Annotated in this window: 43 protein-coding genes and 2 tRNA genes (2 of these 45 only partly in view); 37 read left to right on the forward strand and 8 right to left on the reverse strand. The window is 66.3% G+C overall.

Features of this window, described 5'->3' with window-relative positions; translation table 11 throughout:
- Window positions 1-62, forward strand: partial view of a hypothetical protein gene (locus K6142_RS05055; RefSeq protein ID WP_190243619.1) — the 3' portion only. 214 nt of this gene lie to the left of the window's left edge; 62 of the gene's 276 nt are visible here — the last part of the coding sequence; the start codon falls outside the window, past its left edge; its stop codon occupies window positions 60-62.
- 277 nt (window positions 63-339) lie between these two features.
- A complete protein-coding gene (locus K6142_RS05060; protein ID WP_190243620.1) occupies window positions 340-2,076 on the forward strand; it encodes a sensor domain-containing diguanylate cyclase in 1,737 nt (578 codons plus the stop codon).
- A gap of 123 nt (window positions 2,077-2,199) precedes the next feature.
- On the opposite strand, the gene K6142_RS05065 is transcribed toward K6142_RS05060, so the two are convergent.
- The 3 genes from K6142_RS05065 to K6142_RS05075 all read right to left on the reverse strand — a co-directional run bounded on the left by K6142_RS05065 (window position 2,200) and on the right by K6142_RS05075 (window position 7,412).
- Window positions 2,200-3,675 carry a sigma-54 interaction domain-containing protein gene (locus K6142_RS05065; RefSeq protein ID WP_223290208.1) on the reverse strand — a complete coding sequence of 492 codons (1,476 nt, stop codon included), beginning with the start codon at window positions 3,673-3,675 and terminating at the stop codon, window positions 2,200-2,202.
- 165 nt (window positions 3,676-3,840) lie between these two features.
- Entirely contained in the window at window positions 3,841-4,770 is a 930-nt protein-coding gene (locus tag K6142_RS05070; protein ID WP_190243621.1) for a glycyl-radical enzyme activating protein, read from the reverse strand.
- A 146-nt stretch (window positions 4,771-4,916) separates the two neighbouring features.
- Window positions 4,917-7,412 (reverse strand): glycyl radical protein, encoded by a 2,496-nt coding sequence (locus K6142_RS05075; protein ID WP_190243672.1) that lies wholly within the window; start codon window positions 7,410-7,412, stop codon window positions 4,917-4,919.
- A 631-nt stretch (window positions 7,413-8,043) separates the two neighbouring features.
- Here K6142_RS05075 and K6142_RS05080 point away from each other — a divergent pair.
- The 16 genes from K6142_RS05080 (at window position 8,044) to K6142_RS05155 (ending at window position 28,047) form a co-directional block, all read left to right on the forward strand.
- Window positions 8,044-8,880, forward strand: coding sequence for an amidohydrolase family protein (locus K6142_RS05080; protein WP_190243622.1), 837 nt, complete (start codon window positions 8,044-8,046; stop codon window positions 8,878-8,880).
- A gap of 617 nt (window positions 8,881-9,497) precedes the next feature.
- On the forward strand, window positions 9,498-10,613 hold the full coding sequence (locus K6142_RS05085) for an ABC transporter substrate-binding protein (RefSeq protein WP_190243623.1): 1,116 nt from the start codon (window positions 9,498-9,500) through the stop codon (window positions 10,611-10,613).
- A 126-nt stretch (window positions 10,614-10,739) separates the two neighbouring features.
- Entirely contained in the window at window positions 10,740-11,615 is an 876-nt protein-coding gene (locus tag K6142_RS05090) for an ABC transporter permease (RefSeq protein ID WP_223290209.1), read from the forward strand.
- Window positions 11,612-12,463: an ABC transporter ATP-binding protein gene (locus K6142_RS05095; RefSeq protein ID WP_190243624.1), complete on the forward strand. Its 852-nt coding sequence runs from the start codon at window positions 11,612-11,614 to the stop codon at window positions 12,461-12,463. The genes K6142_RS05090 and K6142_RS05095 overlap by 4 nt, the downstream gene beginning before the upstream one ends.
- A 286-nt stretch (window positions 12,464-12,749) precedes the next feature.
- Complete coding sequence (locus K6142_RS05100) at window positions 12,750-13,559, forward strand: ABC transporter permease (protein ID WP_190243625.1); 810 nt, start codon at window positions 12,750-12,752, stop codon at window positions 13,557-13,559.
- Window positions 13,560-13,566: 7 nt separating this feature from the next.
- Window positions 13,567-14,577 (forward strand): ABC transporter ATP-binding protein, encoded by a 1,011-nt coding sequence (locus K6142_RS05105; RefSeq protein WP_223290210.1) that lies wholly within the window; start codon window positions 13,567-13,569, stop codon window positions 14,575-14,577.
- 286 nt (window positions 14,578-14,863) lie between these two features.
- Window positions 14,864-15,601, forward strand: a complete 738-nt coding sequence (locus K6142_RS05110) for a sulfite exporter TauE/SafE family protein (protein WP_190243626.1) — start codon at window positions 14,864-14,866, stop codon at window positions 15,599-15,601.
- 554 nt (window positions 15,602-16,155) lie between these two features.
- Window positions 16,156-17,772, forward strand: coding sequence for an efflux transporter outer membrane subunit (locus K6142_RS05115; protein ID WP_190243627.1), 1,617 nt, complete (start codon window positions 16,156-16,158; stop codon window positions 17,770-17,772).
- A 38-nt stretch (window positions 17,773-17,810) separates the two neighbouring features.
- Window positions 17,811-19,037, forward strand: coding sequence for an efflux RND transporter periplasmic adaptor subunit (locus K6142_RS05120; protein ID WP_190243628.1), 1,227 nt, complete (start codon window positions 17,811-17,813; stop codon window positions 19,035-19,037).
- Window positions 19,038-19,067: 30 nt separating this feature from the next.
- On the forward strand, window positions 19,068-22,214 hold the full coding sequence (locus K6142_RS05125; RefSeq protein WP_190243629.1) for an efflux RND transporter permease subunit: 3,147 nt from the start codon (window positions 19,068-19,070) through the stop codon (window positions 22,212-22,214).
- A 2-nt stretch (window positions 22,215-22,216) separates the two neighbouring features.
- Complete coding sequence (locus tag K6142_RS05130) at window positions 22,217-22,897, forward strand: DUF3313 domain-containing protein (protein ID WP_190243630.1); 681 nt, start codon at window positions 22,217-22,219, stop codon at window positions 22,895-22,897.
- A gap of 126 nt (window positions 22,898-23,023) precedes the next feature.
- The gene (locus K6142_RS05135; protein WP_190243631.1) at window positions 23,024-24,169 is read left to right on the forward strand and encodes an MlaE family ABC transporter permease; all 1,146 of its coding nucleotides are present in this window, start codon (window positions 23,024-23,026) and stop codon (window positions 24,167-24,169) included.
- The gene (locus tag K6142_RS05140) at window positions 24,166-25,074 is read left to right on the forward strand and encodes an ABC transporter ATP-binding protein (RefSeq protein WP_190243632.1); all 909 of its coding nucleotides are present in this window, start codon (window positions 24,166-24,168) and stop codon (window positions 25,072-25,074) included. Before K6142_RS05135 ends, K6142_RS05140 begins: the two co-directional genes overlap by 4 nt.
- A complete protein-coding gene (locus K6142_RS05145; protein WP_190243633.1) occupies window positions 25,074-26,057 on the forward strand; it encodes an MlaD family protein in 984 nt (327 codons plus the stop codon). The genes K6142_RS05140 and K6142_RS05145 overlap by 1 nt, the downstream gene beginning before the upstream one ends.
- 161 nt (window positions 26,058-26,218) lie before the next feature.
- The gene (locus K6142_RS05150) at window positions 26,219-26,812 is read left to right on the forward strand and encodes a membrane integrity-associated transporter subunit PqiC (RefSeq protein WP_190243634.1); all 594 of its coding nucleotides are present in this window, start codon (window positions 26,219-26,221) and stop codon (window positions 26,810-26,812) included.
- An 86-nt stretch (window positions 26,813-26,898) separates the two neighbouring features.
- Window positions 26,899-28,047, forward strand: coding sequence for a GGDEF domain-containing protein (locus K6142_RS05155; protein WP_190243635.1), 1,149 nt, complete (start codon window positions 26,899-26,901; stop codon window positions 28,045-28,047).
- Between the two features lie 62 nt (window positions 28,048-28,109).
- Here K6142_RS05155 and K6142_RS05160 read toward each other — a convergent pair.
- Window positions 28,110-28,185, reverse strand: a tRNA-Thr gene (locus K6142_RS05160).
- 519 nt (window positions 28,186-28,704) lie between these two features.
- Here K6142_RS05160 and K6142_RS05165 point away from each other — a divergent pair.
- The gene (locus tag K6142_RS05165; RefSeq protein ID WP_223290211.1) at window positions 28,705-30,282 is read left to right on the forward strand and encodes a MerR family transcriptional regulator; all 1,578 of its coding nucleotides are present in this window, start codon (window positions 28,705-28,707) and stop codon (window positions 30,280-30,282) included.
- Window positions 30,283-30,390: 108 nt separating this feature from the next.
- Here the strand turns inward: K6142_RS05165 and K6142_RS05170 are convergent, their stop codons facing one another.
- Window positions 30,391-31,242 (reverse strand): UPF0280 family protein, encoded by an 852-nt coding sequence (locus K6142_RS05170; RefSeq protein ID WP_223290212.1) that lies wholly within the window; start codon window positions 31,240-31,242, stop codon window positions 30,391-30,393.
- Between the two features lie 254 nt (window positions 31,243-31,496).
- Between K6142_RS05170 and K6142_RS05175 the strand changes: the two genes are divergently transcribed.
- The 6 genes from K6142_RS05175 (at window position 31,497) to K6142_RS05200 (ending at window position 38,071) form a co-directional block, all read left to right on the forward strand.
- Complete coding sequence (locus K6142_RS05175; RefSeq protein ID WP_190243636.1) at window positions 31,497-32,648, forward strand: hypothetical protein; 1,152 nt, start codon at window positions 31,497-31,499, stop codon at window positions 32,646-32,648.
- A 267-nt stretch (window positions 32,649-32,915) separates the two neighbouring features.
- A complete protein-coding gene (gene argF, locus K6142_RS05180; protein WP_190243637.1) occupies window positions 32,916-33,818 on the forward strand; it encodes an ornithine carbamoyltransferase in 903 nt (300 codons plus the stop codon).
- 68 nt (window positions 33,819-33,886) lie between these two features.
- Window positions 33,887-35,092, forward strand: a complete 1,206-nt coding sequence (locus K6142_RS05185; RefSeq protein ID WP_190243638.1) for an argininosuccinate synthase — start codon at window positions 33,887-33,889, stop codon at window positions 35,090-35,092.
- A 162-nt stretch (window positions 35,093-35,254) separates the two neighbouring features.
- Window positions 35,255-36,637, forward strand: coding sequence for an argininosuccinate lyase (gene argH / locus K6142_RS05190; RefSeq protein WP_190243639.1), 1,383 nt, complete (start codon window positions 35,255-35,257; stop codon window positions 36,635-36,637).
- Between the two features lie 259 nt (window positions 36,638-36,896).
- A complete protein-coding gene (locus K6142_RS05195; protein WP_190243640.1) occupies window positions 36,897-37,526 on the forward strand; it encodes a hypothetical protein in 630 nt (209 codons plus the stop codon).
- A gap of 278 nt (window positions 37,527-37,804) precedes the next feature.
- Window positions 37,805-38,071: an RNA recognition motif domain-containing protein gene (locus K6142_RS05200; RefSeq protein WP_012611219.1), complete on the forward strand. Its 267-nt coding sequence runs from the start codon at window positions 37,805-37,807 to the stop codon at window positions 38,069-38,071.
- Window positions 38,072-38,300: 229 nt separating this feature from the next.
- Here K6142_RS05200 and K6142_RS05205 read toward each other — a convergent pair whose 3' ends face one another.
- The gene (locus tag K6142_RS05205; RefSeq protein WP_190243641.1) at window positions 38,301-39,095 is read right to left on the reverse strand and encodes a substrate-binding periplasmic protein; all 795 of its coding nucleotides are present in this window, start codon (window positions 39,093-39,095) and stop codon (window positions 38,301-38,303) included.
- A gap of 1,498 nt (window positions 39,096-40,593) precedes the next feature.
- Between K6142_RS05205 and K6142_RS05210 the strand changes: the two genes are divergently transcribed.
- A complete protein-coding gene (locus tag K6142_RS05210; RefSeq protein WP_190243642.1) occupies window positions 40,594-41,343 on the forward strand; it encodes a substrate-binding periplasmic protein in 750 nt (249 codons plus the stop codon).
- 755 nt (window positions 41,344-42,098) lie between these two features.
- Here K6142_RS05210 and K6142_RS05215 read toward each other — a convergent pair.
- Window positions 42,099-42,192: transfer RNA gene (locus K6142_RS05215), tRNA-Sec, on the reverse strand.
- 380 nt (window positions 42,193-42,572) lie between these two features.
- Between K6142_RS05215 and ftsH the strand changes: the two genes are divergently transcribed.
- The 11 genes from ftsH (at window position 42,573) to K6142_RS05270 (ending at window position 56,725) form a co-directional block, all read left to right on the forward strand.
- A complete protein-coding gene (gene ftsH, locus K6142_RS05220) occupies window positions 42,573-44,597 on the forward strand; it encodes an ATP-dependent zinc metalloprotease FtsH (RefSeq protein WP_190243643.1) in 2,025 nt (674 codons plus the stop codon).
- Entirely contained in the window at window positions 44,594-45,592 is a 999-nt protein-coding gene (folP, locus tag K6142_RS05225; protein WP_190243644.1) for a dihydropteroate synthase, read from the forward strand. Before ftsH ends, folP begins: the two co-directional genes overlap by 4 nt.
- Entirely contained in the window at window positions 45,592-46,335 is a 744-nt protein-coding gene (gene cdaA / locus K6142_RS05230; protein ID WP_012611226.1) for a diadenylate cyclase CdaA, read from the forward strand. Before folP ends, cdaA begins: the two co-directional genes overlap by 1 nt.
- Before the next feature lie 2 nt (window positions 46,336-46,337).
- Window positions 46,338-47,237, forward strand: coding sequence for a YbbR-like domain-containing protein (locus K6142_RS05235; RefSeq protein ID WP_190243645.1), 900 nt, complete (start codon window positions 46,338-46,340; stop codon window positions 47,235-47,237).
- A gap of 266 nt (window positions 47,238-47,503) precedes the next feature.
- Window positions 47,504-48,856 (forward strand): phosphoglucosamine mutase, encoded by a 1,353-nt coding sequence (glmM, locus tag K6142_RS05240; RefSeq protein ID WP_190243646.1) that lies wholly within the window; start codon window positions 47,504-47,506, stop codon window positions 48,854-48,856.
- Window positions 48,857-48,985: 129 nt separating this feature from the next.
- Window positions 48,986-49,861 (forward strand): UTP--glucose-1-phosphate uridylyltransferase GalU, encoded by an 876-nt coding sequence (gene galU, locus K6142_RS05245; protein ID WP_012611229.1) that lies wholly within the window; start codon window positions 48,986-48,988, stop codon window positions 49,859-49,861.
- Between the two features lie 102 nt (window positions 49,862-49,963).
- The gene (gene priA, locus K6142_RS05250; protein WP_190243647.1) at window positions 49,964-52,384 is read left to right on the forward strand and encodes a primosomal protein N'; all 2,421 of its coding nucleotides are present in this window, start codon (window positions 49,964-49,966) and stop codon (window positions 52,382-52,384) included.
- Between the two features lie 33 nt (window positions 52,385-52,417).
- Window positions 52,418-52,585: a hypothetical protein gene (locus tag K6142_RS05255; protein ID WP_012611231.1), complete on the forward strand. Its 168-nt coding sequence runs from the start codon at window positions 52,418-52,420 to the stop codon at window positions 52,583-52,585.
- Window positions 52,586-52,744: 159 nt separating this feature from the next.
- Window positions 52,745-53,137 (forward strand): response regulator, encoded by a 393-nt coding sequence (locus tag K6142_RS05260; RefSeq protein WP_190243648.1) that lies wholly within the window; start codon window positions 52,745-52,747, stop codon window positions 53,135-53,137.
- A complete protein-coding gene (locus K6142_RS05265; protein WP_190243649.1) occupies window positions 53,134-54,921 on the forward strand; it encodes a response regulator in 1,788 nt (595 codons plus the stop codon). The genes K6142_RS05260 and K6142_RS05265 overlap by 4 nt, the downstream gene beginning before the upstream one ends.
- Window positions 54,922-55,423: 502 nt before the next feature.
- Window positions 55,424-56,725 (forward strand): OmpP1/FadL family transporter, encoded by a 1,302-nt coding sequence (locus K6142_RS05270; protein ID WP_190243650.1) that lies wholly within the window; start codon window positions 55,424-55,426, stop codon window positions 56,723-56,725.
- A 544-nt stretch (window positions 56,726-57,269) separates the two neighbouring features.
- Here K6142_RS05270 and dsrP read toward each other — a convergent pair.
- Window positions 57,270-57,671 carry the end of a sulfate reduction electron transfer complex DsrMKJOP subunit DsrP gene (dsrP, locus tag K6142_RS05275; RefSeq protein WP_012611235.1) on the reverse strand. The gene runs 762 nt beyond the window's last position, so only the last 402 of its 1,164 coding nucleotides appear in the window; its start codon lies beyond the right edge, outside the window; the stop codon is at window positions 57,270-57,272.

A 57,671-nucleotide genomic window follows, 5' to 3' on the forward strand; every position in this document is an offset into this window, starting at 1 on the left:
AGATCGAGGACGCCTTTCCCTTCGACGAGGAAGAGGACGAAGAGGCCGACCTGGCCGATTAGGATGCCCGGCCGCGCGGTTTCGGCGCGGCATGCCATTGTTTGCAACGCCCCGGCGGCCATGGTCGCCGGGGCGTTTTGCGTGTGCCGGGCACGGTCATGGCGATTGCCTGTCGTGGGTTGGTGCGGTTATCGTGGGTGACGGGGATTCGCGCGCGGTTTGCGCCCCCGGCGGTTTTACAGTTCCGCGTCCGGGGGGACGGGTGGGGCACGCGCACCGGTACGGGGACACCGGTACGGGCGCGTGCCGGGCGGCATGCAGGGGGGCGAGGGAGGGGGCATGGCAAGCTTCGAGCGTCATCGGAACACGCCCACCATGGGGGTGCGCGGCTGGCTGTTGCTGCTCGCGCTGGTCGCCGGCCTGCCCACCACCATGTTTTCCGTGTTCGCCATGGTCGAGCACATGCGGGCACAGCAGGAGAAGACCGACGCGGAACTGCGGCGGCAGGTGCTGGCCGTGGCCCAGGCCGTTGATGCGGAACTGTCGGCCAAGGCGGCCATGCTGCACGCCCTGGCGGCCTCGCAGGATCCGGAAAGAATGGATATCGGCCAGTTGTACCGCCAGGCCAAGGGCGTGGGCAGCGTGCACCGCGAGGTGCAGTCGCTGGCGCTGGCGGGCCATGACGGCAACCAGGTTTTCAACACGTGGGAACCGCTGGGCGTTGTGCTGCCGCCCACGGGCGACTTGGCGTCCGTCCGGCGTGCCCTGGACGAGGACCGGCCCGTGGTGTCCGACCTGTTTCAGGGCAGCATCCTGCTCCAGCCGGTCACGGCGCTGGGCGTGCCGATGCAGGTGGACCGGGGGCACCGGTACGTGCTGCGCATGTACATCGGGGTGGCGGCGTACGCCCGCCTGCTGGAGGAGGAACGCCTGCCGGAGGGGTGGGCCTCCACACTGGTGGACGGGCAGGGGACCATCCTGGCCCGGACGCTGCGGCCCGAGGTGACCGTGGGGCAGGTGGTGGGGCCGCGCCTGCGCGAGATGTTTCGCTCTTCCGAAGTGATGGAAGCAGACAATCGCGAGGGGGATCCCGTGCGCTTTGCCGTGGCTCCGGTGGGGGGGTGGGGCTGGCACGCGGTGGTGCAAGTGCCCGTGGCCATGTTGCAGGCAGCCATGCGCGATTATCTGTTGCACCTGGCGGGCATTGGCGGGGCCTGCATCGTCATGGGGTTTGCCGGGGCGTGGCTGCTGTCGCGCCGATTCGTCAGGGAGGTGGAACTGGCTGCCCGTTCGTGCCTTCTGCCGCAGGCGGAGGACGAACCGGCCCGCCGCACCATGGTGCGCGAATTGCGCCAGGTGGGTGATGAACTGGCCGCCGCCCGCGAGCGCGAGGAAATGGCCCTGCGCGACGGCCTGACCGGCCTGGCGGGACGGGCGCTGTTTCTGAGGCATGCCCGGCGCCTTCTGGAAACCAGCCGCCACGACACATCATTGCGGCTGGCCGTCATGTTCATCGATCTTGACGGGTTCAAGCAGCTCAACGACCAGTACGGCCACGCCGAAGGAGATGCGGTTCTGCTTCGCACGGCCCGGGTGCTGGAGGGCGCGGTGCGCTCGTCGGATGTCGTGGGGCGTCTGGGCGGGGACGAATTCGTGCTGTGCCTGGTCTTGCAGGCCGACACGGCCTGCGAGGTGGCCCGCGGCGTGGCCGCGCGCGTGGTATCCGGGGTGGCGCAGATAGGGCTTGGCGTCGGATGCAGCGTGGGCATCGCGCTGGGCAGGACGGGCGGATATCCCGAATTGTCGGAAGAGGACGCCCCCGCAGGGCTGCCGGACGATGGAACGGACGCCGGTCAGGCTGCCATGCGCCCGGAAGATGCTGGTGCCGGGACTGGTGGCGGAAGCGGCGGGGCGGATGGCCTTGCGGACGGCAGCCCCCATAGCGTGGGGGCAACGTTGCCCGGCGCCCCCGCCCCCCTGCGCGTTCTGCTGGAAGAGGCCGACAAGGCCATGTACGTGGCCAAGCAGGCGGGCAAGAACAGCTACCACCTGCAGGACATGTCCACCTGCGAGTGAGGTTGTGGCGCTGCCCGGCATCTTCCGGCACGGCAGGGGAAGGGCGAAAGATGCCGGCCCGGCGGGCAGTTGCCCTCGGCATTCGGCAGCCGTCTTCCCGCGTCCCGGTTGCGGCGCGGATTATCAGCCAGTCTTGCCAGCTTCGCCAGTCTTGTTGATCCCGCCAGCCTTGTTGATCCCGTCCGTTCCGCCGGTCTCATCCTGACCATCGGGTTCGCTGCCGGGGGACTGTTCGCGCAGTTTCCGGAAGATGGTTGTGCGGCTGACCTTGAACAGGCGCGCCACCTTGTTCACGGAGCCATGCCGGGTGATGGCCCGCTCCAGGATTTCGCGCTCTATTTCATCCATGATTTCGCGCAGTGCACGCGGTTCCTGCATCTCCGGCATGGTGTAGGCTTGGCCGGGGCGGCAGGCCTCGGCCATGTGCGGGGGCAGGTCGGCACAGGTGATGGTGGGGCGGTCTCCGGTAACCACCATGCCCTGGATGAAGTTCTGCATCTCGCGCACGTTGCCGGGCCAGCCATAGCTTTCCAGAGCGTCCAGTGTTGATTCCGCAATTTCCATGGATCTTCGGTACTTGGATGCGTAGCGCTCCAGAAAGTGGCGGGCCAGGGGGGCGATGTCCTCGCGCCGTTCGCGTAGCGGCGGGATTTGCAGCACCGCCACGCTCAGTCGGTAGAACAGGTCGCTGCGGAACTTGCCGGTGCGCACGTCGTCGCCCAGGTCGCGGTTGGTGGCGGCGATGATGCGCACGTCCACCTTGCGCGGCTGGGTGGCGCCCACGCGGGTTACCTCCTGGTCCTGCAGCACGCGCAACAGCTTGGTCTGCATGGACAGGGGCAGTTCGCCTATCTCGTCCAGAAACACGGTGCCGCCTTCCGCCATCTCGAAATAACCGGCCTTGCCCTTGGCGTTGGCGCCGGAAAAAGCCCCCGGCACGTACCCGAACAGTTCCGATTCGATGAGGTTCGGGGCGATGCTGCCGCAGTCCACCTTCAGGAACATGCGTTCGCTGCGGGGGCTGTGCTCGTGCGCCAGGCGGGCCAGCACGTCCTTGCCGACCCCGGTCTCGCCCAGCAGCAGGAGCGTGGCGTCCGTGCCCGCCACCCGTTGCAGCCGCGCCACCAGTGACCGCATGGCCTCGCTGCAAAAAATGGGGTGCGTGGGCGATGCGCTGGTCTGGATCATGCTTTCCAGACGCTCGTGAAATTCGTCGATGAGCTGTTTCTGCTGGGCGATCTGGTCGCGGAACTGGGTGATCATGGTGATGTCCCGCGCGAAGGTGACCACCAGGCACACCTCGCCCGTCTCGTCCAGCACGGGGTAGCCGCGCAGGATGATCTTCTTTTCGCCGCGCACGTTCTGCACCGAGGTGGACGGGCGTCTGGAACGCACGATCTCGGGGTTGACGATGCGGTCGAAAACCCCTTCCTCCACCAGCGTGGTGACATTGCGACCGCGCAGGTCCTGCTGGCGCAGGCCTGTCAGCTGCTCGTACATCCGGTTGACCAGCAGGGTGGTGCCGTCGCGGTCCGAGATGTAGATGCCGTCGCTGAAGATGTCGATGATGCTTTTGAAATGCTGGAGTATCTTTTCCATGGTGCGGCCTTGGCCCCCTGGCGGGATGCGGCGATGCGCGGGCGGGAACGGAAGACGCCGCGTGCCCCATTGCCGTGTGGCGGACACCGTGGCGGGATGGGGCTGGGGCAACCGTACGGCAGGACGCGCGGGCGTGCAAGACACCGAGCCGCCGCCGGGGGGGGGCTAGCCCTTACCCCGACGGGCGGCCACGAGGCGCAGCAGCCCCGACATGCGCGCCTCGTCCAGCTTCACCTCGCCCATGGGCGTTTCACGTCCCAGGAAGTGGTACTTCTGGGTGCCCAGCCGGTGGTAGGGAAGCAGGCTGTATTCCACGTGAGGGTATGGCGCAAGGACGTCGAGAATGGCTGAAATGGCCGCTTCGTCGTCGTTGAACCCGGGTATGACGGGGGTGCGCACCATCACGTGCAGTTTTGGGTGATGTTCCATCACCCGAAGGAAATTTTCCAGGATCAGCGTGTTGGTCACGCCGGTTCCGGCCTCGTGCCGGGCCGGGTCCACGTGCTTCAGGTCGAAGAGCAGGGTGCGCGCCAGGCGGCAGGCCTCGTCCAGGGTTTCCCACTGCACGTGGCCGCAGGTTTCCACGGCGGTGCCGATGCGACGCCTGCGCGCCTCGCGCAGCAGGGCCAGGGCAAAGTCGCCCTGCATCAGGGGTTCGCCGCCGGAAAGGGTCATGCCGCCGCCGGATCGGGCATAGAACAGGCTGTCCTGTTCCACCGTGCGCAGTACCTCCTGCACCGTGCGCCGTACCCCGTAGGTGATCAGGGCATTGGACGGGCAGACGGAGGTGCAGTCGCGCGTGCATTCCGCGCACAGGGCCCGGTCGATGGTGATGCGATCATCCTCCCCGCGCGATATGGCCCCGGACAGGCACATTTCCACGCAGCGCACGCATTGCGCAAGCCCGAGACACCGGCCTGTGTTGTAGGCCAGTTGAATGCGCGCGGCCTGCGATTCCGGATTGGAGCACCAGTCGCACCGCAGCGGGCACCCTTTCAGGAAGACGACGGTGCGGATGCCCGGGCCATCGTGGACGGAGTATTTCTGGATGTTGAAGACGATGCCGTTGACGTTTGTGTCGTCCGTGGGGTTCATGCGAGAGTTCCGGTGCACCCGTCATACGGGGTTTACGTGTCGCAACGTGCGTGTGGCATGAAACGGCATGTCCTGTGGGGCGCTCCTCCCGCAGGCTCGGAGGAGCGCCCCATGGCGCGGCGGGTCCGGCCCGCCGTCGCCCCGGACTACATGGTGCCGTGTTCGGTACGGGCGATCAGGTCGTTCTGCAGGTCGGGCGACAGGTCCACGAAGTAGGCGCTGTAGCCCGCGATGCGCACGATGAGGTTGCGGTACTTCTCGGGGTCGCGCTGGGCGGCCAGCAGGGTTTCGCGGTTGATGACGTTGAACTGCACGTGCCACAGCTTCAGGTCGCAGAAGGTGCGGATGAACGAGACCAGCTTCTGGGTGCCGTCGTCGCCTTCCAGGCATTTGGGCGTGAACTTGATGTTCAGCATGCGCGCCGCGCGCGCCCGGTAGCCATAGTTCTTGGAGTGGAAGTTGGAGAGCATCACCGCCGTGGGGCCGTTGACGTCGGCCCCGTGCGAGGCGGACGAACCGTCGGACAGCGGGGTCCATGCCTTGCGTCCGTTGGGGGTGGCGCTGACCACCTTGCCGAACGGCACGTGCGAGGTGAAGGGCACGTAGCGCACGTCGTTGTGCATGCCGAGGTCTTTGGAGTAGCGGGCGCCGTATTCCACGGACAGCAGGTCGATGTCGCGGGCTATGGTGTCGGCGTAGTCGTCGTTGTTGCCGTAGCAGGGGGCGTTGCGGAGCATCTGGCGCACGTCCTCCCTGCCCTCGAAGTTGCATTCCAGGGCATCGATGACTTCCGCCATGGTCAGGGTCTTGTCTTCGAAGACCACCTTCTTCAGCGCCGCCAGCGAGTCCACCACGGTGCCGTAGCCGATGTACTCGAAGTAGCCGAGGTTGATGCCCTCGGGAATCTGCGGGGTGTGCAGGTCGAGGCAGTGCTTCATGCACAGGTCGTGCAGGGTGGAGCCCATGGGCTGCGCGAAGTGGCGGGCACGCAGGTTGTTGATGATGTGCTGCTGCATGAAGGCCGTCTTCAGGAACAGCTTGTGCTGCGCCACGTAGGCGTTCCACAGGTCGTCCCAGGTCTTGAATTCGCGCGGGTCGCCGGTGTGTTCGCCAAGGTCGGCCTCGCCGTACTTCTTCATGCGGCCATTGTAGAGCACCATTTCCAGCGCGGCGGCGAAGTTGATGTAGGCGCCGCCCGAGGTGTAGGTGTCGCGGTTGGGCATGCGCGCCTCGGTGCAGCCCGACACGGCGTAGTCGTACGCTTCCTCGAAGGTGGCCCCCTTGGAGACGTAGAGGGGGATGATTTCCTCGTCGTTGATCAGCTTGGGAAAGCCCGAGCCATCCTTGATGGTTTCCGCCACTTCCCACAGGTAGCGTTCCGGCGCGCGCGAGTGGATGCGCGCCGCAAGGTCGGGGTAGTGCAGCGGGAATTCGCGCTTGGACTTCAGGAACAGATAGGTCAGGTCGTTGGTGGCGTCACTGCCGTCGGGGGTCTGGCCGCCCACGGTCACCGCCTCCCAGTGGGCGTAGCCTTCGTTGAAGGCGCCGCCGGTGGGCGAGATGTACAGGTCGATGAACTGGGCCATGCCCACCCACATGCACTCGATGAGTTCGAGGGCGGAATCTTCGGTCAGGCGGCCTTCGGCCAGGTCCTTCTTGTAGAAGGGGTAGAAGTACTGGTCCATGCGCCCGTTGGAGACGATGGTGCCGGTCTTCTGCTCGATGCGCGAGAACATCTGGGTGAACCACTGCGACTGCACGGCCTCGCGGAAGGTGCGGGCAGGGTGCTCGGGCACGCGTTGGCAGATGTCGGCCATGGCCAGCAGTTCGGCCTTGCGGGCGGGGCTGCTTTCCGCCGCCGCCTTTTCACGGGCCAGGGCGGCATGACGCCTGGCCCAGGTGACCATGGCGTCGCACACGATGGTCACGGCTTCCAGGAAGGGGCGCTTCTCGCAGTTGTCGGCGGGGCTCAGCGGGTCGAGGGCGGCCAGTTTGTCCAGCGCCTCCTGCTTCAGGCCGCCGAAGCCCTTTTGCAGCACCTTCTCGTAGTCGTGCACCCATTGGATGGACGAGCGGAACGACGAGGTCTCGTTGACGATGAACCGCGAATGCAGGCCGTCGGAGTCATCGTAGGTCAGCTTGTGCACTTCCGCGGGCAGGGCCATGTTCAGGTGTTCGTGGTAGGTGCGGCCCTTCCAGTAGGGGGCGATTTCCTCCACCACCACCCGGGCGTCTTCCGGGGTGATGGTGAAGGGCGATTCGGTGCGCTTGGGCAGATCCTCTATGGCAAGGCCCAGGAAGTCGCCGTCCAGTTCCGGGTACAGGATGCCGTAGCGCCCCTGTGCGCCGGCGCGCCCCGCCAGCAGCTGGTGGTCGTCGATGTACACGGTGATGTTCTCGGCCACGTGCAGCATGGCTTTCGCCCAGCGCAACACCAGCGGCTGACCCTCGGTGACGCGCATGGACCGGGTGAAGTACAGTGCGCGTTCCACGTCGATGCGCGGGCGCAGCCCCTCGAAGGACTCGAGGATGGTGAACACTCGCCGGTGCCCGGCGCGGAAGCGGTCCTCCTTGCCTTCCATCTTGTCGTACAGGCGCTGTTCGTGCGGGGTCATGACCTCGCAGCATTCGGGATTGCGCATCTCGCTCACCTCTGATCCGTTTGATGTTGTCGCGATCGACCGTCCCCATGCGGTGGACGGCGACCGGTGGCAGAACAGGTATCCTTTGCTGAAGCCGGGCGCCACGGCCATGCATGCGCAGGCGGGGTACGGGGCTGCGTCTTCGTACGGGCGTGTGCTGCGCTCCTGTCCGGTGGCGTCGTCGTCAGCATGGTTGCCGTCGTCAGTGTCGCCGTCAGCGTTGCCGCTCATGATGCACCGACCGTGCCAAGGCGGCGCAAGGGCGTGCGGAATGGCGGGGTGGAGAAAAATGAACAATGCAGCCGGTGGGTTGGGGCTGGCTGGTGTCTGTGGACGCGCCGGAGAAGGACGCGCGCGGGCCGTGGCCTGGCCGGGCGGCAGGTGCAGTCATGTTGCATTTCCGTAACATGTCCGCATCGGATGAATGGAAACAGGGGGTTGTGCGGGGGTCCGGCATGATGCATGGGCGCAACATGGCGCAACATGGCGCAACTTGATGCAACATGGCTCAACATGAACGCGGCATGGGTGCAGGGATGCAAGGGGCACGGGGGCACGCCGCTGCACCGCACGACCGGGGCGGCATGTCTCTTGCTTTTCGGGGTGCACACCCCTTACCTCAGGAGTCCCCATGCCTGTCATCGACTTTCGCTTCCGGCCCAATACGCCGGAAACCATCACCGGCATCGCCACCAGCAACATGTTCAAGGCTGCCTGCGCGGCCATCGGCTTCGAACGGCGCAAGCCCCAACCCCTTGAGGACATCGTGGCGGGCCTGGCGGCGCGCGGCGTCACGCGCTGCGTGATCACCGGGCGCGACAGCGAGACCACCTACGGCTCCCCGTCCAACAACGGGAGCGTGCTGGCCTTCGTGCGGGCGTATCCGGAACTGTTCACCGGTTTCTGGGGGGTGGACCCGCACAAGGGCATGGCCGCCGTGCGCGAACTGCGCCACGCCGTGGCGGAACTGGGCATGCGCGGCGCCGCCATCGACCCGTACCTGGCGCACCTGCGGCCCGACGAGGCGCGCTACTACCCGGTGTACGCGGCCTGCTGCGATCTGGGCATCCCGGTGGTGGTCACCACGGCCCCGCCGCCGCAGGTGCCCGGCGCGGTGATGGGCTACACCGACCCGCGCCACGTGGACGTGGTGGCCCGCGACTTTCCGGACCTGCGCATCGTCATGAGCCACGGCGGGTATCCCTTCGTGAACGAGGCCATCTTCGCCTGCCTGCGCAACGCCAACGTGTACATGGACTGCTCGGAGTACGAGCTTGCGCCCATGGCCGATGCCTACGTGCAGGCCATGAACACCCTGATCCCCGACAAGGTGGTGTTCGCCAGCGCGCATCCGTTCATCGAACAGGCGGACGCGCTGGACATCTACGCCAGCATGCCCCTTTCCGCAGAGGTGCGGGAAAAGGTGATGTACCGCAATGCGTTGCGCGTGCTGGGAGAGACGGCATGAGGCCGTCTGGCGGGCGGTAGTCCGGCCCGGCTGCCTTGCGGGGACGTGGAATGAACGTTCATGCTTTCCCAATCTGACGTGTCTTGATGAGTGATCGATCGCTCATGCTCCGCCGTTGATTTCGCAATAGCCATCAATACTCTTGTATTGATGGCTTTTCTTTTCAAGGCCGCGTGTGGCTTGGAGGCGTCTGGCAGTGGTGCGCTTGGCGGGGCGAATGGTTGCATGTTTGCAACATGGTTGCACTGTTGTAACGTATTCGCGTAATATCCTGAAAGTAAAGGAGTACCGTTGTGGCTGGCTGGTGTGATATCGGAAGGTTGGTACAAAAATGCAACATGATCCGGCTCGGATGGGCAGGCGTTTTCCATGATTGTGCCTGACGGGAACAAGGTGGGTGCGTGAAATGCGCTGCAACTCGCTTTGGTATCGTACTTGCTCTGGCCACATCAGGGTCAGCCCCCCCGCCGCACGAACGGCGCCCGCGTGAACCATGCTCTGACCAGGGGGAACCCCTGAGTTGTACCGGCAATGGAACGAAACCCGACCGGCAGCGCCTTGATGAGCCGGAGCAACCAGATCAACACAACCCGCACCCGGACCGCAGGAGAAACACGATGCTAAGACCGTCATGGCGTTTCATCACGGGCCTGACCCTGCTCACGCTGTCCCTTGCCTCCACCGCGATGGCCGAGAAATTCGTGGTGGGCTACCAGCCTTACGACACCATCTCGTACCAGGCCATCGTCAACGCGGAACTCGGCCTGTGGAAGAAGTACGTGCCGCAGGGCACGGAAATCGAATTCCAGGGTGCGCTGCAAGGCACCGTGGTCGCCAACAACATGTTGGCCGACAAGGCGCACATCGGCTACATGAGCGTGATGCCCGCCACCATCCTGTGCTCCAAGCCCGAGCAGGCGGAGATCAAGATGGTGGCCACCCTGGGCATGTCCGAGGGCACCCGTTGCTCGCTGGTCCTGGTCCGCAAGGACGCCCCCCGCTTTGAATCCGTCGAGGCCCTGGCCCGCTGGATGGACGACAAGGTCATCGCCGCGCCCAAGGGCAGCGCGTCCGACCAGTACCTGATGCGCTTCTTCGAAAAGTACAACGTGAAGCCGAAGGAATACCTCAACCAGTCCATCGAGGTCATCGGCACCAACTTCCGCATCGGCAAGATCGACGCCGCCTCGCTGTGGGAACCCACCCTGTCGCGCATCGCCGACGACGTGGGCGAGGGCGTGGCGCACATCGCCGCCGACGGTCGCGCCTGCGACAACCCCGATCTCGGCATCCTGGTCATGCGCAAGGACTTCATGGAGAAGCACCCCGACGTGGCCAAGGGCTACCTGCGCGCCGAACTGGAGGCCCAGCGCTTCCTGCTGGACCCCGCCAACTGGTCCAAGGTCATCGACATGGTGTCCAAGCACGCCAGCGGCATTCCCAAGCAGGTGCTGTGGTACTCGCTGTACGGCAAGATTCCGGCCGATTCCAAGGAATCCGTGCGCGAGTGGAAGTCGTTCTACTTCAACGAGCGTGAACGCAAGAACATCGCCGAAGTGGCGCCCTTCCTGCTGAAGGACAAGCGCATCAAGGCGCTGCCCCCCGAAGGCACCGTGGATGACGCCATGGCCCGTGCCGCGGTCAAGGAAGCCGGCATCACCCCGGTCAGCGACAGCGTGACCCTGGGCGTGATCGAAGGCGCCCCCGCCAGCGCCAGCCCGTTCAAGGAGTAAGGACCGACGGTCCGCCTTCCCGTGGCGGGCGCGGGACGCACATCCCGTGCCCGCCTGACGGGCCGCCCAGGCCGCTCCCCCCTCCCTCGGGGACGGGCGGGACGGCCAACCAAGCCGGAGGAATCCGTGAGCACCGCAAGCGCCGCCACCGCCACGCGCAACGACGCCGCACCCAGTTCCCTGGAGATGACCCTGTTCTGCCTCAGGGAGTGGTTGAAGAGCGTCGCCCCTTACCTGAACCTGCTCGGCATCGTCGGCTTCATTTTCCTGTGGTACCTGCTGACCGAAAAACTGAAGGTGCCGTGGTTCAACAAGCTGCCGGGGCCCGTGGGGGTATATGAGGAATGGGTGTCGCAGGATCCGTCCTACGGCATCTCCCTGTACACCCCCGAATACTACCAGCACATCCTGACCAGCATCTGGCGTGTGTTGCAGGCCTTCTTCCTGGCCACGTTCCTGGGCGTGCCCGTGGGGCTGATGATGGGCTGGAAGAAGACTTTCAAGGACTACACCTTTCCGCTGCTGGAGACGCTGCGCCCCATCCCCATGCTGGCGTGGGTGCCGCTGTCCATCCTGATGTGGCCGGGCCGCGAGGCGTCCATCATCTTCCTGACCTTTCTGGGCTCGTTCTTCGCCACGGTGCTGAACACCCTGCTGGGTGTGGAATCCATCGACGAGGTGTACTTCCGCGCGGCCCATTCGCTGGGTGCGAAGCCCCGCCACGTGTTCTTCAAGGTGATCCTGCCGGGCGCGTTGCCGTTCATCTTCACCGGGTTGCAGATCAGCATGGGCTTTGCCTGGTTCTCGCTGGTGGCCGGAGAGATGCTGGCCGGCGAATACGGCCTTGGCTACCTGATCTGGAACTCGTTCATCATGGTGCAGTACCCGGTCATCGTCATCGCCATGGTCACGCTGGGGGTCATCGGCTGGCTGAGCAGCGCGCTGATCCGCATGGTGGGCAACCGGCTGATGCAATGGAAGGTGAGGGAGGAAATCCGATGAATACGGCAGAAGCGCTTTCCGTGCCCGCGCCGCGCGGGCAGATCAGCATCCGCAACGTCTCCAAGGTGTATGACCCGGACGGGGCCAAGGTGCTGGCGGTGGACAACTGCTCCATGGAGATAGCGGCGGGCGAGTTCTGCGTGGTGGTGGGGCCCTCGGGCTGCGGCAAGACCACGCTGCTCAACGCCATTGCCGGGTTTCACGGCATCACGTCGGGCGAGATACTGCTGGACGGCAAGCTGCTGTGCGGCCCCGGCAAGACGCCGCCGCCCGGCTCCGACCGCATCGTGGTCTTCCAGAACGGGGCGCTGTTCCCCTGGTACACCGTGCTCGACAACGTGACCTTCGGCCCGGTGGTGCAAGGCGCCATGCCCGAGCGCGAGGCGCGCGACAGGGCGCGCGAACTGCTGGCGCAGATGGGGCTGGAGGGCATCGGCGGCAACTACCCCAGCGAGATATCGTCGGGCATGCGCCGCCGGGTGGAGATAGCCCGGGCCATGATGACCGACCCCAGCGTGCTGCTGCTGGACGAACCCTTCCGGGCCATGGACGCCCTGACCAAGACGGTGGTCCACCAGTTCCTGCTGGACGTGTACGACCGCAGCAACAAGACCATCTTCTTCATCACCCACGACCTGGAAGAGGCCATCTTCCTCGGCACCAAGGTGTACATCATGACCACGCGCCCGGCCCGCATCAAGACCGTGCTGGACGTGGACATCCCGAGGCCGCGCGACTTCCGCGTGCTGTCGTCGTCGAAGTACATCAAGCTGAAGAAGGAATGCATCGAGGCCGTGCACGAGGAGGCCTTGAAGGCGTTCAAGGCGGGCGAACGGGAAATGGCCTGATCTCCATCGTCTTTTCGCCCGTTGGGGTTTCCCTGAAGGGCGCGAAGCGTGGCCGTTGGGCAAGTTTGCGAACCCTGCGGACATCGTGCGCAACAGGGGCGAACATTGCCTGCCATGGCTTTGCCGTCCTTGCCCGCAAGGTTCGCAAGCTCGCCTGAAGGCTGAGGCATATTCCCGCATGGCAGGCTGGTTTTCCCCGCCGGGGAGCGAAAACCCTGCCTTGGAGACAGCCCCGGTATTCCGGACCGCCCCCCCGTACACCACCGGACACCAGCGGAGACACATCATGACTACAGCAGTACTCGCGCAAGGGTTCAACTGGACCCGATGCCGCAGGAAGATCGCCAACATATCCACGGCGCGCGGCATCGCCGCCATTGTCGTGTTCACCATTGTCTGGGAACTGTGCACCCGGCTGCACGTGCCCATCATCGGCAACGTGCCCGCGCCCTCTGCGGTGCTGGCGGCACTGGGCAAGCAACTGGTCAGCGCCGAATACTGGCTGTCCTGGCGCGACAGCTGCCTGCGCATCCTGTCCGGCTTCGTGCTGGCCCAGGTGCTGGGCATTCCGCTGGGGCTGCTGATGGGCATGAACCGCACCGCGCGCGAGATCATCTACCCGGTGTTCGAGATCATGCGCCCCATCCCGCCGCTGGCCTGGGTGCCCGCATCGGTCATCTTCTGGCCCACGTCGGAAATGTCCATGATGTTCGTTGTGTTCCTGGGCGGGTTCTTCACCGTGGTGCTGAACATCGTGGGCGGCGCGCGCAGCATCGACATCCGCTACATACGCGCGGCCCATTCGCTGGGCTCGTCGCGCTCGGACATCTTCTGGCGGGTGATGCTGCCCGCCACCCTGCCCAGCATCGTGGTGGGCATGACCGTGGGCATGGGCATCACCTGGGCGGTGGTGGTGGCGGCAGAGATGATCGCCAGCCGTTCCGGCCTGGGGTTTCTGACGTGGCGCGCCTACGTGGCGGGCGAGTATCCGCTGATCGTCATCGGCATGATGAGCATCGGCATCGCGGGCTACATGTCGTCCGCACTGATCCGCTTCATCGGCAGCAGGCTTACGCCCTGGCTGCGGGTATTCTAGGAGGGCCATGATGGACGCCGTGACGACGCAACTGACGCCCGGCATGGGCGCGGGTGAAATGGTGGTGGAGAACGTGGCCAAGGGCTTCGGCGTGGGGCCGCTGCGCAAACAGGTGCTGCGCAGTTGTTCCTTCGTGCTCGAAAAGGGCAAGCTCACCGTGCTCATCGGCCCTTCCGGCTGCGGCAAGAGCACCCTGGTCAACGCGCTGGCGGGTTACGAAACGCCCGATTCCGGCAAGGTGCTCATCGACGGCCAGCCCGTGACAGGGCCGGGGCCGGACCGGCTGGTGGTGTTTCAGGAAACCGCGCTGTTTCCGTGGATGACCACCTTCGAGAACGTCAGCTACGGCCCGCGCGCGCAACGCAAGCTGCCGCAGCACGAATATGCCGAAGAAACCATGAAGCTGCTGGAACTGGTGGGCCTGAAGGACTTCAAGGACAAGTATCCGGCCCAGCTTTCCGGCGGCATGCAGCGCCGCGCCGAACTGGTGCGGGCCATGATAAACCGGCCCAAGGTCATGCTGATGGACGAACCCTTCCGGGGGCTGGACGCCATGACCCGCGCCCTGATGCAGGAATACTACGTGCGGCTGTTCGAGCAGCACCGGGGCACCAACCTGTTCGTCACATCGGAGCTGGAAGAGGCCATCTTCCTGGCCGACAACCTGCTCATCCTCACCAACCGGCCCGCCTGCGTGAAGAAGGTGATCCAGGTGAACCTGCCCCGGCCACGCACGTTCGATATGATGACCTCTGCCGAGTACCAGCGCTGCAAGTTCGAGGCGCTGGAACTGCTGCACGAGGAGGCCATGAAGTCGTTCGCCTCCGGCGGGGTGAACGCCGCAGACTTCCTTGAAGCCTGCTCCCAGATGGGGCAGGATCAGGCCCAGCCCACCTGCCTTGGCCTGGACGCCATGGCCTCGCCGGATACGCCGGTGTCGCCGGACGCCCCGGTCTCGCCGGACGCCACGAGCGGTACCGGGGAGCGAAAGGCGGACCGGGCGGTACCCGGGCAGTAGACCGGACCCGGAGCGCCGCCGGGAGCGGACCCCGGGGGGAGCGTTGCCGCCGGGCCGTGTCCGGGCCACACACGCCGCGCTGCGGCGGGGCCACACACGCCGCGCTGCGGCGGGGCCACATTTGCCGGGCGGCAGCCGGACGGTGTCCGACTGCCGCCCCCCGGTTTCGATGTTCCCGTTCGTTCTGAACGGGCCTGGACGGAAACCCGGTCCTGCGGTAGCCCGGTCCGTCCCGCACCTCAACCGGCGCACGGTGCTTCCGCGCCATGCGCCCCCCCGGAGCCTCATGACCGAAGGCCTGCTCATCGCCATGCTGGGCTGGTGGCTTGGCGGCTTCATCAACAACATCGTGGGGTTTGGCGCTGCGCTGGTGGCCCTGCCCGTGGTGGCGCTGGGCAACGACATGGCCGTGGCGGTGCCCGGCTCGGCGCTCATCGTGCTGGCCCTCAACGTGCAAATGGCCTGGAACTACCGCCACCACCTGGAAGGCGGCATCGGCGTGTGGCCCCTGATCCTGGGCGGCTTGCCGGGTGCCCTGGTGGGGGTGCTGCTGCTGCGCCACATTCCCGATGCCGGACTGCGCCTTGGCCTTGGCGGGCTGCTCGTGGCGTATGCCCTGTGGGGGCTGCTGTGCGCAAAACCCCACCGCAGGGCGCTGCATGGCGTCTGGGGGGCCGTGGCCGGGTTCTTTTCCACCAGTCTGGGCACGGCCTACGGCATCAACGGGCCGTCGCTGGCCATCTACCTGTCGTTTCGGGGGGGCACCCCGCAGCAGACCAAGGCCGCGCTGGGCGTGTTCTTCATCGCCAGCGGCACCATCATCGTGGTCGCGCAGATACTGGCGGGCGTGCAGTCTGCGGAGACGGTGTTGCAGTTCGCCGCATCGCTGCCGTCGGTGATGCTGGGGGGATGGGCGGGTATCGCGCTTTCCCGGCGCCTGCCCGACGGGAATCTGCACGGCGCGCTGTTCGTGATGCTGCTGGTCATGGGCGCCAACCTCATCCGGCAGGCCATGGTGGGCTGACCCCGCGCGGCCCGATTCCGCGTGGGGGGATCGCTCGCGTCCGTCCCAGCACAGGCTGACCGCGCGCAAGCTGTCTGGGCGCAAGCTGTCTGGGCGCTGTTGGTTTCATTTCGCACCTCCTTTCCGGTCGTTGCATCCCGCAGGCCGTGCTGTTCCGCCCCCGCCGCATTCCATGGGGGCAACCCGGCGTTTCGCCACCCCTCCGCCTTGCCGCATTGCGGCATTTCATCCCTCCATCATCGACCATGCTCGCGAGCACCCGGAGTTTTTCGCGTGCGTCGTCTCTTGTCGTGCCGAAGTGTGCATGTCCGTGTTGCGCATGGCAACGGGATGCGATGATGTGGATTCTGAATGTGCTTTGTTTGACATGATTTACATGCTGGAATGCTACAGTTCTGGATGGAGATGCATCTGTTGGGCGGCCATGATCGCCGTGCTCCATTTTTCCTGCGCGACGGCATGTTCGAGAATCTAATTGCCCGAAGCCAACGGCGCGTGGATACTATAGGCAGAGTCATCCTTGTCCCATCTTTTCGCGGAAAAGAGGAAAGCCCATGACGCTGCCTGCCCGCTCTTTCGCACTGGGGACACAGGCCCCCGCCGTGACCGATGCTTCCCGCTGTCTGTCGCTTCTGCTGCTCCTGCTGTTCATGCTTTCCGCATGCGCCAAGGTGGGGCCTGATTTCAGCGCGCCGGACACCGCCATGCCGACCGGATGGCAGGATGCCGTCGTACTGGGCGCCACCGCCACCCGCGAGGTGAGCGAGGAGTGGTGGCGCACCTTCGACGACGCCACCCTGAACGGGCTGCTGGCCGAGGCGCGCGGCGGCAATCTTTCGTTGCAGGTGGCCGCCCTGCGGGTACTGGAAGCCCGCGCCCGCCTTGGCGTTGCCGTGGGCAACCTGTACCCGCAACGGCAGCAGGCCACCGGCGGCCTGACCTGGACCCATCCCAGCGACCGCACGCCCACCGCCCCCCAGCCCGGCACGGGCCGGGGCAACCCCGACTACGTGCAGACCAGCGTTGGCCTGGACGCCGCGTGGGAACTGGACTTCTGGGGCAAGTACCGGCGCGGCGTGGAAGCCGCCGACGCCGACCTGCGCGCCGCCGCGGCCGACTACGAGGCTGCCATGGTGGCGGTAACGGCGGATGTGGCGCAGTCGTACGTGCTGTACCGCACCCTGCAACAGCAACTGGCCATCGCCGACAACAACGTGGCCATCCAGCGCGAAAGCCTGCGCATCGCCACGGCGCGCTTCAACTACGGGGCCACCAGCGAGCGCGACATGCGCCAGGCCCTTTCCCTGCTGCGCGATACGGAAGCCAGCATCCCCAGCCTGGCCCATTCCCTGCGCGAGGCCCGCAACGCACTGTGCGTGCTGCTGGGCAAGCCGCCGCAGGACATAGCCGCCATGCTCGGCACGGCCCCCATTCCCACGGCCCCGCCCGGTCTGGCCCTGGGCATTCCCGCCGACCTGCTGCGCCGCCGCCCCGACGTGCGCAAGGCCGAATACGCCGCCGCCGGGCAGTGCGCCCGGCTGGGCGTGGCCAAGGCCGACTTCTACCCGTCCGTCTCGCTGGGCGGCTTCGTGGGGTTTACCGCCAGCAACGTGGGGGCCTTCAGCACGGGCGACACCTTCTCGCACGGGTTCACGGCCTACGGCGGCCCCGGCCTGACCCTGCCGCTGTTCAACTACGGGCGCATCGCGAACAACGTGCGGGCGCAGGACGCCCGGTTCCAACAGGCCCTGACGGCCTACCGCGAAACGGTGCTGTCCGCCCTGCGCGAAACGGAGGACGGAATCGACCGCTACCTCAACGCGCAGGGCAGGGCGGCCCTGCTGGCCGAAAGCGCCGCCGACGCCGCCCGGTCGCTGGAACTGGCCATGGTCCAGTACCAGGAAGGCTCCACCGACTTCACCACGGTGCTCACCGCCGCGCGCGACCTTTCCACGCGCCAGGATGCGCTGGCCCAGGCCAGCGGCGAGATCAGCCAGAGCCTCGTGGCCGTGTTCAAGGCGCTGGGGGGCGGCTGGCGCACCTTGCCCGAAAACGGGCCCATCCCGCTCGAAACGCTGCGCGAGATGCGTGCGCGCACCGACTGGGGCGCGCTGCCCGAAGAGCACGGCGCCGTGCCGACCGGTGGCGACGTGCGCCCCCCCGACATCTAGAAGCCCCCGGAACACACCCCGTTCGCATGGAGATTCCGATGACGCGCCACCCCATCGTTTTTCAGGTTCTCCGCCCGGCGTTTCTGGTCCTGCTTTCCGCCCTGGCCCTTCCTGTGCTTGCCGGGTGCGATTCGCGCAACGCCTTCGTGCCGCCCCCGCCGCCCAAGGTCACGGTGGCGCCGCCCAGGGTGGGGCCGGTGGTCGAATACATGGAGTTCACCGGCACCATCGCCCCGGTGGAGTCGGTGGACATCACCGCCCGGGTCACCGGGGTGTTGCGCAGCGCGCAGTTCCGCGACGGGGCCATGGTCCGCAAGGGCGACCCGCTGTTCCTCATCGAGCCGGAACCGTTCCAGGCGGCCCTGCAACGGGCAGAGGCGGAACTGGAAGTGCAGCGCGCCTCCCTGGACCGGGCCGAGACGGAACTGGCCCGCAGCCGCAAGCTGCTGTCCGAAAAGGCCGGGTCCGAGGCGGACGTGGTGCGCTGGCAGCAGCAGCGCGACAGCTCCAAGGCGGGCATCAGCCGGGCCAGCGCCCAGATCGAAACGGCCCGCATCGACCTTGGCTACACGCGCATCGTCGCCCCCTTCGACGGCCAGATGACCCGCCGCCTGGTGGACCCCGGCAACGTGGTGGGCCCCGGCGCGGTGACCAAGCTTGCCACCATCGTGCGCCGCGATCAGGTGCACGTGTATTTCAGCATCAACGAACGCGACCTGCTGCGGCTGATGGGCGACAAGCCCAGGAACGGCAAGAACGGCACGCCGCCGGAACTGCCCCTTGAACTGGCCCTGGCCGACGAGGACGCCTTTCCCCACGCGGGCAAGCTGGAATACGCCGACCCCACGGTGGACCCTTCCACCGGCACGCTGCTGTTGCGGGGCATCTTTCCCAACACCGGCGGGCGGCTGGTGCCCGGGCTGTACGCGCGCATCCGGGTGGCCATGGGCAGGCGCGATGCGGCGCTGCTGGTGCCGGAACGCGCCCTGGGGCAGGACCAGTCGGGGTCGTACGTCATGGTCGTCAACGCGCAGAACGTGGCCGAGCAGCGCCCGGTGAAGCTGGGGGCGCTGCACGAAGGCTGGCAGGTGGTGGAAAAGGGGCTGGAGGCCGGGGACCGCGTGGTGGTCAACGGCATGCAGCGCGCCCGGCCCGGCAGCCCGGTGGACCCGGTGGCGGCAGACGCGGCGGCCCCCGGAGCGGGCCAAGGCGGCAAGGGAGACGGCAAGGGAGACGGCAAGCCCGCCGCCAAACCCGCCGGCTAGCGGCACCACATTCCCACCTGCGAGGCCGCCATGTTCGCCAAGTTCTTCATCGACCGCCCCATCCTCTCCAACGTCATCGGCATCGTGCTGATTCTCATCGGCGTCGTGTCGCTGATCATGCTGCCCATTTCGCAGTACCCGGACATCACCCCGCCCACGGTGGAGGTGAAGGCCATCTACCCCGGCTCCAACTCGCTGGTGCTGGCCGACGTGGTGGGCGCGCCCATAGAGCAGGAGGTGAACGGCGTCGAAGACATGCTGTACATGTCCTCCAAGAGCGCCAACGACGGCACGTACAGCCTCACCATCACCTTTGCGCTGGGCACCAACATCGACATGGCCACGGTGCTGGTCCAGAACCGCGTCAACGTGGCCATGGCCCGCCTGCCCGACGAGGTGAAGCGGCAGGGCGTGACGGTGAAGAAGAAGTCCACCGCCATCCTCCAGGTGGTCACGCTTACCTCTCCCGACGGCAGCCATGACGACCTGTACCTGAGCAACTTCGCCTCGCTGCGCGTGCGCGACGAACTGGCGCGCATTCCCGGCGTGGGCGAGGCCATGGTGTTCGGCGCGGCCAGCTATTCCATGCGCGTGTGGCTGGACGCCCCGCGCCTGAAAAGCCTGGGCCTGACCACCAAGGACGTGGTCAACGCCATCAGCGAACAGAACGTGCAGGTAGCCGCCGGCCAGATCGGCGCGCAGCCCGCGCCGGACACCCAGAACTTCCAGTTCACCGTGCAGACGCAGGGGCGGCTTTCCGAGGTTTCGGAATTCGAGGACATCATCATCCGCACCGCCACGGGCGGCCCCACCGGGCGCACCGTCCGGGTGCGGGACGTGGCCCGGGTGGAACTGGGCGGCCAGACCTACGACCTGTACGCCCAGAAGAACGGCAAGCCAGCCTCGCTGGTGATCATCTACCAGTTGCCGGGGGCCAACGCGCTGGACGTGGCGCAGAAGGTCACCGCCACCATGCAGCGCATCGGCAAGGACTTTCCGGCCGGCGTGGCCTGGGACATTCCCTACGACACCACCCGCTTCGTCGAGGCGGCCATCGAGCAGGTGTACCACACCCTGTTCGAGGCAGCCGTGCTGGTGCTGGCGGTGATCCTGATCTTCCTGCAGGACTGGCGGGCCACGCTGGTGCCCGCCACGGTGGTGCCCATCACCATCCTGGGCGGGTTCATGGCCATGATGGCCCTGGGCTTCTCGGTGAACCTGGTCACCCTGTTCGGCATCATCCTGGCCATCGGCATCGTGGTGGACGACGCCATCATCGTGGTGGAAGGGGCGGCGCACCACATGGAACACGGCGATTCGGCGCGCGACGCCACCGTGAAGGCCATGGTGCAGCTGTTCGGCCCCATCATCGGCATCACCCTGGTGCTGTCGTGCGTGTTCCTGCCCGCGTCGTTCATGTCGGGCATCACCGGGCAGCTGTACCGCCAGTTCGCGCTGGTCATCGCCTCCACGGCGCTGGTCAGCGCGCTGCTGGCCGCCACCATGACCCCCGCCCAGTGCGCCCTGTTCCTGAAGCCCATCGTGCCGGGGCGCAACGCCTTCTACCGCGGCTTCAACAAGGCGTACGACGCGGTGGAGCGGTTCTTCGTGGCGCTGCTGACCACCATGGTGCACCACGCCTGGACCACCATGCTGGTCTTCGTGGGGCTGATCTCGGCCACCTTCTGGTTCTTCTCCACGCTGCCCACGGGCTTTCTGCCCGACGAGGACCAGGGCTACGCGCTGGTGGCGGTGCAGTTGCCGGGCGCGTCGTCGCAGTCGCGCACCCGCGAGGTGACGGCAAGGCTTGATGCCATCCTTGCCGAAACACCGGGCGTGGCCAACTGGATCACCTTCGGCGGCATGTCCATCCTGAACAACGCCAATACCCCCAACTCGGCCACGATCTTCGTCATGTACAAGGACTGGTCCGAGCGGGGAGACCTGACCCAGGACAAGCTGGTGGCCAACTTGCGCCGCAAGACCGGGGCCATCCAGGAGGGCATGGTGCTGGTGGTCACGCCGCCGCCCATCCAGGGGCTGGGCAACGCGGGCGGCTTCGAGATGATGGTGCAGGACCGTGCCGCCACCGGGGCGCAGGCGCTGGAAAACGCCGCCTACCAGATGATGGGGGCGGGCGGGGGGCAGTCGGGCCTTTCCGGGGTGGCAACCACCTACACCGCCCGCACGCCGCAGCTGTACGTGGATGTGGACCGCACCAAGGTCAAGGACCACGGGGTGCAGCTGAGCGACGTGTTCAGCTCCATGCAGGCCTATCTTGGATCATCGTACGTCAACGACTTCAACAAGTTCGGCAAGGCGTACCAGGTGCGCGTGCAGGCCGACAGCCGCTACCGGCTGGAGGCCGGGGACATCGGCCAGCTGGAGGTGCGCAACGCCGATGGCCGCATGGTGCCCCTGGGCGCCATGACCAGCGTGCGCGACGTGGTGGGCCCCGACGTGGTGACCCGCTACAACCTGTACCCGGCGGCATCGCTGATCGGCTCCGCCGCACCGGGCTTCAGTTCCGGCCAGGCGCTGGCCCTGATGGAGGACATGGCCCGGCGCACCCTGCCGTCGACCATGGGCTTCGAGTGGACCACCATGGCCTACCAGGAAAAGGCCACCGGCAACGAGGCCTTCGCGGTGTTCGGGCTGGCGGTGCTGCTGGTGTTCCTGGTGCTGGCCGCCCAGTACGAAAGCTGGTCGGCCCCGGCGGCCATCATCCTGGTGGTGCCGCTGGCCCTGCTGGGCACCTGCATCGCCGTTTCCGTCCGTGGCATGGACAACAACGTCTACACCCAGATCGGCATCGTGCTGCTCATCGCGCTGGCCAGCAAGAACGCCATCCTCATCGTGGAGTTCGCGCGGGAATTGCGCATGCACAAGGGCATGTCCATCCCCGAGGCCGCCGTGGAAGGCGCCCGCGCCCGGTTGCGGCCCATCCTGATGACCTCGTTCGCGTTCATCCTGGGCGTGGTGCCGCTGCTCACCGCCTCGGGCGCAGGTTCGGCCAGCCAGCGTGCCCTGGGCACGGCGGTGTTCGGGGGCATGCTGGCCTCCACCTTCCTTGCCGTCATGTTCGTGCCGGTCTTCTTCACCGTCATCCAACGCCTGAGCGAACGCGGCACGCCGCAACGCGCCACGGCGCAACCCGAAAACGATCACCAGAGGTAGCCATGACCAGCATTTCCCGCGTCACGTCGTGCATCGCCCTGGCCCTGCTGCTTGCGGTAACCGGCTGCGCAGCACATCAGATGGAGGCAAAACCTTCGGGTTTCCTAAAGGACTACGGCAAGCTGAAGAAAGGGCGCGATGATCAGGCCGGGCTGATCTGGATCAAGTCCGGCATCAGCGCCAAGGACTACGACGCCGTGGTCATCGACCGGCCCAAGGCCTGGATCAAGGCCGATGCGCCCTTCAAGGGAGTGGACGCCAAGGAACTGGATGAAGTTCTGAGCTTCTTCGGCGATGCCCTGGTGCGCGAGGCGGGCAAGAGCTACCGCGTGGTGGGCGAACCCGGCCCGCGCGTGCTGGTGCTGCGCGCCGCCCTGACCGACCTTGTGCCCGGCGAGCCCGTGAGCGGCACGCTGACCTCCATCGTGCCCATCGGCATCGCGGTGTCCGGCGCCAGCCGGGCCGTGGGCGGCGAGCACATCGGCACCGGCGAGGCGGCGGTGGAAATGGAACTGCTGGACGGCGGCACCGGCGCCCAACTGGCCGCGGCGGTGGACCGCCGCAGCGGCACCAAGGCCCCCCTGCGCGGTTCCATGCAGGACGCCAGGGACGCTTGCGAGTACTGGGCGAAGTTGTTGGGCAAGCGGCTGGCGGAATTCAAGGCGGGCAACCTGCGCCCGTAGGTCCGCAAGGGCAACGGACAGGAACCCGACGGGCCGGGATGGAACGGCCCGGATGATCGCGCGGGCGGCAGGCTGGGCCGCCCGCGTGCAGACTGCCAGCCCGCCGCAACACATACCGGACACTGCATGCCACACCCCGCCACACTTACCGTCACCAGTGCCGGAACGCAGGGGGCAACCAGCCTGCGACTGGCCGTGAGCGGCGCATGGAACCTGGACGCCCCGCCGGACGGCGCGGCCCGTACTTCGGCCATGGCGCGGCTGCGCGAGCCGGGTGTTGCGGGCGTGACCCTGGTGGCGGAGGGACTGGGCGACTGGGACAGCAGCCTGGCCATTTTCGTGGCCGGGGTTGTCCGCGCCTGCCGCGAACGCAACCTTTCCGTGGACACCAGCGGCCTGCCCGCCGGGCTGACCCGGCTGGTGGACCTGTCCTTTGCCGTGCCGGAGCGTGCCGGGGCCGCCCGTGGCGATGCGCGGTCGGGCCTGCTGGAGCGCATCGGTGAAGCGGTGCTGGCCCTGCCCAGGCCGGTGGGGTCCACCCTGGACTTCATCGGCGAGGTGGCCTTCGCCCTGTACCGGCTTGCGCGCGGCAAGGCGGACATGCGGCGGCGCGACCTGTTGCAGTTCATGTCCGAAAGCGGTTCCGCAGCGCTGCCCATCGTCTCGCTGATCAGCATGCTGGTGGGGCTCATCCTGGCCTTCGTGGGCGCGGTGCAATTGCGGGTGTTCGGCGCGCAGATCTACGTGGCCAGCCTGGTGGCCATCGCCATGGTGCGGGTGATGGGGGCCATCATGACCGGCATCACCATGGCCGGCCGCACAGGGGCCTCCTATGCGGCCATCCTGGGCACCATGCAGGTCAACGAGGAAGTGGACGCACTGGCCACCATGGGCCTGCGCCCGGTGGAGCAGCTGGTGCTGCCGCGCCTGCTGGCCCTGGTGGTGATGCTGCCCCTGCTGACCATCTACGCGGACCTCATGGGCATGCTTGGCGGATTCATCGTGGGGGTGTTCATGCTGGACCTGAACCCCATGGAATACCTGAACGCCACGCGCGAGGCGCTGTCGCTGGCCAACCTGTGGATAGGCATCACCCACGGGGCGGTATTCGGCGTGGTGGTGGCGCTGTGCGGCTGCTACCACGGCATGCGCTGCGGCCGCAGCGCCTCGGCGGTGGGCGCGGCCACCACGGCGGCGGTGGTCAGCGGCATCGTGTCCATCATCGTGTGCACCGCGTTCATCACCGTGGCCTGCGAGGTGCTGGGCATATGAGCCATACGGGTCAGACCACGGAATCGTCCGCCATCTCGCCACCCGCGCCGCACATCCGGGTGCGCGACATGACCGTGTCGTACGGCACGTTCGTGCTCATGCGCGGGTTGAACTTCGACATCCGGCGCGGCGACATCTTCATCATCATGGGCGGCAGCGGCTGCGGCAAGTCCACCCTGCTCAAGGTGCTGGTGGGGCTGAAGCAACCCGCCTCCGGCACCGTGCATTACGGCGGCACCGACTTCTGGGGCGGCGCCCCGGAAGTGCGCGATGCGGTGATGCGCCGCGCGGGCATCCTGTACCAGAGCGGCGCGCTGTGGAGTTCCATGACCCTGGCCGAGAACGTGGCCCTGCCGCTGGAGCAGTACACCAGGCTGTCGCGCGCCGAGATCGCGGATATCGTGTCCTTCAAGCTGGCCCTGGTGGGGCTGGCGGGCTTCGAGCGGTTCTACCCTTCGGAGATCAGCGGCGGCATGCGCAAGCGGGCCGGGCTGGCCCGGGCGCTTGCGCTGGACCCGGAGATCGTCTTCTTCGACGAGCCGTCGGCAGGGCTGGACCCGGTGAGCGCCCGGCTGCTGGACGACCTGATCCTGGAACTGCGCGAAAGCCTGGGCACCACCATCGTGGTGGTCACGCACGAACTGGCGTCCATTTTCGCCATCGGCACCAATTCGGTGTTCCTGGACGTGGAAACACGCACCATGACCGCCAGCGGCAATCCCAACGACATCTTGCGCGAGGCGCGCGACCCCAAGGCCGTGTGCTTCCTGACCCGGGGCGAATCGTCCATGGGCGCGGCACGCAGGCCCGAACCGCGCGAGGCGCCACCGGGGTGCGTGACGCACTCTGCGGACGAAGCCGGAACAGGGTCCGATGCACCATTCTGCTGCAAGGAGGAACGGTAATGGCACGCGCAGCCAACAAGGCCATGCTCGGCGCATTCGTGGTGGGGGCGCTGGCGCTGCTGGCGGCGGCGGTGCTGTTGTTCGGTTCCGGCAGGTTCATGAAGGACCGGCCCCAACTGGTGCTCTATTTCAAGGGGTCGGTGCGCGGGCTGAACATCGGTGCGCCGGTGGTCTTCCGGGGGGTGCCCATCGGCAGCGTGTCCGAAATACGCCTGATTCACAACACCGACACGCTGGAATTCTTCATACCGGTGTTCATCGCGTTCGAGCCGGAGCGCATCCTGAACATGAAGGACGGCGGCGTGGTCGAACGGCAGGGGGACTACCGGGTGCTCCAGCAGTTGATCGACAGGGGGTTGCGGGCACGGCTGGCCTTGCAGAGCTTTGTCACCGGGCAACTGATGATCGAGGTGGATTTCGAACCCGGCAGCCCGCTGGTGCTGCGCGGCGACGGCAAGACGCCGGAACTGCCCACGCTTCCCTCGCCCATGGAGGAACTGACCCGCACTCTCCAGAACCTGCCCATCGAGAACATCATGGCACAGCTGAACGAGGCCGTGGCCGGGCTGAACAGGATCGTCAATTCGCCCGTGGTGGCCGACACCGCGTCCAGCCTCAACGACACGCTGAAGGATGTGCGGCAGCTGGTGGCCTCGGTGAACGGGCAGGTGGGCCCCGTTGGCCAGTCGCTGGCCGGGGCCGCGCAACGCTACGGTGCGCTGGCCGACAAGCTGGACCGCCAGTTGCCGGACGCCCTGGCCCAGACCACCCAGACGCTGAAATCGCTGGCCGCGGCATCCACGCGGGCCGAGGCGGCGCTGTCCGCCGCCCACTCCACCATCCGCGACGATTCGCGCACCATGACCGAAGTGCAACAGGCCCTGCGCGAAATGGGGGCCGCCGCCCGCTCGCTGCGGACCCTTGCCGAGTATCTGGAACGCCACCCCGAGGCCTTGCTGCGAGGCAAAGGAGACTACCGCTGATGAACGCCCTGCATCGCCAACGCCACGCAGTGTGCCCCGCATCCCGTTCCGGCTCGCCAGCCGCGTCCGCCACGTCCGGCGCAGGCATCGCGTCCGGCGCATGTTTTTCATCCGGCGCATGCTTTTTGTCAGGCGCACGCTTTTTATCCGGCGCACGCGCCATGTCCGGCGTGGTCGTCCTGCTGCTGGCGTGCCTGCTGTTGTCAGGCTGTGCGGGCAGCAGCGCCGCCACACGCTTCTATCTGCTTTCGCCCCCTGCGCCGGGGGGCATCCGCAGCGTGCCCGGTGCGCCGCAGGCGAGAGTGGCGGTGGGGCCTGTCAGCGTGCCTTCGTATCTGGACCGTCCGCAGATCGTCATCCGCGAGGGCGACGGGGTGCGTCTGGCCCTGGCGGAGTTCGACCGCTGGGCCGAACCGCTGGCCGAAAGCCTGCCCCGCGTGCTGGCAGAGGACATCTCTCGCGCGCTGGGTGGCGGGCACGTTCTGGTGTTTCCCGGCGCCAGTGCCGACGATGCCGACATCCGGGTGGCCGTGGACGTGAACAGGCTGGACGGCAGCCTGGGCGGAACGGTGGTGCTGGATGCCTGGTGGGCCCTGCTGGACCGTTCCGGGGCCACGCTGCGCCGGGGACGGATGGTCGAGCGGCGGCCCGCCGGTGGCGACCATGCCGCCATGGTCACCGCGCAGGGCGTGCTGGCGGCGGCGCTGGGCGATACCGTGGCGGCTGCCGTGCGCGAGGTGCTGCCCAGGCCCTGACGCGTTCCGGGCCGGAACCGCTCCACCTTGCCCTGACAACCTGCCCTAAGGGGGCGGGTATGGCGCCAACCCAAGGGGGATGACCCATGGCCTCCCTGTCCATGGCACTTTGCGTGCTCTGCGCCGTCACCGTGGGGCTGCTGCTTGTGCACGGCCATCTGGATGGCGACCGGCACGACCTGCGGCTGCTGGCATGGGGCAAGGGCATGCAGGCCGCGGGTTGGCTGGGCTTCGGCCTTGCTTCCACGGTTTCAGACGTATTGCCGCCGTTCCGCTACCTGCTGCTGGTGGGGCTGGGCATGGAGGCGCTGGCCATGCTGCGGGTGCGCACCGGTCGTCCGGTGCGGGTGTTGCCCTGGCTGGGCGGGCTGGTGGTGCTGCACGCGGTGCTGGCGGTGGCCGTGGCCGAACGGCCTTTCGAGGTGCGGGCCTTCGTCCAGACGCTGGCGGCGGCTCTGCTGTTTCTGCCTTGCGGAGCACTGCTGCTTGCCGCGCGCGACGTGAGGTCGCAACGCCTCTACCGGGTGACCGGCGGCGCGTACCTGCTGGTGGCGATGTTCGCGCTGGCCAGGGGAGGGTACATGCTGGCCCGGCACGAGGGGGCGGACCTTCCCGCCGTGCCGCACATGGAGATGGTGGGGCTGCTGCTGTTGCAGGCCCTGGCGTTCATCGGGTGCGTGTGGTTCGTGGTGGTGCTGCGCGAACGGTACGAGGCGCACATCCACCGGCTGGCCACCACCGACGCCCTGACAGGGCTGCACAACCGCCGCCATTTCCTGTCCGCCGCGGAACCAGCGTTGGCCCTTGCCGCGCGCAAGGGTACTCCGGTGGGCGTGCTGATCTTCGACGTGGACCACTTCAAGCGGGTCAACGATACCCACGGCCACTCCGTGGGCGATGCGGTGCTGCGCTGCATCGGCGAGGTGCTGCCCTCGCTGGTGCGTGGCTATGACGCCACCTGCCGCTACGGCGGCGAGGAGTTCGCGGCGCTGCTGCCGGACGCCGACGGCCCGGTGACCGACATCGTGGGCGAGCGCATCCGGCAGGGGCTGGAGCAGGCCGGGCGTCAGGCGGCGGAAGATGGCAGGGCCGTGGTGTTTACCGCGAGCGTGGGCGGCAGCTGCCGCGTGCCTGCCGGACCGCAGGATCTGGACGCCCTGCTGGCCGAGGCGGACGCGGCCCTGTACGAAGCAAAGCGCGGGGGCCGCAATGCCTACCGGCGGCATGAGGCCTGACGGCGAAGTTACAGCGCATGAAAAGAGGGGTTAGGCTGATGCCTAACCCCTTGCTTTTGTTCTGGAGCCGGAGATGAGACTTGAACTCACGACTTGCTGATTACGAATCAGCTACTCTACCAACTGAGTTACTCCGGCAGTTACGCACAGTCCGCGCCATTGCCCGGTCTGCACGCGTGCTTGCGGCGGTTACCTCCGCAGAAGCGAGATGTGCTAGTTATTGAAGTTGGCAAGGGAAGTCAAGCGGGTTGTGGGGCGGCTGCGGGTGCCATGCTGCGGGTGGACAGGGACTCGGCACGCACGAGGGCAGCTCTCGCCGACAGCAGGTCTTCGTTGCCCAGTGGGCAACCCGGCCACGTACCCCCGTATGTTCCATGTCTGAAGGTGGGGCACGGCGCTCCTGTTCGGGGCATTATTCTGCCGCCGCCATCCGGCCTGACGGGCACCCAGCCATTTACCTTGCTTGCAAGCCTGTCAGGATTTGCGCAGGGCACGGCACTGCCCATCTTGCGGTGGTACTCTGCATCTCGGCGTCGTGCCCGAGCATTGCGCCATCAGGCCGCGAGGGACTGTGCCAATGCCCGAAGGTTGTTGGACAATTTTCTAGACAATATTTTTATGCGGATTTCTTGACAAAATGCTCCTGGACGCGCAACTGTGCAACAACAAGAACTGGAGCACCTCCCCATGATCCGCGAACTGCTGACCCTCCGCGAAATCGCCCGCCGCCTCGACGTGCCCCCCTCCAGTATCGCCTATTACAAGGACAGGTTCGCGCGCTTCCTGCCCGCCGGAGAAGGGCGGGGCAGGCGGCTGCGCTATCCCGTGCATGTGCTGGACATCTTCAGGGAGATCAGGAGCATGTACACGCGCAACGTGGCGGCGGAGCAGATCGAGGAACGGCTGGAGCAACTGGTGGCCGCGCTGTATGCCCCCGTGGGCCAGCCGGGGGACGCGGTCCGGTCCGGCCTTCATGGGGGGCTTTCGGGTGGGCAATCGGGCGCCAGGGCGGGCGCACGGGCATCCGGCACCGGGGTGGAACCGCACCTGCGGGACAGGTTCCGCGCATCCGATGCCATGCCGGATCCAGACTGCTCGTCAGCGCACTCGCTGGCGCACTCGCTGGCGCACTCGCCGGACCACTTGCCGGACCAACTGCCGAACGCTCTACCGCACACGGCGGCCTCTGCCCCTGCGGACCCTGCCGTGGAAGGCCTGCCCGGCCTGCTCGACCGTATGGCCGCGCTGCTTCAGGTGCAAGGGCACATGCTGGAAGAGCTATCCAGCCTGCGTCGTCAGGTGGAGGAACTGCGTGCCGACCGCGACATGCTGCTGGCCGCCTTTGACGAGCGTGCGGCCCGGCTGGACGAGGCGCTGGAACTGCTGCGCCGCGAACGCACCGAAGCGGTAACCCGCCTCGTGGACGACTATTATGCTGTGGTGTCTGGTCCTGCGGGTGCCGGTTCATCGGAGGCCGGGCCATCGGAAGCCGGACGGAGGGATGCCGAACCAGCGGAAGCTGGAACAAACGGCACCAAGACCGACGGGGGCAACGCAGGCGGGGCAGAAAACGCTGCTGGCGACGGTGCGCGCGTCGATGCTGCCGGGGCCAGCCGGAACGCTTCCGGCCAAACTTCTCCCGGCCAAGCTGCTTCCGATCAGGACGCTTTCGGCCAGACGGCTTCCGGTCAAAGCACATCCCACCAGGGCGCATCCCGTAACGAGACATCCGGTCAAGCCACATCCGGCGCCGACGCGCGGGACGACGGCCCTTCGGCCAGCGGCGCTTCCGGTTCCGCCTCGCAGGCGGATGCGGGCCATGACCGGGCCACTTCCGGCAAGGATTCCGCCACCACGCCGCCCGCAACCCTGTTCGACAGGCCGCTGGTCATCCGGCGCAACGGCGAATACCTGGGCGTGTCAGGCCGCGACAAGGCCTTCACCCTGCGAGAACTGCTGGCGCTGGTGGAGCGTCACGCCGCCCGGCGGCATCGCGTGACCATGGGCTGGACCCGGTCCGGTTCTGCGTGGGTGCTGCGCCTGACCACCGACGAATCCGCCAGCGGCAGGCAGGGCGGCAGCCGCACTCACGAACTGACCTTGCAGCCGGTCACCACGCCCAGCGGCAACCACGTCACCCGGCTTTCCCGCCTTGCCATCAACAGCGACACGGTGCCGGATCGCTTCCTGCTGGAATTGTTCCGGAATATCAAGGAAAGCTACGAATTTCGGTAGGGGGGCGGCGCGCCTCGTCTCCCGTCCGGTATCCCCGGCGTCTCCGGAGTTCCGGCCTCTCCCGTGTCCCCTGTGTTCACGCTCGCCAAGGGCCTTGCGTGGTGCAGGTCATGCCACGGCCAGTTCCATGTTCCCCCAAATCCCCACGCGCCCGCCGCACTGGGCGTACACGCCCTCTATGCCCAGATGGGCCATGGCGGCGGCGCGTTCGGTCACGCGGGCCACGTCGTCCGGCCCTTGCAGCATGTTGCCGAACAGGGTGGCCGCCGCGTCGGCCAGACTGGCGTCGCGCGCCCGCACCGCCGCGATGTCGCCCACGCCAAGGCTCAGCGAATGGCCGATGGTGGCCGACGACGAGCACAGCGAGACCGGGCAGTCCGAGGCCTTCACCACCACGCCGATCATCTCGCCGCTGGCCGGATCGGGCAGCAGGCCCACCACCCGGTCGCGTTGCGAGCAGATGTAGATGTCCCCGCCGTTCTCCACGATGATGTCCGGCGACACCGGGGCAAAGCGTTCCGCCACCATCTGGGCCACGGTGCCCGCCACGGCGGCAAAGGGGCCCACCCCGGCGATGTCGGCCCCGTGAGCCATGCGCCGGGCCACTTCCGGGGCGCTGGCGGGCGTGGGCACGGGCACGAGGCTGGTGCGAAAGTCGGGCGCCAGCAGCATCCACGCCTTGATCTGGCCACGCAGTTCGGTGACGTAGGCGGCGATGCGGTCCGGCAGGTCGGGCTGTACGGGCTGGCCGGGCTGGCCGGGCTGGCCCGACAGGCCCGACAGGCCCGCCCGTGCGGTCACCCACAGGTCGGTTTCCTCCACCACCACCTGAAAGACCACCTCGTCCGGGTGGCGGGCGGTGCGCTTGCGGTAGCCGCGCACATGGTCGGTGTGCACGGTGGGGGCATCCGGGGTGGAGGGTGCGGGGCGCTTGCCGGTGTCGTTGCGTCTGGTGCTCATGGGGCGGTTTCACCACAGGGGCGGGCGGGCGTCAATCATGGGGGCATGGGGGCATGGGGGCATAGGGCCAGGGGCGTGGGAGAGCGGGCGGCGCTTTTCCTCCATCGGGTGCGGGCGTATGGTGTGCGCCGCCGTGCCCGTGGCCCGGCAGGAGGCTGCCGATGTTCCGCCCGCGTGGTTGCATGATGTTCCCCCTGCGTCCGCTCCGTATGTTGCGATTCCGCCTGCCTTTGCTCCGCCTCTGTCTGGGATGCGTGTTCCTGTGCGCGCTGCTGTCCGCTCCCGCCATGCCCTTCGCCCGTGCGGCGGCCCCCGCCGTCGGCGCTGCCTCCGGTTGTGCCGCCCCAGCCGCTGCCGTCCCGACCGACCCGGCTTTCGGCTGCGCAGCCGTGATCCGGGTGGGCGCCTGGAACATCGAATGGCTGGGCACGCCCGACCGGCGCACCGTGGGCGGACTGCAAACAGCGGACGACATCGCCGCCGCCATCGGGGCCAGCGGCGTGCACCTGTTGGCGCTGGAAGAAGCGGCAGTGACCGACGGCGGCGCAGACATGCGCAACGCCGTGCTGGATGGCGCCTTTGCCCGGCTCAACGCGGGGGGCGCGCAGTGGTCGTACCTGCTGTTTCCGGCGCGGGTGCCGCCGCATTCCAGGCCCACGGTGCGTACCTCCACGCAGTGCGTGGGCGTGGCTTGGGACGGTCGGACATTGCGGTTGAAGCGCCCCCCGCAGGCCATCACGGCCACGGTGGATCTGGCGGCGGAAAAGGATCTGGACCAGCGCATGCGCCAGGCGGCGGGACCGGATCAGGGCATGAAGCTGCTGGCCCGCTGGCCGCACCTGACCGTATTCGACGCCGGACCGGGCACCCGCGAGTTCGGCGTGGTGGTGCTGCACCTGAAGGCCAGCAAGGGCGTCACCTCGCTGCCCATGCAGGCCCGCGCCATGGAAGGCGACCTGCTGCTGCCCGGCCTGCGGAAGCTGGCGGCCAGCGATGGCCTGCGCGACGTGCTGGTGCTGGGCGACCTGAACACCCGGGATCACACCGAACCGGCATTGCAGGCGCTGGCGGGCGAGGGCTTCATCGACTGCAACCCCGGCGACCTGCCGACCTTCTTCGGTCCGCACGGCAAGACGCGCAAGCCGTACGACCGCATCCTGCTGCGCGGCGACGGAGACGCCTTCGCCGCCGCATGTGCCGATGCTGCGGGTGCGCTGGGTCAGGCGGGTCCGGTGGGTCAGGCGGGCGCGGACAGGGCAGGCGGCAGCCCCGGACTGCCGGGTTTTTCCGTGCTGCAACCCGCCGACCTCGAGGCCGGGCTGACCCATGCCGAATACGTGCGGCGCTTTTCGGACCATGCCCTTGTGCGGGCATCCATCTGCGTGGGCAGGGCGGCGGGGAAGTAGATCGCGATCCGGCCCGTGCCGCGCTCGTGGCAAGCCTGTCTTCGTGGCAAGCCTTCCTCCGCTCCATGGTGTTCACGACACCATACGCTCTGCACCGCGCACCTTCTCCGACCCGTCCTGCCGGATCGTCCCTCCCGCGTCTTCTCCGGTCCGTTATCCATCCTCCCGGCCCACGCCGGGCCGCATTCTTTACAAGCGGCGGGCTTTGAGGCTAGGAAACCCTTTTCCGCATCACGTCTCGCAGTGCCGCAACACAAGGATGGAGCCATGCCCAGACATTTCACGCGAATCAGGGACCTCGGCTACGAGGGCGCCTGGAAGCTGCTGCAACGCGCCAAGGAAATGAAGGACACCGCCCACCGGGGCAAGATCATGGAAGGCAAGACCGCCATCCTCATCTTCGAAAAGGCGTCCACCCGCACGCGCGTGTCGTTCGAGATGGCGGTGCGCCACCTTGGCGGCTCCACCATCTTCATGACCCCGGCGGAAAGCCAGCTGGGCCGCTCCGAACCCCTGCGCGACACCGCCCGCGTGCTTTCGCGCTATGCGGACTGCATGGTGGTGCGCACCTTCGGGCAGTCGAAGATCACCGAACTGGTCGAATACGGCTCCATCCCGGTCATCAACGCCCTGACGGACGAAGGGCACCCCTGCCAGATCATGGGCGACGTGCTGACCATGTACGAGCGCACCCCCGACCTGTCCACGGTGCGCGTGGCCTGGGTGGGTGACGGCAACAACATGGCCAATTCGTGGATCGAGGCAGCCGTCTACTTTCCGTTCGAGCTGTTCATGGCCTTCCCCGAAGGCTACGAGCCCGACCGCGACCTGCTGGGCTACGCCCTGAACGCCGGGGCCAAGATATTCCTGACGCACGACCCGCGCATGGCGGTAGAGGGCGCGCACTACGTGAACACCGACGTGTGGGCCTCCATGGGCCAGGAAGAAGAGCAGAAGAAGCGCGAGGCCGCCTTCAAGGGCTACTGCATCGACACCGAAATGATGGCCCTTGCCGCGCCCGACGCCAAGTTCATGCACTGCCTGCCCGCCCACCGGGGCGAGGAAGTGACCGACGAGGTCATGGAAAGCCCGGCCTCCATCATTTTCGACCAGGCAGAAAACCGCCTGCACATCCAGAAGGCCATTCTGGAATGGGCGCTTTCGGAATAACTCCGCGCCACGGCACACGCCGCGCGACGCATACCGCACAACATATCGCATAACGGGGCTGAAACGACATGGCCAAGGCTATCAAGAAGGTCGTGCTCGCCTATTCCGGCGGGCTGGATACGTCGGTGATCCTGAAGTGGATCGCCGTCACCTACGGCTGCGAGGTGGTGACCCTTACCGCCGACCTGGGGCAGGAAGAGGACCTGGACGGCGTGGACGCCAAGGCCCTGCGAACCGGCGCCAGCCGCGCCTACGTGGAAGACCTGCGCGAGGAATTCGCGCGTGACTTCATCTTTCCCATGATGCGCTCCGGCGCGGTGTACGAGGGGCGCTACCTGCTGGGCACCTCCATTGCCCGTCCGCTCATCGCCAAGCGCCTGGTGGACATCGCCCGCGCCGAAGGCGCGCAGGCCGTGGCCCACGGGGCCACTGGCAAGGGCAACGACCAGGTGCGCTTCGAGCTTGCCGTCAACGCCCTGGCCCCGGACCTGGACGTGATTGCCCCGTGGCGTATCTGGGACCTGCGCTCGCGCACCGACCTGACCGCCTTTGCCGAACAGCACGGCATACCGCTGTCCACCTCGTCCAAGCAGTACAGCATGGACCGCAACATGCTGCATTGCAGCTTCGAGGGCGGCGAGCTGGAAGACCCGTGGTGCGAACCCGGCCCCAACAGCCACGTCATGGCCGTGCCCGTGGAACAGGCCCCGGACACGCCGGAATACATCACCATAGAGTTCAAGAAGGGCGATGCGGTTGCCGTCAACGGCGAAGCCATGAGCCCGGCCTCCATCATCCGCACCCTGAACACCATCGGGGGCAGGCACGGCATCGGTCGCCTGGACATGGTGGAAAACCGCTTCGTGGGCATCAAGTCGCGCGGGGTGTACGAAACCCCCGGCGGCACCGTGCTGCACATCGCCCACCGCGACCTGGAAGGCATCTGCATGGACCGCGAATCCATGCACCTGCGCGACCAGCTGATTCCGCGCTACTCCGAGGCCGTGTACAACGGCTTCTGGTTCGCGCCGGAACGCGAGGCCATGCAGGCGTTCATCGACAAGACGCAGGAAACCGTCAACGGCACCGTGCGCCTCAAGCTGTACAAGGGCAACGCCTGCCCCGTGGGCCGCACCTCGCCCAACACCCTGTACTGCCACGACCTGGCCACCTTCGAAGACTGCGCCACCTACGACCACGCCGATGCCGCGGGCTTCATCAAGTTGCAGGGCCTGCGCGTGCGCGGCTACGCGCAGCGGGTGAAGAAGGACTAGGCGACGCCGCTAGCGAGGGGGGACACGGTCCCCACCCCGAGCCTGCACGCCCCGTAATGAAAAGTTTGGGGGGATGGGGGCCCGGGGGAAGGCGACCCTTTTCAAAGGGTCCCTTCCCCCGGTACCTCTTCCCCCTCATCTCTAAACAAGGGTCTCCCAGCAATGGCCGAAAAGAAGATGTGGGGGGGGCGGTTCCGTCAGGCCACCGCCGCCCTGGTCGAGGAATACACCCAGTCCGTGTCGTTCGACCGCGCCCTGTACGCGCAGGACATCGCGGGTTCCAAGGCGCATGCGCGCATGCTGGCGAAGCAGGGCGTGCTGACGGCGGACGAGGCCGCACGCATCGTCGAAGGTCTGGACATGGTGCTGGCCGAGATAGAGGGCGGCACCTTTGTCTGGCGGCGCGAGCTGGAAGACGTGCACATGAACATCGAAAGCCGCCTCACCGAACTGGTGGGCGACGTGGGCAAGAAGCTGCACACGGGCCGCAGCCGCAACGACCAGGTGGCGCTGGACTTCCGCCTGTTCGTGTCCGACCGCATCCGCGCCTGGCGCGGCCTTGCGCGCGACCTGGTGGCCGTGCTGGCCGAGCGCGCGGGCGAGCACGCCAACACGCTGCTGCCCGGCTGCACCCACATGCAGCCCGCCCAACCGGTAAGCCTTGGCCACCACCTGCTGGCCTATGCATGGATGCTGCGCCGCGACGCCGAACGCCTGGCCGACTGCGACCGCCGGACGCGCGTGTGCCCGCTGGGCGCGGCGGCGCTGGCGGGCACCACCTACCCGCTGGACCCGGCGTACGTGGCCGAGCAGCTGGACATGTACGGCACCTTCCGCAACAGCATGGACGCCGTGTCCGATCGTGACTTCGTGCTCGAATCGCTGTTCTGCGGGGCCACCATCATGGCCCACCTGTCGCGGCTGTGCGAAGAAATCATCATCTGGGCCAACCCGGCCTTCGGCTTCGTGCGGCTGCCCGACGCCTACGCCACGGGCTCGTCCATCATGCCCCAGAAGAAGAACCCCGACGTGGCCGAGATCATGCGCGGCAAGACGGGCCGCGTGTACGGCGCGCTGACCGCCATGCTGACCACGGTGAAGGGTCTGCCCATGACCTACAACCGCGACATGCAGGAGGACAAGGAACCGTTCCTCGACTGCGATCGCACCGTGTCGGCGTCGCTGGAGATCATGGCGGGCATGCTGCGCGAATTGGGCTTCAACGAAGGACGCATGCGCGCAGCCCTGCGTGCGGGCTTTCTGAACGCCACAGAACTTGCCGACTATCTGGTGGGCAAGGGCATACCCTTCCGCGAGGCGCACCACCTGACCGGGGCCGCCGTGGCCCTGGCGGAAGAGCGGTCCATCACGCTGGAAGAACTTCCTCTGGCCGACCTGCAAGGCATCTGCGACCGCGTTGGTGACGACGTCTACGCCGTGCTGGACCCGGCTGCTGCGGTGGCCCGGCGCGAGATGCCCGGCGGCACCGGGCCCGCGTCCGTGGCGGCGCAACTGGCGGAGCTGTCCGGCTGGCTGGAAGAGTAACGCCACGCCGTGGCCCTTTCGGCCTCTGCCGTCGTCAGAACGAGTTTTTGTTCCTGGCGAATGCAGCAGGGCATGTTCCCTCCGCAAAAGACCATTCTTCCCTGGCAGTGGGAATCCTCATGGCGCGAAGAGGCCCTGAGGCCGCCCGGACCAGATTGCCGATAACCCGTCCGAAAGCGGGCCGCCTTCCCACAGGGGGGGCGGCCCGACGCAAATGCTCCGCCTGGCCTGCGCCACGGCGGAGCGCACAAGGAATCCGATGCAACGCAACAAGAAGCTCATTCCCGCCCTGCTGCTGGCCGTGCTGTTCAGTTGGGCGCTGTACAACCTGCTTTCCGTCTCCGGCCTGCTGCCCGGCACCGGCCAGGTGATGGAGCAGGGGGACGACGGAGCGGCCCTGCTGCCCGCCGAACTCGTGGCCGAGGTAACGTCCCTGAACACGGCGGACGAGACGGCGTCGGACAACGAATGGATGGCCATGGTCACCCAGGCCGCCAGCGGCAGGTACTACAAGGACGCACGCGACCAGTCGCTGACCCTGGCCGCCTCGCGCGCGCTGGAGGCGGGCAAGTTTGCCGTGGCCATCACCGCCGCCGAAGTGATGTACCACCCCGAACCGCGCGAGGACGTGTTGCAGGCGGTGGTGCGCGAGGCAGCCAAAACCCGCGCCACCATCAAGTATTCCGTGCGCGCGGCGCGCAACCTGTCGAAGCTTGAGCAGCGGCGCGCGGCCTACGCCCATATCGTGACCGCCTGGGCGGAACTGGCCAGGGGCGGGCAGCCCCGGATCGCCGATGGCGCGGATCCCGAAACCGGCAACGCGCCAGCCGTGCCAGCCGCGCCCGGTGCCGCCGAACTGACAATCGGCCCCGCCGGAGTGGGACAGTAGCGCAGTCTTTTGATGGGGCTGCGGATATAGAATTGGGGTAGCGGGGCCATGGACAAGCGTTTTCAGGCGGAATTGCGACAGATTCTACTTGACCGCTCGAAAAACTCCGACTAATTCTCCAATCATGTCGGTCGATGCTCCGGGTGTGCCGTGCGTCGGGATCGGCATGGGCTTGTGGCAAGAGTTTCGGCGAGTCGATAGGCATCCCACCTACAGAGTTTCTGCCCGATCTTTCGCACGAGCGAACCCCCTCATTTTCCCTGCAAGGAGTTTTCCTGATGTCCAAGTCTCTGTATGTGGGCAACCTGCCTTTCTCCGCCTCTGAAGACGAAATCCGCGACCTGTTCTCCCAGCACGGCCAGGTGCTCAGCGTGAAGCTGATCTCCGACCGTGAAACCGGCCGTCCCCGCGGTTTCGGCTTCGTCGAAATGGAAGCCGCCGACGCCAACAGCGCCGTGGAAGCCCTGAACGGCTACTCCTTCGGTGGCCGCGCCCTGAAGGTCAACGAAGCCCAGCCCCGCGCTCCCCGTCCGCCCCGCTGGTAGTTTCGGCGCGGCAGCGCCAGCCGTGAGCGCCCCGTGCGCCACGTGCCGGTGACCACGCGGATACGCAGCAATTACAAGGCCCGCCTGCCGGATGTCCGGTCAGGCGGGCCTTTTATTTTGCATGCGGAGCGTTGCGTTGGTTCGGGCTGCCGCAAGAATGGAAATGGAAAAGGTGCGCGGCCCCGCCTCGCATGCATGGGGGGGACAGGCATGCCGTGGCGGGAGGGGGTCAACGGGGTTGCACCGTTCCGGAATCCATAATGCGTTGCAGGGTTCCGTCCTCGTGCATCCGCCCGATTTCGGCATCGATTTCAGCCAGGCGTCCGGCCAGTGGCGAACTGCGGGAAAAGGCCATGTACAGCGGGTAGCTGCGCACCGGGCGTTCCGCCTTGCCCACTGCGGAGCGCAGATGCTGCTGGCTGTTAAGGTAGGATTCGGCAACCAGGTCGTTGCTCAGGCACAGGTCCACGCGGCCGCTGCGCAACTTGGCGAAGTTGCTTTCGTCCGACGGGGAATATTCCACGGCCAGGTCCAGCCGTTGCACGGCGGCCAGGAATTCCGGTGAATACGTGTATCCCTGCACCAGGCCGATGCGGTAGGGGCGCAAGTCTTCGTAATGTTGCCAGGCAAAACCGTCATGGGTGGGGCTGGCGTAGTAGAAGGACTGGTGCGCCTCGGCCACCGGCACGGAAAACGCCATGGTCGCATCGCGTTCGGGGGCGTGGGCCAGCAAGCTCACCCCATCGGCAGCGCCGTCCTCTGTCATGCGCAACACGCGGTTCCAGGGCAGCAATCGCTGCCGTACGGGAAGGGACAGCCTACGGAACAGTTCTTCGGCAAGGGTGGTGGCCGTGCCGCCCACGCTGCCGTCGGCGAGTTCCATGGCGTAGGGCGGGTACACGGTGTTCACCATCAGGTAGGCACCGTCGCGGGTGTCGTCGGCGGGTGATGCGGCGCCGTCGCTTGTCAGCGCGGTGGAGGGGGAGGGCACGGACAGTACGGTCAGCGTGAACAGGACTGTCATGACTGTCCTGACGGCCCTGACTGCCCTGACTGGCAGAGCTGGCAGGATTGGCGGGACAGTCGGGAAGCGCAGGCCCGCCAGTACGCCGTGTATGGAATGGGCAAGCCCGTATGGCAAGGCGCATCCGGGGCGGGGGCGCCATGACTGGCGGCGGAAAAGTGCTGGGGATGATGACATGGCGGGCCTGTTGGTGAACTGTGCGGTATATTCGGGCCGGTCGGACGTCCGGGCTGACAAGGGGCGCGCCACCTGCGGTATCGGCGGGCCGATGGCGCCACTGGCGGCGTGTCATAGCAGAAGCGTCGCAAATGACAATGCCCTCCCCTGGCGCGGGTTTTCGCGCGTGCTGCCTTGGTGGGAGGGCTGTGTAAGGCGTTGCGGATATGGAAGATGGTGTTTTTCTATAATGCCGGTCCGCCGCTGTGCCGGGTGCACGAGCCGGTCAGGGTATCCGGCGCGCGGGCAATGAAAAGGGCCCCGGAAAAGGGGCCTTGGGCTCGTGGCGGAAGCGTGTAGAACACGCTAGTGGCCTGAGCTTTGCCTGGCGATGTCGGAAGGTTGTCGGCCTGCGACTGTCAATTCCATGCGAATCCATTCAGAAGGGCCGTAGAAACGGGTCGCGCCTCTGGCCTTCCAGAGGTCGGTCAGGTTCACGAACTTGTCGTCGGTGCAGCGGATGCCGAAGCCATTGAACACGAGGGCGGGGTGCAGGTGGCATGGTTCACCAATGTGCCACGCGACCAAGGGGAGGGAGTAGTTTGGACGCTGAACTAATCTGCTACTGCTTTGGCTACACGGCAGCCGACATCAAGGCAGATGTCATCCGAAACGGTAGATCGACGATCCTTGACCGTATTGTCCACGAGAAGCAGGGTGGGACATGCCGATGTGCCGAGGCAAACCCTTCCGGCAGGTGATGCCTTGGAGATGTCCGCCGGGTCGTGGACAGTGTTCTTGGTAAGCCGGAAGCCTTCGTCGGACTGAAGAGCCGGTAATCTGCCACGAGCAATGACGATGGCGACGGTCAATCCCTGCGCCGCCCTTGAGTGGGTGACGTGTGTGGAGAAGGGCCGTCGTTGCTCGTTGTTCGACGCACCGCAAGGCGGAAGGCCGGGCGAGGGCCGCCCTGCTCATGAGGATGGCCTGGGGGGGGGACTGCGCCGCGACCATCTGCGCGGCGGCTTGCCTGATCGAGAGTGGCGGGTATTCTTTCGCCGGGGGCATGGTACCTGCCGTGAAGACCTCCACGACGAACGTCCCCAACCGATTCCGCCTGGAGATGGCCGCCCCCACGACGCTGTCGAATGTGGAGAATCGGGCGCGGTACTGCTCCATATGGTCGGCGATCTCGTCAGGGCGCAGCGGGGGGGGCGATTGTAAAAAGTTCATCGATGCTGATGTGGTAATAAAAGACAGTGGCAATGGTGTGTGCTATGGGGGGGCGGTTCGTGTTTGATTGGTGCGTTATGGTGAAAAATTATACAAGAGATGTGTATTTATGCGCGTGCAGTTCAGTGTCATCTCTCTTCTTCTTGCGCTCAGCCTTGTGATCGTGCGGGATGCCATTGCCGATGCTGACCAATATGTTGTTGGGGTGGCGTACATGCATGGTGAAGAGCGTAGAATCCCTGAATTGGAAGCCCTTGTTGGCGAGGCGTATAGGCGAGTTGGCATGAGTGTTGTGTTCAAGTACTCACCACCAATGCGAGATATTTCCCTTGCGAATGACGGTGAGATTGATGCCAGTGCTGTGAGAACAAAGCACGCTGTGGCAAAATATGAAAATCTTCTTGTCGTTCCTGAGCCTTTGTTGCGTTCATTGTATACGATGTTTTTTGTGAACGATAAATTTTCTGAATATAATATTGATGATTTTAAGTCATTGCGTGTTGCCTGCGTGCGTGGTGAGATAATTTCCGCTTCGATACTTGAAAGTTTTGGAATGAATCCAGTGTTTGTTCCTGGGTTGGAGCATGGAATAAAAATGCTGCAATCTGGTCGCGCGGATGCCGTGTTTACTTCAGAATCAGTTGTAAAAGGTTTTTTTAAGGATGAGTCTTCATCTGGTATGCGCAAGGGTAGGTATGGTGTTGTAGTTAAATCATATCATGTTGTTAATGTAAGGCACAAGGATTTGGTTGTTCCGCTTGCTGCTGCATTTCGAGAAATGATTAGAGATGGCACCGCACGGCAACTGTTAGGGTCATTCAGCGACTTCATTCCATCGTCTTATGAGCGCGACCATTAGGGTTGCCCACGCGATTAGCGCAGGCTGGGCGCTCTCGCTTGCAGGATGCGAGAGTATCGAAGAGGCTGGATACTGACATGTACGCTTGCCCATGCCCACGTGCTCACCGTCATCCGTGATAGATCAAGCTCCTCGTGCCAGTCGATGTGCTGGGTGACCTCCACGAACAAGGCAGCGGGAGAGCGCTTCCCTTCATGGCGCACCGCGATGTCAGTCTGATCTGCGCGACCGGTGTGGCCGGTCGGCCTTGACCGCCTCGCGGGTCGGCTTGTGCTCCTTGCAGCACGTGATCAGTGTGTGCCGGAAAGAGTGGAGGCGCAGGCCGCAATGTTCATTCCTGCTCCCTCCGAGCGGCAGGGGGCCACCACCGGGAGTCCATAAGATTGCCCGTGAAGTGCTGCGAAGCGATCTGCTTGAGGTAGACCGTTTCGGCGATCTTCCGGATGTGGCATGCCTTGGGGAAGGCCGCGCCCCGCTCGTCTTCCGGCGAGACCGCGTAGCCCTCGCGCCGCAGCATGGCGGCGGTGGTGGAGGCGCTGCGTCTGGCCGATGGCGGCGGGGTGTTGTCGTCGTGGTCAGGTGAGCCAGAAGGCTGGACGGGGGGGCGAGACGTCGCCGCTGGAAGGGCGGGGTGATGCCGGGGCTTTGGAACGAGGCATGGCGCGGGGTCCGGTGTGTATCCCAAATGTGGATACAGACAAGCGGAACACCGCGCCATCGATATTTTTCAAGCCATTTCTGTGGCTTTTGATGGCTGGCGGAAGCGTATAGGAGTCGAACCTACCATGGACATCTCTGCCCACCACCGGTTTTGAAGACCGGGCGCCACACCGGTGACGAAACGCTTCCGCAGGGGTTCGGCGTATCTAGCAGAATCGATGTGGCACGGCAAGACGGGATGCGTGCCCGGGGCATGGCCGGATGGGGGGGCGAAACCGCGGAAGCGCGGGGTGCATGGGCTGCGAGGTCAAACCGGCTTCCGATGGCTGGCTTCCGGTGCCCGACTTCCGATGGCCGACTGCCGATGACCAACGGTCGGTGACAGTGAAAGGTAGGGCTCGAGAGCCGGATTGAGCGCCGGATCGAGGGGGGGGCAATCCGGATACCTTGCCCGGCGGCACGAAAAGGCAGGGAAAGTGCGCCCGCGCGCATTGTCAAATAGTTCCCGACGACTTAAAAAGGAGAAATCGTCCGCACGACGGACGTTCACTTCCGCACGGAGGCCAGACTTGAACCAGTTTTCGCGCAATCTGATTCTCTGGGCAATCATCTCGTTGCTGATGGTCGTCCTGTTCAACATGTTCAATCAGCCACAGGGGACGCAGGCGCGTCTTACCTATACGGAATTCCTCCAGAAGGTCGAACGCGGCGAGGTGCTGCGCGTGACCATCCAGGGCCAGAAGCTGACGGGCGAAAGCTCCGAGGGCAAGGCGTTCCAGACCTATGCCCCGCACGACCCCGAACTGGTTACCCGCCTCATTTCCCAGAAGGTCGAGGTGAAGGCGGAACCGCAGGAAGAAGCTCCCTGGTACATGACCCTGCTGGTTTCCTGGTTCCCCATGCTGCTGCTGATCGGCGTGTGGATATTCTTCATGCGCCAGATGCAGGGCGGCGGGGGCAAGGCCATGTCGTTCGGGCGGTCGCGCGCCCGCATGATCACCCCGGAATCGGCCCGCGTCACCTTCGAAGACGTTGCAGGCGTGGACGAAGCCAAGGAAGAGCTGAGCGAAGTGGTGGAGTTTCTGTCCAACCCGCGCAAGTTCACCCGTCTTGGCGGGCGCATCCCCAAGGGTGTGCTGCTGGTCGGCCCTCCCGGCACCGGCAAGACCCTTCTGGCCCGTGCCGTGGCGGGCGAGGCGGGCGTGCCGTTCTTTTCCATTTCCGGCTCCGACTTCGTGGAAATGTTCGTGGGCGTGGGCGCATCGCGCGTGCGCGACCTGTTCATGCAGGGCAAGAAAAGCGCGCCCTGTCTCATCTTCATCGATGAAATCGACGCAGTGGGCCGTCAGCGCGGCGCCGGCCTTGGCGGCGGGCACGACGAGCGCGAGCAGACCCTGAACCAGTTGCTGGTGGAAATGGACGGCTTCGAATCCAACGAGGGCGTCATCCTCATCGCCGCCACCAACCGGCCCGACGTGCTGGACCCGGCGCTGCTGCGCCCCGGCCGCTTCGACCGCCAGGTGGTGGTGCCCACCCCCGACGTGCGTGGCCGCAAGCGCATCCTTGAAGTGCACACCCGCCGCACGCCTCTGGCCACCGGCGTGGAACTGGACATCATCGCCAAGGGCACGCCCGGCTTTTCGGGCGCGGACCTGGAGAACCTGGTCAACGAGGCCGCCTTGCAGGCCGCCAAGGTGGGCAAGGACACCGTGGACATGGGCGACTTCGAGTACGCCAAGGACAAGGTGCTCATGGGCAAGGAGCGCCGCAGCCTCATCCTGAGCGACGAGGAAAAGCGCATCACCGCCTACCACGAGGCGGGCCACGCCCTGGCCGCCAAGCTGCTGCCCGGCTCCGACCCGGTGCACAAGGTGACCATCATCCCGCGTGGCCGCGCCCTGGGCGTGACCATGCAACTGCCGGAAGGCGACCGCCACGGCTACTCGCGCACGTTCCTGCTGAACAACCTGGTGCTGCTGCTGGGTGGCCGCGTGGCCGAAGAGGTGGTGTTCAACGACATCACCACCGGCGCGGGCAACGACATCGAGCGCGCCACCAAGATGGCCCGCAAGATGGTCTGCGAATGGGGCATGAGCGAGGCCATCGGCCCCATGAACATCGGCGAGCAGGGCGAAGAGGTGTTCATCGGGCGCGAATGGGCGCATTCCCGCAACTTCAGCGAGGAAACCGCCCGCCTGGTGGACGCCGAGGTCAAGCGCATCATCGAGGAGGCCCGGCAGCGTTGCCGCACCCTGCTCGAAGGGAACATCGACTCGCTGCATGCCATCGCCGGTGCCCTGCTGGAGCGTGAAACCATCAGCGGCGACGACATCGACGTGCTGATGCGCGGCGAACAGCTGCCCCCGGAAAAGCCCAACAACCGCCCCGGAACCGTCCGTGCGGGGGAGCAGCCCGCGTCCGGCAGAAACGCCGGAGCGCCCTCGGCCTCCGCCGTGCAGCCCGGCCCCGCCAGCGCGGAGTCTGACGCCGCCGGGCGCGACGAGTTCACCCTGGAGTCCGACGACACCGCCGAGCGCGGCGCCGGTGGCCCCGGCGGCAACGACGACCACAACGGTGGCGCGGGGCGCCGATGACGACGGCTTGCGGCCACGCGCAACAGGCCATCTGGACCGTAAGGGGGGGAAGGGCGGTGACGCCCGCCCCCCCTCATCCCTTTGTGGTGTTCGGCATCGTCAACGTCACGCCGGACTCGTTCCATGACGGTGGGCGCTACGTCACCCACGAGGCGGCAGTGGCCCACGCCCTGCGCCTGGTGGCGGAGGGCGCGCACGTGCTGGACATCGGCGGTGAATCGTCGCGGCCCTACGCAGATGCGGTGCCGCTGGAAGAAGAACTGGCGCGGGTGCTGCCCGTGGTGCGGGGCATCCGCGACGGGTATGCGGCCCACATGGCGGACCGTGCCGGAAACGATACCGCAACCCGCCCGGCGCCAGATGAGGCAGACGCTGCCGACGCGGACCGGCAGGCCGCCCCCCTTCGCCCCGGCGGTGCGCCGCTGCTTTCCGTCGATACCTACAAGGCGGGCACGGCGGCGGCGGTGCTGGACGAAGGCGTGGACATCATCAACGACATTTCCGCCTGCGCCTTCGACCCCGGCCTGCTCGACGTGGTGGCCCACTACAAGCCCGGCTACGTGCTGATGCACAGCCTGGGCAGGCCGGAAACCATGCAGGATGCCCCGGCCTACGCCAACGTGATGGACGCGCTGCTGGCCTTCTTTCACGAAAAGATGGACATGCTGGTGCGCGCCGGGCTGCCGGAATCGCGCATCCTGCTTGATCCCGGCATCGGGTTCGGCAAGCTGACGGAACACAATTTCGAGATACTGCGCCAGATGGAGCGTTTCAACGCGCTGGGCCGCCCCGTGCTGATGGGGCTTTCCAACAAGTCGTTGTTCGGCGGGCTGCTGGACCTTGGCCACGGACAGCGGGCGGGCGCCACCCAGGTTGCCACGGCCCTGCTGGCCGCACGCGGGGTGCTGTGCCACCGCGTGCACGACGTGGCGGAAACCGTGCGCACCCTGCGCCTCACCCAAGCCATGGCCCCCGCGCCACGCACGGAGAACTGATGCTGGGCCTGGAGAACGTCACCGCCAACTGGCGCGACCTGCTGGACATCGCGCTGGTCACCGCGCTGTTCTACCGCATCATCGTCATGGTCAAGGACACGCGCGCCGTGTCGGCCATCTACGGGCTGCTGTTGCTGGTGGTCACCTACTTCGTCTCGCGCGAGCTGGGGCTGTACACGCTGGGGTGGCTGCTGGAAAGCTTCTTCGGCTCGTTGTTCCTGGTGATCATCGTGCTGTTCCAGCGCGACATCCGCCAGGCCCTCACCGACATGGGGGCGCGCAGCTTCTTCCGCAAGAAGACCACCGCCGACGACGCCCTGAACGAGATCATCGGCGCCGCGCTGTACCTTGCCCAGCGCAAGATCGGCGCGCTCATCGTCATCGAGCGCAACGTGGCCCTGGGCGACATGATCGAACGCGGTGTGAAGCTGGGGGCCGCGCTTTCGCGCGAGTTGCTCATCACCATCTTCTTTCCCAAAACCCCCCTGCACGACGGCGCGGTGATCATTCGCAAGGGCGAGGTGGCGGCGGCGGCGTGCATCCTGCCCCTGGCCACCGTGGACCGGCAGGACTTCGGCACCCGGCATCGTGCCGCGCTTGGCATTACCGAAGAAAGCGACGCGGTGGCGGTGGTGGTTTCCGAAGAACGCGGGGCCGTCACCGTGGCCGTGGGTGGCAAGCTGACCACCAGCCTCGATGCCACGCGCCTGAAGCGCGTGCTCAAGAACATCCTGGAGAAGTAGCGGTGCGTTCCAACTGGCAGTACGCCGTCATGGCCTTCGTCATGGCCGTCACCCTGTGGTACATGGTCACCGGGCGCGAGCGGGTGGAAGTGGTGGGCGAGGTGCGGCTGGAATTCAAGGGCATCCCCCAGAATCTCGTGGTGCGCGAAGGGCTGGTCAACAAGGTCAGCGTCCGCGTGCGCGGTCCAAAGGGCCTCGTGCGCGTCATGACCGCGCGCGACATGAGCTACGCCATCGACCTCAGCAACCTGAAGCGCGGCACCAACATCGTGCCCCTGACGGCGGAAAAGCTGCCCGAGGCGCGCGCCTTCGAGGTGGTGGAGATAACCCCCTCGCGGCTGACGCTGGAGGTGGACGCCATCGTCGAAAAGGACGTGCCCGTGGCCGTGGACATCAACGGCACCATGCCCGTGGACGTGCGCATCGACAAGACCGAGGTGACCCCCGCCAGAGTGCACCTGCGCGGCCCGGAATCGCTGGTGTCGCGCATCGACAAGGTGAAGGTGGCCGTGGCCGCTCCGGCGCCGGACCAGGCGGGCACTGTGGAGGTGCAGGCCACCCCCACCCTGCCCGAAGCCACGGAATCCATGCCCCCTACCGTGTCCGTGCGGCTGGATACGGCCCTGCGCATGAAGGAAACCACCCTCAAGCGCGAGGTGGCGGTGCAGGCGCCGCACGGCCTGCGGGCGCAGGTGTCGCCGCGCACGGTCACGCTGCTGCTGGAAATGCCCACCTCCGTGGCCGCCGACGCAGAGACGTTGCGTGCCATCCGGGTGTACGCGGAAGTGCCCGAGGGCACCGGCGCCGGGCAGGAGAAGCTGCCCGTGCGGGTGGATCTGCCGGACAGGGTGCGGCTGAAGGACATTTCGCCCGACACGGTGAACGTTACCTTTCGCAAGTAGTCCGTTTGGGGTGGCAGGGTTGGCCCTGTCACTCGCGGTGTGCTTACGGCCCTGCTCTGGCCTTGTTCCGGCCTGTTCCGGCCTGTTCTGGCCCAGTACCGCCAGCCCAGGCCGGTGCTGGCCAGTCCCGGCCTGGGCTGGTCCGGTTACGTTCCTGTCCCGTACCGTCCGGTCCCCGGCGGACCATTGAACAACCCCCGCAAATACTGTAGTCAGGCGCACCGGCGGCGCTGGCCGCCAACGCACAATCCAGAGAGGATTCGCAGATGGGCAAACGCCTGTTCGGCACCGACGGCCTGCGCGGCCAGGTGAACATCTATCCCATGACCGCCGACGTGGCCCTGCGTCTGGGCCTTGCGGCGGGCACCCATTTTCGCAACGGCAACCGCCGCCACCGTGTGGTCATCGGCAAGGACACCCGCCTTTCCGGCTACGTGTTCGAGTCGGCCCTGACGGCGGGCCTGTGCGCCGCGGGCATGGACGTCTACCTTGTCGGCCCGCTGCCCACGCCCGCCATCGCCTTCCTGACCCGCAACATGCGGGCGGACCTTGGCGTGGTCATCTCCGCATCGCACAATCCCTTCATGGACAACGGCATCAAGTTCTTCGACAAGGACGGCTTCAAGCTGCCCGACGAGATGGAGAACAAGATCACCGACATGGTGCTGGACCCCGACTGGCAGTGGGATTACCCCGTTCCCGAACGCGTGGGCCGCGCCGCCAAGATCGAGGACTCTCCCGGTCGGTACATCGTCTACCTGAAGAACAGCTTTCCCGCGCATCTCACCCTGGATGGCATGCGCGTGGTGCTCGATTGCGCCAACGGCGCCAACTACAAGGTGGCCCCCCTTGCGCTCGAGGAACTGGGCGCGGAAGTCATCAAGATCGGCACCGAGCCCAACGGCCTGAACATCAACCACCAGTGCGGGTCTCTGTACCCCGGCGTTGCCGCCGGCAAGGTGCTGGAAACCCGCGCCGACGTGGGGCTGGCACTGGACGGCGACGCCGACCGGCTGATCGTGGTGGACGAGAAGGGCACCGTGCTCGACGGCGACCAGATCATGGCCCTGTGCGCGGACGACATGCTGCGGCGCGGCGCACTGCGCAACAACACCCTTGTGGCCACGGTCATGAGCAACATGGCGCTCGAAGTGTACATGAAGGAGCGCGGCTGCAAGCTGCTGCGCACCCCTGTGGGCGACCGCTACGTGGTCGAGGCCATGCGACGCGAGGGCGCCAACCTTGGCGGCGAGCAGTCCGGCCACCTGATCTTCATGGACCACGGCACCACCGGCGACGGCCTGATGGCGGCGCTCCAGATCCTGCGCATCATGCGCGAGCGCGACCGGCCCCTGTCCGAACTGGCGGGCCAGTTGCAGCTTTTCCCGCAGGAGCTTATCAATGTTCATGTGGAGCGGAAGATTCCCTTCGAACAGTGCCAGCCCGTGCTCGACGGGGTGGCCAAGGTCGAGGCGGAACTGGGCGACAGGGGCCGCGTGCTGCTGCGCTACTCGGGCACGGAAGCCGTCTGCCGCGTGATGGTGGAGGGCGAGGATCCCGAGCAGGTGAAGCGGCTTGCTTCGCTGCTGGCGGAGACGGTGCAGAAGCACCTGCGCTAGTTCGCAAGCGGGCCCTGTTTGCGAATCGTTGCCGCTTCGGTTGTCTGGCGGCGATGGTGCGGGCCGTCTTTCCGATCGTGCTTTTCCGACGCAGGCCGACACGACGACACATTCCAAAGGAGCCACCCCATGAACATCCGCAAGGTCGTCATTCCCGTCGCCGGCTGGGGTACCCGTTCGCTTCCCGCCACCAAGAACATCCCGAAGGAAATGCTGCCGGTCTACAACAAGCCGGTGGTGCAGTATGTGGTCGAAGAGGCCATGCGCTCGGGCATCGGGGACGTGGTCTTCGTCACCAACCGCGACAAGAAGATCATTGAGGACCACTTCGACTACAACCTGCAACTGGAAGGCGTGCTGGAGCGCGCCGGAAAGACCGAGATGCTGCGGCAGGTGCGCGAGGTGGCCGAGATGGTCAACATCATCTCCATCCGTCAGAAGCAGCAGCTGGGCCTTGGCCACGCGGTGCTGTGCGCCCGCGACGTGGTGCGCGACGAATCCTTCGCCGTCATGGTGGGCGACGACCTGATGTTCGGCATGACGCCGGGCATCAAGCAGCTCATCGACGTGGCCGCCTCCGAGCGGCTGCCCGTCATCGGGGTGATGGAAGTGCCCGCCGACAAGGTGAACCGCTACGGCATCATCTCCGGCGAGGAATTCGCCCCCGGCATCTTCAAGGTCAACAAGCTGGTGGAAAAGCCCAAGCTGGGCGAGGCTCCTTCGCGTCTGGCCATCGTGGGCCGCTACGTGCTGACCCCGGACATCTTCCGTTGCCTTGAGCAGATGAAACCCGGCCACGGCGGTGAGATCCAGCTTACCGACGCCTTGCAGATGCTGGCCGACGACCGGGGCCTGCTGGCCGTGAAAATTCGCGGCATGCGCTTCGACGCGGGCGACTGGGCGGAATACCTTACCGCCAACATCTACTTCGCCCTGCAGGACGAAGAACTGCGCGACGAACTGGTGCGCCAGCTCAAGCCGCTGCTGCCGTACAGCGGCACGTAGTTTCCGGGTATTCCGGAATGTCGTGAGCCATGGCCGGGGGGAGGAGTTTCCGCCCCCCGGTTTTCTTCTTGTACTTGTCCCTTCCCTGGTACCCCCTGCGCCATGTCCACCAATGCCGCCTCATCATTGCGCGCCGTCGCGCTGCTCAGTCCGCCGTACGCCACGCTGACGTACGCCGTGCCGTCGTGGCTGCCGCCCCAGGCGTGGCGTCGGGGCACGCGGGTGGCGGTTCCGCTGGGCAACGGCGCGGTGCGCGTGGGCGTGCTGCTGGACGACGAGACGCACGCGGCGGCAGGCGGGGGGGCGCTGCCGGAAGGCGTGGTGCCCCGGCCCATGCTGTGGCCGCTGGAGCGCGAGCCGCTGCTGGGCGCCGGGTATCTGGACATGGTGCGCCAACTGGCGCTGCGGCAGGCGGTGAGCGAAGGCCAGATACTGGGCAACTTCCTGCCCGTGGGGTTGCGTACCACCCAGGTGCGGTTGCGCTTTTTCGAGGACGGCAGGGCGCGCACGCTGAAGTTCCGCGACCTTGTGCCGCTGGCGGACAAGGACCCTTCCGCCCTGCACCGCCTGGGCCAGGCCTGGATGGATGGGCGGGGCGAGGTGCTGGACAAGGCCGAGGACGCCGCCGACGCGGAACTGTGCGCGGTGACGGCGGACCCGCCGTGGCCGGTGCGGCCTTCCGCCGTGCGCCAGGTGCAACTGCTGGAATACCTGTGGGACAAGGGATCGGCCAGCCGCCGCGCCATGCTGCGCGACCTTGGGGCCGCATCGGCCACGGCGCTGGAGGGGCTGCTGAAGCGCGGCCTTGTGGCGGTGACCCGGCGCGACGACGGCGAATGCGCCTGCGACGAGGCCGCCGAGGGCGAAGGCCCGGCCTGTCTGTATGGTCCGCCGGATGCTTCGTTCGAACTGAACGCGAACCAGCGCATGGCTCTGGACGACTTTCTGGCCGCGCTGGACGGTCCGCGCGCGGAACACCGCCTGCTGTACGGCGTGACCGGCAGCGGCAAGACGGCGGTGTACCTGGACCTTGCGCGCGAATGCCTGGCGCGGGGCCGTTCGGTGATGTTGCTGGCGCCGGAAGTGGCCCTGGCCTGCAAGCTGCGCCGCGACGTCAACGAACGGCTGCCCGGCGCGCCGCTGTTCTTCTTTCACGGCTATCAGGGACCGGCCCAGCGCGAACGCACCTTTCGCGCGCTGGCGGCCCGGCGCGAGCCGTGCCTGGTGGTGGGAACACGCTCGGCCCTGTTCCTGCCCGCGCCCGACCTTGGCGTGGTGGTGCTGGACGAGGAGCACGACACCTCGTTCAAGCAGGACGAGGGACTGGCCTATCAGGCCAAGGAAGTGGCCTGGTTCCGGGTGGGGCAGGGCGCGGGACTGCTGGTGCTGGGTTCCGCCACGCCGGACGTGAAGACCTTCCACGCCATGCACGAAGGGCGCCTGCCCATGGCAACCCTGCCCGAGCGGGCCGGTGGCGGCACCCTGCCCGACGTGGAACTGGTTGACATCAAGGATCTTTCCTCCACCGATTCCGTGCTGGCCGCCCGGAGCGGCGCGGCCCTGCGCGAAACGGTGGAACGCGGCGAGCAGGCGGTGATCCTGCTGAACCGGCGCGGCTACGCCCCGCTGATGTATTGTCTGGACTGCGGCACCGTGGCCCGCTGCCCGCACTGCGACATCGGCCTCACCTACCACAAGGGGCGCGAGCGGCTGGTGTGCCACTACTGCGGCCATTCGGTGCCGTATCCGGCCACCTGCCCCAACTGCAAGTGCATGCACTACCTGCCCATGGGCGAAGGCACGGAAAAGCTGGAGGAAACCCTGGCGGCGCACCTGCCCGCCGGAGGCAAGGTGCTGCGGCTGGACCGCGACTCGACCAGAAGGCCGGGCCGGATGGAGGAAATCCTGGGGGCCTTTGCCCGGCGCGAGGCGCAGGTGCTGGTGGGCACCCAGATGCTCTCCAAGGGGCACCACTTTCCGGACGTGACCCTGGCCGTGGTGGCCGACGGCGACCTTGGCCTGAACCTGCCGGACTATCGCGCGGCGGAACGCACCTTCCAGTTGCTCGTGCAGTCCGCCGGGCGGGCCGGGCGCGGCGAAAAGCCGGGCCGGGTGTTCATCCAGACCCGCGATCCTTCCCACTACTGCTGGAATTTCGTGCGCACGACCGATTACGAGGGCTTTTACGCCCACGAGATTGCCATCCGTCAGCGGCGCAGGTACCCTCCGTTCGTGCGGCTGGCGCTGGTGCGCATCAGCTATCCCATGGATTTCACGGGCGGGGCGGAGGAACTGGCCCGCTTTGCCGCAGCGGTGCGCGCCCAGGGGCGCGAGCGTGGCGTGCAGGTGCTGGGGCCTGCCCCTTCGCCGCTGCCGCTGCTGCGCGGGCGCAAGCGTTTCCAGTGCCTGCTGAAGGCCGACGACTGGCCGAGCATCCGGTCTCTGTTCGGCGCTGCGGGCGCCACGCCGGGCATCGGCCACCTGCGCATTTCACTTGATTTAGATCCGGTCAACATGCTGTAGCCCGCGCCGACACGCGGCATCAAGGATACCACCATGATCATAGTCGTCCGCAAGTGCAGCGACTGCCCCTTCTGCAGCCAGGGCGAACCCGCCCGCTGCAACCTTTCCACCCCCAAGTACCGCCCGCTGGACATCGCGCTGGACCGCCCCACGTGGTGTCCGCTGCGGCGGGAGCAGGCCATCGTGCGCGAGGCGTCGTAGCGGTCTGCCGCGGCAGACCGCGTGATGCGCTTGCGGCCGGGCCCGCATTCCGGCGTTGCACGCAGTGCCGCGTCTGGCATATGATGTATCCGGCGAGCAGTCGCATGCTCCACGAAGGGGCGCACCGGGCGGGGGAAGCACGGGCAGTACGGGGTAGCTATGAACAATGCCGACATCCTCATCCTTGTGGTGGATGACGAAGAGATGGTGCGCGAAAACCTCGAGGCGTACCTTGAGGACGAAGGGTTCCGGGTGGTTACGGCAGGCAGCGGGGAGGACGCGCTGGACCTGCTGGAACGCCATCGGCCGGACGTAGGCATCATCGACATGCGCCTGCCGGGAATGAGCGGCAACGATTTCATCATCCGCGCCCATCAGGCGCTGCCCACGTTGCGCTATCTCATCCACACCGGCTCGACCAACTACAAACTGCCGTCGGAACTCATCGCCATCGGCGTGCAACGCGCCGACGTGTACATCAAGCCATTGCAGAACATGGACGATCTGGTGCAGGGCATCTTCCGCCGCCTTTCCGCGCCGGAGGGGGCATGAGTTCCGCCAGCGGCTTTTTCGCCCTGCCTGGCTCCTCTGGTTCGTCTGGCTTGTCTGACACGCCCACCGTGGTCGTCATTGACGACGACACCATGGTGCGGCGCAGCATCACCGCCTACCTCGAAGATCTTGGCTACAATGTGCACGAGGGTACCGATGGCCGCACCGGCCTCGCGCTGGTGCGCTCGGTGCAGCCGGACGCCGTGCTGGTGGACCTGCGCATGCCCGGCATCGACGGCCTGGACGTGTTGCGCGAACTGGCGACCGAGAGGCCGGACATGCCCACCATCGTGGTGTCCGGCACCGGGGTCATGCAGGACGCCATTGAGGCGGTGCGACGTGGCGCCTGGGATTTCATCCTCAAGCCCATCATGGATCTGGAAGTGCTGGGCCATCGGGTGCGCCTGGCCATCGAGCAGGGGCGGTTGCGCGCCGAAAACCGCCGCTACCACCAGAACCTGGCCGCAGAGGTGGCCGTGCGCACCCGCGAACTGGAACAGGCAAGGGTGGAGGCGGAATCGGCCAACCGCGCCAAGACCCAGTTCCTCGCCAACATCAGCCACGAACTGCGCACCCCGCTCAACGGCATCATCGGCCTGACCGAACTGCTGCTGGCCGCCGGGCCCGCCGGCGAGCAGGAGGAGTGCCTGGGCATGGTGCGCCAGGCCGGGCTGGACTTGCTGTCCATCGTCAACAACCTGCTGGACATGTCCAGCATAGAGGCCGGGCGCATTGCCCTCAACGAGGCCCCGTTCAACCTGCGCGAGACCGTGGGCGACCTTATCCGCGTTCTGGACGTGCAGGCCCGCTGGAAGAATCTGACCCTTGCCTGCAACGTGTCGCCCGATGTTCCCGACCGGTTGGTGGGCGATGCCGCGCGGCTGCGCCAGGTGCTGACCAATCTGGTCATCAACGGCATCAAGTATACCGAGGTGGGCGGCGTCTCGCTGTCGGTGGAACTGGATGGCGCATTGCCCCCGGTGCCCGGTGCCGGACAGGGGGCGCATGCGGCACATGCTGGAGTCCCGGTGGGGCTGCGCGTCACCGTGGAGGACACCGGGGTGGGCATTGCCGCCGAAAAGTGGGAACGCATCTTCGAGCCGTTTACCCTGGCCGAAAATTTCCTGACCAAGAAATATGGAGGCGCCGGACTGGGGCTTGCCATCTCGCGCGAGATAGCGCGGATGATGGGCGGCGACATTGCGGTGCGCAGTCAGGAAGGGGCGGGCAGCACTTTCGTGCTGACCATGCGCTTTGCCTTGGGGGAATCGGTCGCACCGCGCCCGCGCGACGCGAGCCTGCCGGTGATCCGGGGCGTGAACCGGCGGCTGCGCATCATGGTGGCCGAAGACGATGTGATCAACCGCAAGCTGGCGGTGTATTTTTTCGAACGCATGGGGCACGACGTCATCACCGTGTCCAGCGGCATCGAGGTATTGGCCGGGCTGGAACGCGAAGCCTGCGACCTTTTGCTGATGGACATCCAGATGCCCGAGATGGACGGCCTGGAAACCATACGCGCGTTGCGTGGCCGCAAGGGCGTGCCGTCGCGCGTTCCGGTCATCGCCATGACGGCCCATGCCATGGCCGGGGACCGGGAGCGGTTCCTGGCCGAGGGCATGGACGGCTATGTTTCCAAGCCCGTGGATTTCGGCTGCCTGGTGGCCGAGATAGAAACCGTGCTGGACGCGCGAGGCCTGCTGGACGTGTCTTTGAGCAATTTGCGGAACAGCCTGCAAGACGGCACCATGAACAGCAAAGACTGCCGCGCCGAGCCGGAATAGCGTAGGCATATGGAGGTCGCGCGGGTGCGTGCGGCATGCCGGGGCGCCGGGAACGGATCATGGGTCCGATTCCGGCGCCCCGATGCTTTTGCGGGCGGATGGCCAGCGGCAATGGCAGGTGGACGGTGCGGAGCGGCATAAGGTGGCGGATGGCCGCGAAGCAATTTGGCGGGGCTGGGAGGACATGTCGGATATGTGCAGGAGCGCCAGGGCAGTGCGTGCGAGCGACGCTTGTTCCGTGTTTCCGGGATGTTTCCGAATGGTTGCAAATCGTTGACGAATCGGATAGCTAAATCCGATTGTGCTTAAGGGGTGCCGTGCCCCGGTACGTGCGTTCGGCCATTGGCCGAGAGGGAACGCGCGGGGGAACGGTAATCGTCATTCTGCCTGAAAAAGTCGGAACGTTCCGTGTGTACTCCCTTGGACGGTCAGCCGCGCCGGGGGACTCTCTTCGCGCGTGCGCATCGTTCGGCGGCAGGCATACAAACTCTAGGGGAGATCCATGAAGCGACTGAAATCGTTGGCTGTGTCGTGTCTGCTGGTGTGCACCGCCCTGGCGGGCACCGCGCAGGCCGAGGGCTTTGCCCTGTACGAATGGGGCGCGCGCGGCAACGCGCTGGGCGGCACCATGGTGGCCCGCAAGCCCGATGCCTCTGCCGTGGCCTACAACCCGGCCCTGATGACCCAGCTGGAAGGCACCCAGGTCATGGCTGGCGTGAGCGCCATCATCCCCAGCGCCAAGGTGGACGTTAAGTACAACGGCCAGACCTACACCGGTGAAGGCGCCGACAACGTGTGGACGCCCCCGCACGGCTACCTGACCACCCAGCTCAAGGACAACCTGTGGCTGGGCATGGGCATCTACACCCGCTTCGGCCTGGGTACGGAATACGACGACAGCAACTGGGCTGGTCGCTACAACATCTACAATGCCGAAATCCAGACCATCTCGTACAATCCCAACATTGCGTTCAAGCTCACCGACAAGTTGTCCGCCGCCGTGGGGGTCGAGTTCATGACCCTGAAGCTGCTCATGGACAAGAAAAGTGACCCGGCCGCTGCGAACCCTGTGGTCGGCAACAACCCCGGCGATACCTCGCGTGACATCGATTCCAATCTTGAGGCCGACAGCTACGGCTGGGGGCTGACCGCTGGTCTGCACTACCAGTTCAACGACCAGTGGGCTGCTGGTGTCAGCTACAAGAGTCAGATCGAACAGGAAGCAGAGGGTGAGAACAATTTTACCCTTAGCGCCGGTGCACAGAGTATTCCTGCGGCTGTGTTGGGATATCAGGATTGCGATGTGCGCGGTTCCGTGATTCTGCCCGATATGCTCGCCTTTGGCGTATCCTACACCCCCATTCCTGAACTGAGCATCGAAGTGGGCGCCCTGCTGACCCGCTGGTCGCTGTACGACAATCTTGCTATCTATCATGAACCCCCCTTCGCTAACGGCGCAGGCAAGCTCGTGAATCAGGAAAAGGACTGGAAAGACGCTTGGCGCTACAGCATCGGTGTCGAGTACGCGGCCACGCCGTGGATGGACCTGCGCGCTGGCTTTACCTACGACGAGTCACCTGCTCCCGGTAACAGGATCGACTACCTGATCCCCACCGACGACCGCCAGTTGTACAGCACGGGTGTCGGCTTCCATTGGGACAGCTACACCGTGGACCTTTCCTACACCTACATTGTTGCGTCCGATGCCCATTACGACGTCCGTCGGGCAGACGGCGTTTACGAAGGCAATTCATACGATGGCCGCACCCACGTGCTAGGCCTTTCGTTGGGCTACAAGTTCTAAGCCCCCGTTCGCACGCATGCATGGGGCCGCTCCTTCGGGGGCGGCCCTTTTGCGTTCAGGGGGCGGGCAGCGACATGCGTGGCGATGAGGAGTTGATCGTAGCCGTAGCGTGCAGGTCGTACATGCTGGCGTATAGCTGTTGTTAAGCGTGAAGTGCGTGTGTCGGGGTGTGTGTCGTCCGGGACGTTTTCGGTCCAGAGACGCCGTTGTTGCGCCCTGTGCGCATTTGCCCCGGGCACGGGCCGGTAACCCGGGCTCGGCGTTGTCGTGGGGTAATCCTTCGCAGCCGGACTCGTAGCGTGGCCGCTACTGGGCCACGCTACGAGTCCGGCTGCGTGTGCTGTGCATGCCGTCGTGTCCGGCTGGCCAAGCTGCCCGGATGAGGCAGGAGGGGCAGGGGGGCTAGTAGGATAGGGATGCTCGCGTGAACGCGGCGTGGCCAGCGTGGCCAGGCTTTTTTGCAATGTGCTGCCACGAATGCAGAAGGGCCCGTGCCGATGCGGCACGGGCCCTTTGCGATCAGGTCATCAGATCAGGACAGCGGCTAGAAGGTGCCCGCTTCCTTCTTCACGTCGAGGGCGATCTTCCACAGCACGGAAAGCACCATCAGGCCGATGGCGTAGATGCCCACGGTGACGAGGATTTCCGGGAAGGTGGGCGCGTACTCGGTCACCGTCTCGAAGGGGTTGGGGGTAAAGCCGCCGATCAAGAGGCCCAGGCCCTTGTCGATCCAGCTGGCGATGACCAGGATGCCCAGCGCCCAGGGCAGCACGCGTTCGTTGTCGCGGAACTGTGGGGGAATGAGCAGGCACAGCGACAGCATGGCCAGTACGGCGGCCGTCCACATCCAGCCCACCACCCACGATGCGTGGCCGTCGTGGCCCACGAACAGGAAGGTGAGCGGGTGCTGGTGGCCCGGCATGCCGCTGTAGAAGGCCGTGAACAC

Origin of the sequence: Nitratidesulfovibrio sp. SRB-5 (genome assembly GCF_019931275.1) — a bacterium.
Lineage (GTDB): Bacteria > Desulfobacterota > Desulfovibrionia > Desulfovibrionales > Desulfovibrionaceae > Cupidesulfovibrio.

Bases quoted from the DNA above. Each gene is read 5' to 3' on its own strand.
- K6142_RS05070 (WP_190243621.1), bottom strand. From the start codon at position 4,770: ATGAACCCCACGGACGACACAAACGTCAACGGCATCGTCTTCAACATC.
- K6142_RS05060 (WP_190243620.1), top strand. From the start codon at position 340: ATGGCAAGCTTCGAGCGTCATCGGAACACGCCCACCATGGGGGTGCGC.
- K6142_RS05135 (WP_190243631.1), top strand. From the start codon at position 23,024: ATGCCACACCCCGCCACACTTACCGTCACCAGTGCCGGAACGCAGGGG.
- K6142_RS05115 (WP_190243627.1), top strand. From the start codon at position 16,156: ATGACGCTGCCTGCCCGCTCTTTCGCACTGGGGACACAGGCCCCCGCC.
- K6142_RS05255 (WP_012611231.1), top strand. From the start codon at position 52,418: ATGATCATAGTCGTCCGCAAGTGCAGCGACTGCCCCTTCTGCAGCCAG.
- K6142_RS05265 (WP_190243649.1), top strand. From the start codon at position 53,134: ATGAGTTCCGCCAGCGGCTTTTTCGCCCTGCCTGGCTCCTCTGGTTCG.
- K6142_RS05270 (WP_190243650.1), top strand. From the start codon at position 55,424: ATGAAGCGACTGAAATCGTTGGCTGTGTCGTGTCTGCTGGTGTGCACC.
- K6142_RS05195 (WP_190243640.1), top strand. From the start codon at position 36,897: ATGCAACGCAACAAGAAGCTCATTCCCGCCCTGCTGCTGGCCGTGCTG.
- K6142_RS05120 (WP_190243628.1), top strand. From the start codon at position 17,811: ATGACGCGCCACCCCATCGTTTTTCAGGTTCTCCGCCCGGCGTTTCTG.
- K6142_RS05150 (WP_190243634.1), top strand. From the start codon at position 26,219: ATGTCCGGCGTGGTCGTCCTGCTGCTGGCGTGCCTGCTGTTGTCAGGC.
- K6142_RS05085 (WP_190243623.1), top strand. From the start codon at position 9,498: ATGCTAAGACCGTCATGGCGTTTCATCACGGGCCTGACCCTGCTCACG.
- priA (WP_190243647.1), top strand. From the start codon at position 49,964: ATGTCCACCAATGCCGCCTCATCATTGCGCGCCGTCGCGCTGCTCAGT.
- argF (WP_190243637.1), top strand. From the start codon at position 32,916: ATGCCCAGACATTTCACGCGAATCAGGGACCTCGGCTACGAGGGCGCC.
- K6142_RS05105 (WP_223290210.1), top strand. From the start codon at position 13,567: ATGATGGACGCCGTGACGACGCAACTGACGCCCGGCATGGGCGCGGGT.
- K6142_RS05145 (WP_190243633.1), top strand. From the start codon at position 25,074: ATGGCACGCGCAGCCAACAAGGCCATGCTCGGCGCATTCGTGGTGGGG.
- folP (WP_190243644.1), top strand. From the start codon at position 44,594: ATGACGACGGCTTGCGGCCACGCGCAACAGGCCATCTGGACCGTAAGG.
- K6142_RS05100 (WP_190243625.1), top strand. From the start codon at position 12,750: ATGACTACAGCAGTACTCGCGCAAGGGTTCAACTGGACCCGATGCCGC.
- K6142_RS05095 (WP_190243624.1), top strand. From the start codon at position 11,612: ATGAATACGGCAGAAGCGCTTTCCGTGCCCGCGCCGCGCGGGCAGATC.
- K6142_RS05200 (WP_012611219.1), top strand. From the start codon at position 37,805: ATGTCCAAGTCTCTGTATGTGGGCAACCTGCCTTTCTCCGCCTCTGAA.
- K6142_RS05140 (WP_190243632.1), top strand. From the start codon at position 24,166: ATGAGCCATACGGGTCAGACCACGGAATCGTCCGCCATCTCGCCACCC.
- K6142_RS05110 (WP_190243626.1), top strand. From the start codon at position 14,864: ATGACCGAAGGCCTGCTCATCGCCATGCTGGGCTGGTGGCTTGGCGGC.
- K6142_RS05075 (WP_190243672.1), bottom strand. From the start codon at position 7,412: ATGCGCAATCCCGAATGCTGCGAGGTCATGACCCCGCACGAACAGCGC.
- K6142_RS05170 (WP_223290212.1), bottom strand. From the start codon at position 31,242: ATGAGCACCAGACGCAACGACACCGGCAAGCGCCCCGCACCCTCCACC.
- K6142_RS05080 (WP_190243622.1), top strand. From the start codon at position 8,044: ATGCCTGTCATCGACTTTCGCTTCCGGCCCAATACGCCGGAAACCATC.
- glmM (WP_190243646.1), top strand. From the start codon at position 47,504: ATGGGCAAACGCCTGTTCGGCACCGACGGCCTGCGCGGCCAGGTGAAC.
- argH (WP_190243639.1), top strand. From the start codon at position 35,255: ATGGCCGAAAAGAAGATGTGGGGGGGGCGGTTCCGTCAGGCCACCGCC.
- K6142_RS05210 (WP_190243642.1), top strand. From the start codon at position 40,594: ATGCGCGTGCAGTTCAGTGTCATCTCTCTTCTTCTTGCGCTCAGCCTT.
- K6142_RS05260 (WP_190243648.1), top strand. From the start codon at position 52,745: ATGAACAATGCCGACATCCTCATCCTTGTGGTGGATGACGAAGAGATG.
- cdaA (WP_012611226.1), top strand. From the start codon at position 45,592: ATGCTGGGCCTGGAGAACGTCACCGCCAACTGGCGCGACCTGCTGGAC.
- K6142_RS05130 (WP_190243630.1), top strand. From the start codon at position 22,217: ATGACCAGCATTTCCCGCGTCACGTCGTGCATCGCCCTGGCCCTGCTG.
- K6142_RS05065 (WP_223290208.1), bottom strand. From the start codon at position 3,675: ATGGAAAAGATACTCCAGCATTTCAAAAGCATCATCGACATCTTCAGC.
- galU (WP_012611229.1), top strand. From the start codon at position 48,986: ATGAACATCCGCAAGGTCGTCATTCCCGTCGCCGGCTGGGGTACCCGT.
- K6142_RS05155 (WP_190243635.1), top strand. From the start codon at position 26,899: ATGGCCTCCCTGTCCATGGCACTTTGCGTGCTCTGCGCCGTCACCGTG.
- K6142_RS05185 (WP_190243638.1), top strand. From the start codon at position 33,887: ATGGCCAAGGCTATCAAGAAGGTCGTGCTCGCCTATTCCGGCGGGCTG.
- K6142_RS05125 (WP_190243629.1), top strand. From the start codon at position 19,068: ATGTTCGCCAAGTTCTTCATCGACCGCCCCATCCTCTCCAACGTCATC.
- K6142_RS05205 (WP_190243641.1), bottom strand. From the start codon at position 39,095: ATGACAGTCCTGTTCACGCTGACCGTACTGTCCGTGCCCTCCCCCTCC.